The sequence below is a fragment of the Paraburkholderia sp. RL17-337-BIB-A genome, from assembly GCF_046025895.1.
In the GTDB taxonomy this organism is placed as follows: Bacteria; Pseudomonadota; Gammaproteobacteria; order Burkholderiales; family Burkholderiaceae; genus Paraburkholderia; species Paraburkholderia fungorum_C.
On the sequence record NZ_JARESY010000003.1, the window covers coordinates 1145510 to 1201334 of the forward strand.

Annotated in this window: 52 protein-coding genes and 16 pseudogenes (1 of these 68 only partly in view); 38 read left to right on the forward strand and 30 right to left on the reverse strand. The window is 59.7% G+C overall.

What is annotated here, in order from left to right; translation table 11 throughout:
- The first annotated feature begins 627 nt into the window (after window positions 1-627).
- The 7 genes and pseudogenes from P0D84_RS43500 (at window position 628) to P0D84_RS43530 (ending at window position 5726) form a co-directional block, all read left to right on the forward strand.
- A complete protein-coding gene (locus P0D84_RS43500; RefSeq protein WP_408349027.1) occupies window positions 628-1755 on the forward strand; it encodes a VIT1/CCC1 transporter family protein in 1128 nt (375 codons plus the stop codon).
- A gap of 93 nt (window positions 1756-1848) precedes the next feature.
- A pseudogene (locus P0D84_RS43505) lies at window positions 1849-3041 on the forward strand (MFS transporter).
- 195 nt (window positions 3042-3236) lie between these two features.
- Entirely contained in the window at window positions 3237-3533 is a 297-nt protein-coding gene (locus P0D84_RS43510) for a hypothetical protein (protein WP_408349030.1), read from the forward strand.
- Complete coding sequence (locus P0D84_RS43515) at window positions 3508-3906, forward strand: hypothetical protein (protein ID WP_408349033.1); 399 nt, start codon at window positions 3508-3510, stop codon at window positions 3904-3906. Before P0D84_RS43510 ends, P0D84_RS43515 begins: the two co-directional genes overlap by 26 nt.
- 105 nt (window positions 3907-4011) lie before the next feature.
- Complete coding sequence (locus P0D84_RS43520; protein ID WP_408349036.1) at window positions 4012-4332, forward strand: class I SAM-dependent methyltransferase; 321 nt, start codon at window positions 4012-4014, stop codon at window positions 4330-4332.
- Window positions 4226-4594 carry a methyltransferase domain-containing protein gene (locus P0D84_RS43525; protein ID WP_408349826.1) on the forward strand — a complete coding sequence of 123 codons (369 nt, stop codon included), beginning with the start codon at window positions 4226-4228 and terminating at the stop codon, window positions 4592-4594. The genes P0D84_RS43520 and P0D84_RS43525 overlap by 107 nt, the downstream gene beginning before the upstream one ends.
- 892 nt (window positions 4595-5486) lie before the next feature.
- On the forward strand, window positions 5487-5726 hold the full coding sequence (locus P0D84_RS43530) for a DUF2442 domain-containing protein (protein ID WP_408349039.1): 240 nt from the start codon (window positions 5487-5489) through the stop codon (window positions 5724-5726).
- Between the two features lie 87 nt (window positions 5727-5813).
- On the opposite strand, the gene P0D84_RS43535 is transcribed toward P0D84_RS43530, so the two are convergent.
- Both P0D84_RS43535 and P0D84_RS43540 read right to left on the reverse strand, forming a co-directional pair.
- The gene (locus tag P0D84_RS43535; RefSeq protein ID WP_408349042.1) at window positions 5814-5963 is read right to left on the reverse strand and encodes a hypothetical protein; all 150 of its coding nucleotides are present in this window, start codon (window positions 5961-5963) and stop codon (window positions 5814-5816) included.
- Entirely contained in the window at window positions 5963-6073 is a 111-nt protein-coding gene (locus tag P0D84_RS43540; RefSeq protein ID WP_408349045.1) for a ParB-like protein, read from the reverse strand. Before P0D84_RS43540 ends, P0D84_RS43535 begins: the two co-directional genes overlap by 1 nt.
- A gap of 154 nt (window positions 6074-6227) precedes the next feature.
- Here P0D84_RS43540 and P0D84_RS43545 point away from each other — a divergent pair, with 154 nt between their 5' ends.
- From P0D84_RS43545 to P0D84_RS43555, 3 genes are all read left to right on the forward strand, one after another.
- Window positions 6228-6509, forward strand: a complete 282-nt coding sequence (locus P0D84_RS43545) for a hypothetical protein (RefSeq protein WP_408349048.1) — start codon at window positions 6228-6230, stop codon at window positions 6507-6509.
- 253 nt (window positions 6510-6762) lie between these two features.
- On the forward strand, window positions 6763-6894 hold the full coding sequence (locus P0D84_RS43550) for a hypothetical protein (protein WP_408349051.1): 132 nt from the start codon (window positions 6763-6765) through the stop codon (window positions 6892-6894).
- Between the two features lie 14 nt (window positions 6895-6908).
- The gene (locus P0D84_RS43555; RefSeq protein ID WP_408349054.1) at window positions 6909-7271 is read left to right on the forward strand and encodes an H-NS family nucleoid-associated regulatory protein; all 363 of its coding nucleotides are present in this window, start codon (window positions 6909-6911) and stop codon (window positions 7269-7271) included.
- 264 nt (window positions 7272-7535) lie between these two features.
- Here the strand turns inward: P0D84_RS43555 and P0D84_RS43560 are convergent, their stop codons facing one another.
- A complete protein-coding gene (locus tag P0D84_RS43560; RefSeq protein WP_408349057.1) occupies window positions 7536-8156 on the reverse strand; it encodes an SEL1-like repeat protein in 621 nt (206 codons plus the stop codon).
- Window positions 8157-8793: 637 nt separating this feature from the next.
- Between P0D84_RS43560 and P0D84_RS43565 the strand changes: the two genes are divergently transcribed.
- From P0D84_RS43565 to P0D84_RS43575, 3 genes and pseudogenes are all read left to right on the forward strand, one after another.
- Window positions 8794-10992, forward strand: coding sequence for a putative bifunctional diguanylate cyclase/phosphodiesterase (locus P0D84_RS43565; RefSeq protein WP_408349060.1), 2199 nt, complete (start codon window positions 8794-8796; stop codon window positions 10990-10992).
- A 226-nt stretch (window positions 10993-11218) separates the two neighbouring features.
- Complete coding sequence (gene phoU / locus P0D84_RS43570; RefSeq protein WP_408349063.1) at window positions 11219-11932, forward strand: phosphate signaling complex protein PhoU; 714 nt, start codon at window positions 11219-11221, stop codon at window positions 11930-11932.
- A 111-nt stretch (window positions 11933-12043) separates the two neighbouring features.
- A pseudogene (locus P0D84_RS43575) lies at window positions 12044-12355 on the forward strand (SOS response-associated peptidase family protein); the annotation flags it as partial.
- A 183-nt stretch (window positions 12356-12538) separates the two neighbouring features.
- Here P0D84_RS43575 and P0D84_RS43580 read toward each other — a convergent pair.
- Window positions 12539-13594: a LacI family DNA-binding transcriptional regulator gene (locus P0D84_RS43580; protein WP_408349066.1), complete on the reverse strand. Its 1056-nt coding sequence runs from the start codon at window positions 13592-13594 to the stop codon at window positions 12539-12541.
- Window positions 13595-13818: 224 nt separating this feature from the next.
- Between P0D84_RS43580 and P0D84_RS43585 the strand changes: the two genes are divergently transcribed.
- The 7 genes from P0D84_RS43585 to P0D84_RS43615 all read left to right on the forward strand — a co-directional run bounded on the left by P0D84_RS43585 (window position 13819) and on the right by P0D84_RS43615 (window position 21219).
- Window positions 13819-14811 (forward strand): substrate-binding domain-containing protein, encoded by a 993-nt coding sequence (locus P0D84_RS43585; protein WP_408349069.1) that lies wholly within the window; start codon window positions 13819-13821, stop codon window positions 14809-14811.
- A gap of 119 nt (window positions 14812-14930) precedes the next feature.
- Entirely contained in the window at window positions 14931-16499 is a 1569-nt protein-coding gene (locus P0D84_RS43590) for a sugar ABC transporter ATP-binding protein (RefSeq protein WP_408349072.1), read from the forward strand.
- Complete coding sequence (locus tag P0D84_RS43595; protein ID WP_408349075.1) at window positions 16492-17505, forward strand: ABC transporter permease; 1014 nt, start codon at window positions 16492-16494, stop codon at window positions 17503-17505. The genes P0D84_RS43590 and P0D84_RS43595 overlap by 8 nt, the downstream gene beginning before the upstream one ends.
- On the forward strand, window positions 17502-18533 hold the full coding sequence (locus tag P0D84_RS43600; protein ID WP_408349078.1) for an ABC transporter permease: 1032 nt from the start codon (window positions 17502-17504) through the stop codon (window positions 18531-18533). Before P0D84_RS43595 ends, P0D84_RS43600 begins: the two co-directional genes overlap by 4 nt.
- Window positions 18530-19405, forward strand: coding sequence for a sugar phosphate isomerase/epimerase family protein (locus P0D84_RS43605; RefSeq protein ID WP_408349081.1), 876 nt, complete (start codon window positions 18530-18532; stop codon window positions 19403-19405). The genes P0D84_RS43600 and P0D84_RS43605 overlap by 4 nt, the downstream gene beginning before the upstream one ends.
- A gap of 122 nt (window positions 19406-19527) precedes the next feature.
- Window positions 19528-20148 (forward strand): nucleoside/nucleotide kinase family protein, encoded by a 621-nt coding sequence (locus P0D84_RS43610; RefSeq protein ID WP_408349084.1) that lies wholly within the window; start codon window positions 19528-19530, stop codon window positions 20146-20148.
- A gap of 87 nt (window positions 20149-20235) precedes the next feature.
- A complete protein-coding gene (locus tag P0D84_RS43615; protein ID WP_408349087.1) occupies window positions 20236-21219 on the forward strand; it encodes an aldose epimerase family protein in 984 nt (327 codons plus the stop codon).
- A 100-nt stretch (window positions 21220-21319) separates the two neighbouring features.
- On the opposite strand, the pseudogene P0D84_RS43620 reads toward P0D84_RS43615, so the two are convergent.
- Window positions 21320-21490: pseudogene (locus P0D84_RS43620) on the reverse strand (TetR family transcriptional regulator); the annotation flags it as partial.
- Between the two features lie 676 nt (window positions 21491-22166).
- Here P0D84_RS43620 and P0D84_RS43625 point away from each other — a divergent pair.
- On the forward strand, window positions 22167-22394 hold the full coding sequence (locus P0D84_RS43625) for a hypothetical protein (RefSeq protein WP_408349899.1): 228 nt from the start codon (window positions 22167-22169) through the stop codon (window positions 22392-22394).
- Here P0D84_RS43625 and P0D84_RS43630 read toward each other — a convergent pair.
- Together P0D84_RS43630 and P0D84_RS43635 are read right to left on the reverse strand one after the other, a co-directional pair.
- Window positions 22321-22731 carry a DUF2934 domain-containing protein gene (locus P0D84_RS43630; RefSeq protein ID WP_408349090.1) on the reverse strand — a complete coding sequence of 137 codons (411 nt, stop codon included), beginning with the start codon at window positions 22729-22731 and terminating at the stop codon, window positions 22321-22323. The genes P0D84_RS43625 and P0D84_RS43630 overlap by 74 nt on opposite strands.
- A 196-nt stretch (window positions 22732-22927) precedes the next feature.
- Window positions 22928-23134: a hypothetical protein gene (locus tag P0D84_RS43635; protein WP_408349093.1), complete on the reverse strand. Its 207-nt coding sequence runs from the start codon at window positions 23132-23134 to the stop codon at window positions 22928-22930.
- A gap of 615 nt (window positions 23135-23749) precedes the next feature.
- Between P0D84_RS43635 and P0D84_RS43640 the strand changes: the two genes are divergently transcribed.
- A complete protein-coding gene (locus P0D84_RS43640) occupies window positions 23750-24022 on the forward strand; it encodes a DUF1488 family protein (RefSeq protein ID WP_408349096.1) in 273 nt (90 codons plus the stop codon).
- 242 nt (window positions 24023-24264) lie between these two features.
- The gene (locus P0D84_RS43645) at window positions 24265-25281 is read left to right on the forward strand and encodes an IS110 family RNA-guided transposase (RefSeq protein ID WP_408349099.1); all 1017 of its coding nucleotides are present in this window, start codon (window positions 24265-24267) and stop codon (window positions 25279-25281) included.
- A 357-nt stretch (window positions 25282-25638) separates the two neighbouring features.
- Here P0D84_RS43645 and P0D84_RS43650 read toward each other — a convergent pair.
- Window positions 25639-26325, reverse strand: a pseudogene (locus P0D84_RS43650) (transposase family protein); the annotation flags it as partial.
- Between the two features lie 44 nt (window positions 26326-26369).
- On the opposite strand from P0D84_RS43650, the gene P0D84_RS43655 reads away from it, so the two are divergent.
- The 4 genes from P0D84_RS43655 (at window position 26370) to P0D84_RS43670 (ending at window position 29132) form a co-directional block, all read left to right on the forward strand.
- On the forward strand, window positions 26370-26669 hold the full coding sequence (locus P0D84_RS43655) for a DUF5372 family protein (RefSeq protein WP_408335302.1): 300 nt from the start codon (window positions 26370-26372) through the stop codon (window positions 26667-26669).
- Between the two features lie 170 nt (window positions 26670-26839).
- The gene (locus P0D84_RS43660; RefSeq protein WP_408346517.1) at window positions 26840-27307 is read left to right on the forward strand and encodes a helix-turn-helix domain-containing protein; all 468 of its coding nucleotides are present in this window, start codon (window positions 26840-26842) and stop codon (window positions 27305-27307) included.
- A gap of 53 nt (window positions 27308-27360) precedes the next feature.
- Window positions 27361-27594 (forward strand): hypothetical protein, encoded by a 234-nt coding sequence (locus tag P0D84_RS43665; RefSeq protein WP_408335305.1) that lies wholly within the window; start codon window positions 27361-27363, stop codon window positions 27592-27594.
- A complete protein-coding gene (locus P0D84_RS43670) occupies window positions 27591-29132 on the forward strand; it encodes a recombinase family protein (RefSeq protein WP_408349102.1) in 1542 nt (513 codons plus the stop codon). The genes P0D84_RS43665 and P0D84_RS43670 overlap by 4 nt, the downstream gene beginning before the upstream one ends.
- On the opposite strand, the gene P0D84_RS43675 is transcribed toward P0D84_RS43670, so the two are convergent.
- Both P0D84_RS43675 and P0D84_RS43680 read right to left on the reverse strand, forming a co-directional pair.
- Window positions 29092-29391 carry a hypothetical protein gene (locus P0D84_RS43675; RefSeq protein ID WP_169491107.1) on the reverse strand — a complete coding sequence of 100 codons (300 nt, stop codon included), beginning with the start codon at window positions 29389-29391 and terminating at the stop codon, window positions 29092-29094. The two genes, P0D84_RS43670 and P0D84_RS43675, sit on opposite strands and share 41 nt — an antisense overlap.
- A gap of 12 nt (window positions 29392-29403) precedes the next feature.
- A complete protein-coding gene (locus tag P0D84_RS43680; RefSeq protein WP_211709225.1) occupies window positions 29404-30486 on the reverse strand; it encodes an IS630 family transposase in 1083 nt (360 codons plus the stop codon).
- 117 nt (window positions 30487-30603) lie between these two features.
- On the opposite strand from P0D84_RS43680, the gene P0D84_RS43685 reads away from it, so the two are divergent.
- Entirely contained in the window at window positions 30604-31119 is a 516-nt protein-coding gene (locus P0D84_RS43685) for a hypothetical protein (protein WP_408349105.1), read from the forward strand.
- 41 nt (window positions 31120-31160) lie between these two features.
- On the opposite strand, the pseudogene P0D84_RS43690 reads toward P0D84_RS43685, so the two are convergent.
- Window positions 31161-31916: pseudogene (locus P0D84_RS43690) on the reverse strand (ISNCY family transposase); the annotation flags it as partial.
- A 191-nt stretch (window positions 31917-32107) separates the two neighbouring features.
- Entirely contained in the window at window positions 32108-33589 is a 1482-nt protein-coding gene (locus P0D84_RS43695) for an ISNCY family transposase (RefSeq protein ID WP_408342417.1), read from the reverse strand.
- A 344-nt stretch (window positions 33590-33933) separates the two neighbouring features.
- Here P0D84_RS43695 and P0D84_RS43700 point away from each other — a divergent pair, with 344 nt between their 5' ends.
- A complete protein-coding gene (locus P0D84_RS43700; protein WP_408243217.1) occupies window positions 33934-34131 on the forward strand; it encodes a type II toxin-antitoxin system VapB family antitoxin in 198 nt (65 codons plus the stop codon).
- The gene (locus P0D84_RS43705; protein WP_408349108.1) at window positions 34128-34499 is read left to right on the forward strand and encodes a type II toxin-antitoxin system VapC family toxin; all 372 of its coding nucleotides are present in this window, start codon (window positions 34128-34130) and stop codon (window positions 34497-34499) included. The genes P0D84_RS43700 and P0D84_RS43705 overlap by 4 nt, the downstream gene beginning before the upstream one ends.
- A gap of 79 nt (window positions 34500-34578) precedes the next feature.
- Here P0D84_RS43705 and P0D84_RS43710 read toward each other — a convergent pair.
- From P0D84_RS43710 to P0D84_RS43745, 8 genes and pseudogenes are all read right to left on the reverse strand, one after another.
- Window positions 34579-34998 (reverse strand): annotated as a pseudogene (locus P0D84_RS43710) (hypothetical protein).
- A gap of 54 nt (window positions 34999-35052) precedes the next feature.
- Window positions 35053-35511, reverse strand: coding sequence for a zinc-finger-containing protein (locus tag P0D84_RS43715; RefSeq protein ID WP_408349111.1), 459 nt, complete (start codon window positions 35509-35511; stop codon window positions 35053-35055).
- 542 nt (window positions 35512-36053) lie between these two features.
- The gene (locus P0D84_RS43720; protein ID WP_408349114.1) at window positions 36054-37229 is read right to left on the reverse strand and encodes an IS91 family transposase; all 1176 of its coding nucleotides are present in this window, start codon (window positions 37227-37229) and stop codon (window positions 36054-36056) included.
- Window positions 37230-37252: 23 nt separating this feature from the next.
- Window positions 37253-37417, reverse strand: a pseudogene (locus tag P0D84_RS43725) (tyrosine-type recombinase/integrase); the annotation flags it as partial.
- Between the two features lie 141 nt (window positions 37418-37558).
- Window positions 37559-38557 (reverse strand): site-specific integrase, encoded by a 999-nt coding sequence (locus tag P0D84_RS43730; RefSeq protein WP_408261565.1) that lies wholly within the window; start codon window positions 38555-38557, stop codon window positions 37559-37561.
- On the reverse strand, window positions 38554-39498 hold the full coding sequence (locus P0D84_RS43735) for a tyrosine-type recombinase/integrase (protein WP_408347064.1): 945 nt from the start codon (window positions 39496-39498) through the stop codon (window positions 38554-38556). The genes P0D84_RS43730 and P0D84_RS43735 overlap by 4 nt, the downstream gene beginning before the upstream one ends.
- Window positions 39495-40733, reverse strand: a complete 1239-nt coding sequence (locus tag P0D84_RS43740; RefSeq protein ID WP_408347067.1) for a site-specific integrase — start codon at window positions 40731-40733, stop codon at window positions 39495-39497. The genes P0D84_RS43735 and P0D84_RS43740 overlap by 4 nt, the downstream gene beginning before the upstream one ends.
- A gap of 46 nt (window positions 40734-40779) precedes the next feature.
- On the reverse strand, window positions 40780-41577 hold the full coding sequence (locus P0D84_RS43745; protein ID WP_408349117.1) for a tyrosine-type recombinase/integrase: 798 nt from the start codon (window positions 41575-41577) through the stop codon (window positions 40780-40782).
- Between the two features lie 502 nt (window positions 41578-42079).
- On the opposite strand from P0D84_RS43745, the gene P0D84_RS43750 reads away from it, so the two are divergent.
- The gene (locus P0D84_RS43750) at window positions 42080-43240 is read left to right on the forward strand and encodes an EAL domain-containing protein (protein WP_408349120.1); all 1161 of its coding nucleotides are present in this window, start codon (window positions 42080-42082) and stop codon (window positions 43238-43240) included.
- Between the two features lie 317 nt (window positions 43241-43557).
- Window positions 43558-45138: a methyl-accepting chemotaxis protein gene (locus P0D84_RS43755; protein ID WP_408349123.1), complete on the forward strand. Its 1581-nt coding sequence runs from the start codon at window positions 43558-43560 to the stop codon at window positions 45136-45138.
- A gap of 123 nt (window positions 45139-45261) precedes the next feature.
- Here the strand turns inward: P0D84_RS43755 and P0D84_RS43760 are convergent, their stop codons facing one another.
- Both P0D84_RS43760 and P0D84_RS43765 read right to left on the reverse strand, forming a co-directional pair.
- Window positions 45262-45456 (reverse strand): DUF6429 family protein, encoded by a 195-nt coding sequence (locus P0D84_RS43760; protein ID WP_408349126.1) that lies wholly within the window; start codon window positions 45454-45456, stop codon window positions 45262-45264.
- Window positions 45453-45950 (reverse strand): annotated as a pseudogene (locus P0D84_RS43765) (transposase); the annotation flags it as partial. The gene P0D84_RS43760 and the pseudogene P0D84_RS43765, both read right to left, overlap by 4 nt.
- On the opposite strand from P0D84_RS43765, the pseudogene P0D84_RS43770 reads away from it, so the two are divergent.
- Window positions 45946-46327: pseudogene (locus tag P0D84_RS43770) on the forward strand (DDE-type integrase/transposase/recombinase); the annotation flags it as partial. The pseudogenes P0D84_RS43765 and P0D84_RS43770 overlap by 5 nt on opposite strands.
- 521 nt (window positions 46328-46848) lie before the next feature.
- Here the strand turns inward: P0D84_RS43770 and P0D84_RS43775 are convergent.
- Window positions 46849-47250 (reverse strand): annotated as a pseudogene (locus tag P0D84_RS43775) (recombinase family protein); the annotation flags it as partial.
- 319 nt (window positions 47251-47569) lie between these two features.
- Here P0D84_RS43775 and P0D84_RS43780 point away from each other — a divergent pair.
- The 3 genes and pseudogenes from P0D84_RS43780 to P0D84_RS43790 form a co-directional block, all read left to right on the forward strand.
- Window positions 47570-47839: pseudogene (locus P0D84_RS43780) on the forward strand (reverse transcriptase domain-containing protein); the annotation flags it as partial.
- Window positions 47840-47875: 36 nt separating this feature from the next.
- The gene (locus tag P0D84_RS43785) at window positions 47876-48532 is read left to right on the forward strand and encodes a group II intron maturase-specific domain-containing protein (protein ID WP_408349832.1); all 657 of its coding nucleotides are present in this window, start codon (window positions 47876-47878) and stop codon (window positions 48530-48532) included.
- Window positions 48533-48649: 117 nt separating this feature from the next.
- Window positions 48650-48826, forward strand: a pseudogene (locus tag P0D84_RS43790) (DDE-type integrase/transposase/recombinase); the annotation flags it as partial.
- A 367-nt stretch (window positions 48827-49193) separates the two neighbouring features.
- Here the strand turns inward: P0D84_RS43790 and P0D84_RS43795 are convergent.
- Complete coding sequence (locus tag P0D84_RS43795) at window positions 49194-50342, reverse strand: ABC transporter substrate-binding protein (protein WP_494471370.1); 1149 nt, start codon at window positions 50340-50342, stop codon at window positions 49194-49196.
- 673 nt (window positions 50343-51015) lie between these two features.
- Window positions 51016-51615, reverse strand: a pseudogene (locus tag P0D84_RS43800) (tyrosine-type recombinase/integrase); the annotation flags it as partial.
- Window position 51616: 1 nt separating this feature from the next.
- Here P0D84_RS43800 and P0D84_RS43805 point away from each other — a divergent pair.
- Both P0D84_RS43805 and P0D84_RS43810 read left to right on the forward strand, forming a co-directional pair.
- Window positions 51617-51673, forward strand: a pseudogene (locus P0D84_RS43805) (DUF2513 domain-containing protein); the annotation flags it as partial.
- 113 nt (window positions 51674-51786) lie between these two features.
- Window positions 51787-52147: pseudogene (locus P0D84_RS43810) on the forward strand (site-specific integrase); the annotation flags it as partial.
- Here the strand turns inward: P0D84_RS43810 and P0D84_RS43815 are convergent.
- From P0D84_RS43815 to P0D84_RS43835, 5 genes and pseudogenes are all read right to left on the reverse strand, one after another.
- A pseudogene (locus tag P0D84_RS43815) lies at window positions 52145-52402 on the reverse strand (phage integrase N-terminal SAM-like domain-containing protein); the annotation flags it as partial. The pseudogenes P0D84_RS43810 and P0D84_RS43815 sit on opposite strands and share 3 nt — an antisense overlap.
- Before the next feature lie 329 nt (window positions 52403-52731).
- The gene (locus P0D84_RS43820; protein ID WP_408349835.1) at window positions 52732-53436 is read right to left on the reverse strand and encodes an ABC transporter ATP-binding protein; all 705 of its coding nucleotides are present in this window, start codon (window positions 53434-53436) and stop codon (window positions 52732-52734) included.
- A 17-nt stretch (window positions 53437-53453) separates the two neighbouring features.
- Entirely contained in the window at window positions 53454-54254 is an 801-nt protein-coding gene (locus P0D84_RS43825) for an ABC transporter ATP-binding protein (RefSeq protein WP_323045937.1), read from the reverse strand.
- 19 nt (window positions 54255-54273) lie between these two features.
- Window positions 54274-55443, reverse strand: coding sequence for an ABC transporter permease subunit (locus P0D84_RS43830; protein ID WP_408349134.1), 1170 nt, complete (start codon window positions 55441-55443; stop codon window positions 54274-54276).
- An 18-nt stretch (window positions 55444-55461) separates the two neighbouring features.
- Window positions 55462-55825, reverse strand: the 3' portion of a protein-coding gene (locus tag P0D84_RS43835; protein ID WP_408349137.1) for a branched-chain amino acid ABC transporter permease. The gene runs 587 nt beyond the window's last position; 364 of the gene's 951 nt are visible here — the last part of the coding sequence; the start codon falls outside the window, past its right edge; it ends in the stop codon at window positions 55462-55464.

Below are 55825 nucleotides of genomic sequence, written 5' to 3' on the forward strand. Positions count from 1 at the left end.
CTGCGAAGGCTACAACCCATCATATGCGCCTACTCGTCGCTGCCGCACTACTTGTTTCCAGTCCGCCGCCGGGTACGTCGTAGTCCCGTCCGCAGTGTTTGTTTCTCGTGTCCACGCAGATGGTCATCGCCGCAGGGTTGGCAGAGGTCGCATCCTGCCTCGATTGACGCCAGGCAAAGGCCATCTTTTACGGGACCCGACAGCATGTCGGGTCCTTTTTTTATTCTTTCATTCCTCACCGACGCGAGTGCGTAGTCTATTGCGACCTGGTCAGTCGTGCCGTGCACATCGTTGTGGCCCGAATGACCATGGCCCGAGTGCCTACGCGCAGATTGGTTCGCATGCGCAGGACCTCGGAATCCGTCGCAACAGGTCGCCAATGAAGCGGTAGTGGGTTTGCGCACCAATATCGTAGTTCTGACAATCGACATGTATGTTCGCAAGGCTTTCCGGCTCCAGCTTGCTGTCAGCCCCACGCCTGTGACCACGTGAAGGTGTGCGGGTGCACCTAAATCGACATGAGAACGGTTGGCGTTCGCGCTTAAGCCGTTCTTTGGGGGCTTTGTGAATCAATGCTCCTGAATGAACTACGCTTCGCTATAGAATTTCATAGGCAGGTATTTCATCATGGCATCGAAACACGAAGTCAAGCGGTACAGAGCAAACCTCTCCGATGAGCTTCATAGTGCTGCCTTATACGAAACGCTTGCGAAGGTCGAAAAGGATGACGCCCGGAAGCAGGTGTTTAGCGACCTGGCGAAGTCCGAGCGCGAACACGCGCAGGTGTGGGTCGACAAGCTGAAGACCAACGGGATTCACCCGAAGGGGACGGGACAGGCCGTGAAAACGCGCCTGATGCGGACGCTGGTCCGCTTTTTCGGCGCGGGTTTCGTGTTGCCCACGCTTGCCGCTGCCGAATACGCAGACCGGAACAAATATCACGGCCAACCAGATGCGGGGCGCATGTCGGCCGACGAACATCATCACGCCGCGGTGGTCCAGACACTGGCTCATGGCGGCGACCCGGGCCTATCGCAAGGCGCGCGAATTGCCGGAGCGGAGTCATGGCACAAGGGGGTATCGTCGGGCAACGACCTGCGCGCTGCAGTGCTTGGCGCGAACGATGGCCTGGTCTCGAACTTCTGTCTGATTATGGGCGTGGCAGGAGCTGGAGCGGGCAACAAGGCAATCTTGCTAACGGGGCTGGCCGGGCTGATTGCCGGAGCATGCTCGATGGCACTGGGTGAATGGCTATCTGTGACCAACGCTCGGGAGCTGGCAGGCACCCAGATTGCCAGAGAAGCTGACGAGCTGGAGAATTCGCCCGAGGCCGAAGAGCACGAACTGATACTGATTTATCGCGCGAAAGGACTGGACGCCGATGAGGCGAGGCGCGTGGCATCCCAAATGATGCGTGACAAAGATAAGGCGCTCGATACATTGACCCGCGAGGAACTTGGGCTTGACCCAGCGGAACTGGGCGGCAATCCTTGGTCGGCTGCGGGAGTCTCCTTTTGCCTATTCTCCGTTGGCGCGATTTTCCCGGCGATGCCGTTCTTATGGACCCAAGGATCCAATGCAATTGCGCAGTGTATCGTCCTGAGCATGCTTGCGCTCGCGTCCATTGGAGTCTTCACGTCGCTGTTTAACGGACGAAGCGCGGCTTTCTCTGCAGCGCGACAGATTGCCATTGGCCTTATTGCTGCGGCATTTACGTTTGGCGTTGGCCGGGTCCTTGGTGTGTCAATTTCGTAAGGCTTGTACGCGCAAGAAGCGCCATCGGACTTCGCAAACCAGTTGCAGAAGCCCGACTCATCTCGAGTGCGTTTCGAAAGAACAGGATTTTCAATGCAGACAGGAGAGCGCGTCAGTGTTTTTCGGCAAATTCCGCGCAGCGTCTGGGTGCTTGGCTGTGCCAGCCTGTTCATGGATGTTTCGTCCGAATTATCCACAGTCTGTTGCCGATGTTCTTGATGGCAAGTCTCGGTGCCACTGCAACAACGATTGGCATCATCGAAGGTATTGCTGAAGCGACGGCCCCCGTCTCTCGGGCACCCTCAGCGACAACCTCGGCAATCGCAAGTGGCTCGCCGTCGCTGGGTACCGCCTGGGCGCGCTAAGCAAACCGCTATTTGCCGGGGCGCCGACCATCGGAATTGTGGTGACGGCGCGCATCATCGACCGGGTGGGGAAAGGCATCAGAGGTGCGCTGCGCGACGCGTTGGTGGCCGACGTCACACCGCCGCACCTGCGTGGCGCTGCATTTGGGTTGCGCCAGTCGCTTGACACTATCGGCGCGGTCCTCGGACCGCTGCTGGCGGTCGTCCTCATGCTCGTGTGGGCAGACAACTTCCGGCTCGCTTTCTGGCTTGCCGTCATTCCTGGCCTGCTCGCCGTTGCCCTGTTGACTTTTGGTATCGAAGAGCCGGCGCGGGAGCCAGGTGCCAAGCGGGTCAATCCGATTCGCTGGGAGAGCGTCAAGCAGCTCGGCAGCCGCTATTGGTGGGTGGTCGTCGTGGGCGGGGTATTCGCGCTGGCCCGGTTCAGTGAAGCATTCCTCGTGTTGCGCGCCATAGGAAGCGGGGTACCGATTGCGCTGGTTCCGCTCGGGGTGGTCGCAATGAACGTCGTTTATGCGGCATCGGCCTATCCGTTCGGGAAACTTGCCGACACGATGAGCCACACCCGGTTACTGGTCGCGGGTCTCGTTATATTGATTGCATCGGATGTGGTGCTCGCGCATGGCACGCTCTGGAGCGTGGTGCTCGTGGGCGTCGCGCTGTGGGGCCTGCACATGGGAATGACACAGGGGTTGCTGGCCACGATGGTTGCTCACACCGCGCCTGCGCAACTGCGTGGCACCGCGTTTGGCTTCTTCAATCTGTTCGGTGGTGTCGTTACGCTTGTGTCCAGCGTCATCGCCGGAGCCTTGTGGACCGCCTGGGTGCAGCCGCCACGTTCTACGCGGGAGCAGGTTCTAAGCCCAGACCATCGCGCTGCTATTGTCCGGACAGACGCCTGACATTGCGGCGGGTCGCTGAGCCAGGGTGCCTGAAGAGAAGGGGAAAGCGCCATTTTTGCCTTGCCAGAGGCGGGGCAAACCGGCGGGGGGACGGCAGCGGCGTGCCGTACGGGCTGCTATAGCGGCGAGCAGTCGCCGGGCATTCGGCCCTACCTGGAAGGCGTGGCGGGCTTTTAGGGCGACAGCCAGCTCAGGCGGAATTCCGGTCCCATGAGTGGGAAGAAGGAACAGCGGCTTTTTTCCGGATAAATCGGCGACCAAACTGTTCGGTACGCCCGGAACAGCATCGCATTGCCTTGATTCCCGGCGCGATGCGGCCTATTTTTATGATGTGTCCCCCCGACACGTCAAGGAGCTGAAAATGCCATTCCCCAGAAAGTCCGCGCCGAGTCCCGAGACCGACACGAGCAGGAAAAAAGAGGTAGCCGAGCCGAAAAAGACCGCTGACAAGGCGCAAAGTCATAAGGGCACGCAAGTGGCAAAGCGTGCCAAAAGCAAGGCAAAAAGCTGAGTCACTGAAACCCCCGTCCGCGCACCTGGGACACCTAGCTTTCACCGCCATACTCGCTGGGCCTACGGCGGGCTCGCTGCCGTTGAGGCGGTTCAAGCGCGCGCATCAGGTTCCCGACCGGACAGCAAAAAGCCTCATCCTTCGCGAGGAGGCTTTTTTCGCACGGTACGTTGCCGCCCCCAAATTGCCGGGCCCGGTGTTCAGCGCGCCATTGCTCAATTTCCCGCTGGCGTCCTCCGACCGCGCGGCCGAGGTCGAGCCTTCGCGTTGCGTCGATGACGCGCGCCTGAATACCGGCAGCAAAGGGCATGCGCAAGGCATTCAACTTGAGTTCCTCGCGGTGAGGACTGCCGCGGTGAAGCAACGCTTGTGATGGTCCCCTCAACTGGACGCTGGATTTTAACTTTGTCGCTGACCGAAGACGGCATGCTGGCCCGGCATCGCTTCGCGACAGCCGACGAAACATGGAGAGGCTGGCATGGAACGAGACGAATTCAGCGCTTTCGAGCACCAAGGCTGGGAGATGGTCGCGCATCCGTATCACTCGTATTTTGGCGACTTGACCATACAATCCAACAGCTCCCTGCTTGACGCACTCGATGTCCGCCCCGGCGTTCGCTTTCTGGACGTCGCGTCCGGTCCTGGTTATCTCGCCGCGGCAGCGGCGCGTCGAGGTGCCGACGTCATTGGCGTTGATTTCGCGGAGGCGATGGTCGAACAGGCAAGACGCGCCTATCCCGCGCTGCCGTTCCGTATCGGCAGCGCGGAGGACCTACCTTTTTCCGACGAGAGTTTTTGACGCCGTTGGCATCAGCTTCGGGATGTTGCATTTCTCTCATCCGGAGAACGCGCTCGCCGAGGCGTTTCGAGTACTATGGCCTGGCGGCCGGATTGCTTTTACGGTCTGGGCGACACCGGACAAGGCCGTCGGATTCGCGATGGTGCTCAAAGCCATTGAGGCGCACGGCCGTCTGGATGTTCCACTCCCCCTGGCATCCATTCTTCAGGTTCAGCGACTGGCACGAATGCGAACGCGCTCTGAGCGACGCGGGATTCGATGAGCCGCACGTCCAGGAAGTCAGCCAAACGTTGCGTATTCGCATGCCGGAAACGCCTTTCGACATGTTGATGCGCGGCGGCGTCCGCATCGCCGCTATGTTGAAAGCTCAGTCGTCAGAGGCGTTGGCTTTGATTCAAAAGGCGGTCTCCGAAGACGCGGCCGCGTGTCACAGCGAAGGAGAGCTTGGAGTACCGATGCCGTGTGTGCTCGAACCTATGCGAGGAAGGCCTGACGGCCGTTGCTGGGTAGTGAAGGACCGGGATGTGCGGAGCGCAGCAAGCCGGCCGTGCCGTACACCCCGGGCCTAACGCAGCCAACATTCATGTGCCCGTCGCCTTCAAAAACCAAAACGTGATGCGCGACGCTTTCGTCACATGCGCCACCGGTGGATTCAAGTGAGCACCCTGACAGCTATTCCGTTGAGATAGAACGAGAGGGCAATGGGCTGTTCAGCCGTGGCTATCAACCCACGCGCGTGCCCTTGAGCCCGTATGTTTGCACACGGAAACATCTGACAAAGGTCAGACGCGCCCGGCGTGCGAGCAAGCTACGAAATGTTCCTGCATGAATTCAAAAGGCTGGCCTTTCCGGTCGATGTCGCAGCGTCCCCACTCTGCCAGTTGCGCGGGCGTCGGCTTGAGCCGGTATGCCGGCAGTGACGCCGCTTTGCCCGCTGGACACCGTCGGACGAGTTATGCACAGATTTGTCAACAGATTTTGTGGATAACTCGTGCTGACCGCAACGCAAGTGGATAAGTCTTAACTCGCTTGCCTACGAACCGCTGGCCGTCGGAGCATCGAGCATTCCGGCTCGATTCTCGAACTACATTGCGCTCTTGAACGCAGCTTTGTCGCGACCTATCTTTAAGATGATTTTGATTGAGGAGGCGACCATGGAGCGCACTGCAGTGGACGTGCATTTCGACAGCGTGCACCTGTTTCTCGACATGTCCGAGGGGCCCGCCGTTCAATTTCCGCTGGACTGGTTTCCCGTGCTGCAGGCAGCCACAGCAGCCGAGCGCGAACACTTCGCCATCTCTCTAGACCATGAGCAGATATTCTGGCCCGAAATTGATGAGGACGTGAGCGTTCCAGCGTTGCTTTCATACCGACCCGAGAACGCGGGCCACTAGTGTTTTCGCTTTTAGCGTCTGCTGCCTGGACCTCTTGCGCATGCGCAGCTGACGCGGACGATGCAAGCGTCGGCCTTTCTTGACCAGTCAGCCGTCGGGCCCGAGGTAACCCGGCAGTCCCAGCGCTGCTTTGCTCTTCGCTAGCACCATTGCTTTCTTTACGAGCGAGGCGAACGCCTTGTCGCTGCCATGTCGCTGCCATGTCGGGGCAGGTTGCAGCGGAAGAAATCGGCCCATCAAAATTCCTCCATCGGGACGCTCGTCTTCTCGTAGCCGCCAGCGTCCCGGACTGACGCTGCGAGGCTACGGAACTCGTCGTCGGAAAGCTTCCAGATGCGTGCCGGCATTCCGGAAAACGGCCGGCGTCTTTCCTCGATGTTCGATACGCCGGCCGTGCAGTGACCCCTTTAACGAATGAACGTCACATCACGGCCGCCAGCCGTCCGTAAGGGCTCGTCCACGAAGGACCTACGCGGAGAATCTAGGAAGGAGGCAGAATCGATGGAGAGCACGACGTTCGTCATGGTCATCCGGCAACTGTCCGCGGCCGCCGAAATTGCAGCCAAGGCTGGACCACAGGATGTCAGGGTCGACGCGTTCCGGCTACTCGCGTCTTTCCGTCGATACGACGATTCCGGTCTCAGTCAGACGTTGGTCTCGACATCCAATGATGAATTGTTTCTTCGCACGGCTGAGGCAGCGCTCACGATGGCGGGCCGAAACGAATTTGCCGCGTCTCTCGCACTTCTTGAGCAAGCCCGCTCGCTCCTGTCGTTGACCTAGAATCTGCCGCGCACATACCCTTCTACCGCGACGCCAACAGCAGTCTTATCGCCTCAGGCCACTGGAAGGGGTGAGCCTTGCATCAGTTTCTGAGCGCGAATCGCGTCATGCAAAATCTTTGAAGGCAATGACCTTCAGAATGGCGAGCCGAACCCAGTGAGAACGAAGGCTGCCAATTTGAAGGATATCCATCCGGGGAAGCGCAATGCAATATCCGCATGTCTAGTGCGGCATCTCAACAGCGGAGGCGGGAATGACGCCCCTGGAATCCTTGCAAGCAAAAATCGAGAAGCTGCAGGCGCAAGCCGACGCGCTCGTCGCGAAAAAGTCGAGCGCTGTTATCGAGAAGATTCGCGGCTTGATGACAGAACACCGCGTGTCGTGACTGCGAATAAAAATGTGAAGACCACTGTCGACACAAAGGGCAAACTACCGCCTAGGTACATCAACCCGAAGACCGGCGAAACGTGGAGCGGCCACGCCCGCCCTCCGGCCTGGAGTAGGGACGTGAAAGACCGCAGTAAATTTCCGATTGCAGACGGTGCCGAAGCTGCTGTCGCGACGACCGCCGATATTGCGAGCAAGGCAAAGACTGCGATCAAGACGGCGGCGTCGAAGTCGGTGGGTACAACCGGTGGCAAGGGGCAGCGGAAAGGGCCGCAGCCGGCGATGTACCGTGACCCAAGTCAGGTGCGACATGGAGCGGGCACGGGCGTGCCCCGGCGCGGCTTGTTGGTGCCAAGGACCGGGCAAAGTTTCTGATTGCTGGCGTTGGCGGAGTTGCGGATTCTAGCGCTGCGAGCAAGCCGAAAGCCGTCGCGAAGAAGCCCGCGACAAAGACGGCGGTAGCGAAAAAGGCAACTGCGAAGATGGCACCGCCCAGAAAATTGGTTGTCGCCAAAAGGTCGTTACGAAGCCGGGTGTCGCGGCGGCACCGGAAGCGGCGCCTGCTCAAGCAACCGTGTAACCGAGCACGCAGGGTTCGGTTCTCGTCGCGTCGACAGGAGCGATTGTCGTGGCTTACCGCTAACAGGCACGCAATGCGACGAAACGGGCGGCGCATTTTGCATTCGAACCTCCGCGCTTGTAGGCTTGTGCCGCCTTTGCGCGGTCCGGGACGACGTCGCCAGGAGCATGCCTCTCCCAGTACAAGCCAAGGTTGTATGCGGCAGCCCGGTGTCCAAGCTCAAGGGCCGTGGCATACATGTCCTTGGCCATCCCAAGGTCGGCGTCCATGCCGCGACCAAGCCGTGCACTGTCCGCGAGTGCTGCTGCCGCCAGGCCTCGCAGAGGCTCGCTCGCCGTATCGTCCTTCAGCACGTCGCCCAGAATGACGTGCCCGGTCTCGTAGTCCGCTGGCCCACCTGTCTCGGTGACAAGAGACAGTGCAAGCAGGACCCAAAGAGAAGGGTGCCGGTGAGGGCCAACCCGTTCAATCAGACGCCGGCGGAGGCAAGGCGTCCCCGACAGCGGGCTTGTGAGCAGGCCGTTCGCAATGGCCGCGAGAAATTCAAGTGAAAGAAATCCAACCTTGTTTGCCGACACAATGTGCCGGAAGAACTTTTCCACGTCGAGCGCCGGGTCGGCCTGGCGAAGTTGTGCCCACTCGCGTTCAATTTGGCCCAACCAACTGGAATCTACAGACATCAGATTTCGCGTCCTGTGGTGAGTGACGGGGACGATGATACCTCGCCGTTTGTTATCATCCGGCTTCACGCATGACGAGACGGCAGCCATCTGGTTGCAGCTGCAGACCGCGCGCTCTCTACCGCCAAGCGTGCTGGACGCAACCGCACGTGCGTGGCGCAATCCGATGGCGCGTTAGGGGAGGACGGGATGTGACCCGAGATGCTGCCATGTCCGTGTATGCAATTACTGTAGACGGAGTAGGGGTCTTCGCTGGTGAAATCGCCTACGCTTCCTGGCTTCTACTGCAGGGATTTCCTTTCCGGTTAGCCGCAACGACCGATGTCGAAAAGCCTTGCATCCAGGCCGGCGATGCAGCGCGCATATTTTTCCAGGCGAATGCGTTCAAGTTAATTTATGTGCCGTCGTAAACGGTTGTGAAAAGTGGATAAAAGAACTGCGGCGGTATTTGCTTCGGGCGCGATGTTCAATGCTGGCGATATTTGCGAGGTGGCCGCCTATAGTCGGCGGACCCATACCTGCGGCTGTAAAGACGGGGATAAGTCTGGTGCTATATCTGAGGCGTGACGTATTAAAGGACCTGATTGAGCGCTTGATGCGCGCACCCAGGCCCCGCAGGTGGATTGGATATGTCGATATGCTCGCGGCATCGGCCGCATCGGCCGCATGCGCCATATCAAGTGTCACCGTCGCGCTTCGCGCGGGACCTGCCCTGGTTGTGGGCTTCTCGTCATTCGGCGTTTTCGCCGGGGGCTATTTGGTGGTCCGGCTGCAACAGTGCAGGCGCGTGACTCATACGACAGAAGAGCTGACGCGTGGATTGTTAGCTGCAAACCGGGACTGCCTGAAGCTGTTGGACCGCGACGGACGCATACGCTGGATATCCGATGTCGGTCAACAACTGATGCACGCGGAGACTGCGGCAGAGCTACTTGGCGCAGACTGGCTCGGATTCTGGACAGGAAGCGACGCGCGGGAAGCTTTTGAAGAAGCATGCACCGGATCGCAGACGTCGTTTTTCGCTTCTTGCCTTACCTTATCGGGTGAAACAAAGTGGTGGCTGTCGGACCTTGTTCCCCTCAAGGATAGAGGAGCTGGAACGACGGCGATTCTGTGTGCGTCGCATGACGTGAGCGCTGAGGTCGAATCGACCGCTGAGCTTCGGCGAAATGCTGGAATACTGCAACAGATGGAGGACCACGTGCAGGCCGTATTCTGGCTGACGAGCAGCGATTTCCAGATTCTGCATCATGTCAGCGCGGGTTTCGCCAGCGTATGGGAGATGCCGCTTTCTGCCCTGCATCAGAATCCTGCAGCCTGGCGTATGCGCGTTCATCCGGACGATTTAAAGTCGCTGCTCGTCCGCATGAGAGCGGTGGCACGCTCTAAATCGGAAGCGAACTCGTTCTTCCGGCTCGTTATGCCTGAGGGCCCGATGAAATGGATTCGCGCGGACGTTTATCCGGTAAAGGATGAGAATGGAACTGTTGCTCGTCTCGTAACCGTATGCGTCGACGCTACTGAAGAGCGGACGCGTCTGCAGCAGCTCGAGACATTGGCGAAAAGCGACGGGTTGACGGGACTGCTGAATCGCCGCGCTATGTTGGAAGCGTTATCAACGCATTGCCAGGATGCGTTGCCTTTTGCGTTGCCGTACATCGATTTGGACCGTTTCAAGGTGCTCAATGATATGGCCGGTCACTCCTTGGGCGATAGCGTAATCAGAGAACTTGCCGAGCGTATCCGCGAGACTCTCCCTGACAATGCAGTGGCATCGCGTCCAGGCGGCTGCGATGAATTCACCGTTATCGTACCGGGCGAATGGGAGCGCCGTGATATCGACCGCCTGTGTCAGCGCCTCCTCACTTGCGCCCGTCGCCCATTGTTAGTAGCGGGCAAGACCCTTTCTGTAACGATTTCGGTCGGAGCGGTGCTCTTTCCAGAGCATGGAGATTCCCCAGAGGCGCTTTTTACGAGCGCGGACCTTGCGATGTACGCAGCGAAGCGGGCCGGCCGTAACGCGTACCGGCTTTTTGGGGCGGAGGAACAAGGCGACCGTGACCGCCTGCAACTCGAAAGAGAGTTGCGCGAAGCGGTGCGGCATAAGCAGTTTGTGCTTTTCTACCAACCGCAGTTTTGCGCCCGCTCCGGACGGCTTACAGGGATGGAAGCCCTCCTCCGCTGGAATCACCCGAAGCGGGGCCAGGTGTCTCCTGGTGAATTTGTTCCGCTTCTGGAGGAGACGGGCCTTATCATTCCTGTCGGATACTGGGTAGTGCTGGAGGCTATGGGCGCACTATCCGAGTTTCGCAGGACAGGTGGACATGACATCTCTCTGTCGATTAACGTTTCGGCCAGACAATTTCATGATACTGGGCTCGTTGATGCCATCCGGAGCGCTCTGCAGGAGAACGACATCGATGGCTCGCAACTTGTGGTCGAAATCACTGAATCTACGTTAATGAAGAGTCTCGAACGCGCGCAGGAAATCCTCGCGCAGCTCCGGCTCCTCAACGTGCGCATCGCCATTGATGACTTTGGCACGGGTTATTCAAGCTTGAGCTACGTAACCAGGTTCCGACCGGATGTCTTGAAGCTGGACAAGTCGTTTGTGGATGAGGTCGCTACCGACCACGCTGCAAACGCCGTGGTCCAGGCCGTCATCGAGTTGGCGCATAAACTGAACATAGTCGTCGTTGCTGAAGGGGTAGAGACGGAAGCTCAGTTGGACATTTTTCGGTCAGCGAACTGTGATGAAATTCAGGGATACCTGCTAGGCAGGCCCGAACCCTATCAGGTTCTATCGGGGCGATTTCCGGACAAGGGCGTTGCGTAGCTGCCCCGGCGCGTTGTGTACCGCAGACGTACCATGCGTCTGGGTGCGCACAGACTGGCTGGACAATGTTCTGCTGGACGCGGCCAGGCGTCGAGGTCGACGTCGACAACATCAACGGTCTCAACGGTTTGCATAGGCACGCTGCGGCTGACGGGTATGGGTCACAGCCGCATTGCATCGGCTAACCGAGGAATACATCTACGGCCACTTCGGCAAAGGAACGAAAATGTCGGACAAGCATATTGCAACCGGGTTTGACGCTGACCTCAATCTGCTTTCAAGTAGGCTGCTCGAAATGGGCGGACTGGTAGAGTCGCAGATTGCGTGCTCGATGGATGCGCTCAATACCTTCGATATGGCTCTTGTTGAGCAGGTCATCGAGGGGGAACGCCGGCTTAACGCGATGGAGATAAAACTCGACGAAGAAGTTAGCAATATCATCGCTCGTCGACAACCGGCCGCCCGTGACCTGCGACTCTTGATGGCTACTTCTAAGTGCGTCACCAACCTCGAGCGCGCAGGCGATGAAGCCCGGAAGATTGCGAAACGGACGCGCCGCATCGCCAGCGAAGCGAACGCGCGAAGCGTCAACATCGCTGAAATCAAGCTTTCCGGAGAAATGGCTGCACGCATTCTTCGGAGAGCACTCGATGCATTTGCGCGGATGGATACCGTTGCAGCAGCAGCGATTGTCAGAGATGACGAAGCCATCGACAATGAGTTTCGAGCTTTTGTGCGCAAGCTCGCCACGTACATGACGGAAGACCCTCGAGCCATCTCAATGGGACTGGACTATCTGTTCATAGCCAAGGCCATCGAGCGCATTGGCGACCACGCGACTAATATAGCCGAGTCTGTTGTCTACGTTGTACGGGGCACTGACGTCCGTCATGTATCCCGAGAGCAGCTTGAGCGCGACGCCTTGGGTAAGTTAGGCTAGCGTCCTCACAGGAGCCAATCATTCGACCCGCTTCTATGGCTGTTCGCGCTTTGCTACGGGGCCGACAACGAAATGATGACAATCTTGAAGGGGCACGCGTCCTTTGTGGCTGAGCTCGCAGAATGTGAGAAAGAAGAAAATGTTGTCCTTGAGTTCGAGCCGAACCCCGCTCATGGCATGCTAGTCGTCTGTTTCCAGCCGCGTTGGTCCGCACAAGGCGAATCGAAACTGCTGTCAAGTGCGGCAATAACAGACGAGCCGCCGCTGGAGATTACGGTAGCAAGGCATCACCGGTGCATCATCCCTATTAAACCGGAAAATATAGGTGCTTGGCTCAACCCGGAAGCGTCGGACTTGGCGGCAATGTACGCGATACTTGATGACAGGGACCGGCCGTACTACGAGCATCGACTGGCTGCCTGACAGACTGTCACGTTCCAGCCAACCGGCGATGCGCCCGCAGAGCCAGCAGGAGCCGACGGCGGCAGTGGAATGCATCGTTGGCAAGCATGGTCTTCGTCATGCCATCCGTCGACTGCGCCTTCGCGGTCGACGCTTCGGAAACTACGAGGGGTGATTGTGACCGAAACAATTTCTAGACCGAAGTTATCGGTCAAACTCCTTCGTTTGCTCGGCCTCTTCAAACTTCTTGCCCAGACCTGTTGGCACGAGAATCAGAGACCGGTCCGTCGGGTCATACTTTTCGGCCAACGTGAACGCTTCAGAAATGATTGTTTGCACGTCCTGCCGCAGCATGGTCACGTCGAAGGGTAGATTTGCCGCGAATGGGTCCCAGTCGAAGCAGCCAACTACGGCAGACTTCCACGCGTCGGGCGACAACGTTGAGGTGAACTGGACCACCCCTTCAAACGCGGTAATCGAATTCATCAGCAAACCGGCTGGAAGTCGTCCAAGTTTTTCACAGCGAATTGTGAGTGCGCGTTTCGCAGCAGTGGCGTTGTACCCACAGCAGTCAATTGCATCTGCAGCAGGCGTCATTTGACGGGCTTTGAAAGCGTCTCTGAATCCTGCGATACGCATCTCGGTCGCATATTCATCCTCTACACCTCCTAGAAAGACCAACTCGTCTGGCGCCGCGCCGCGTGCCAGCAGCTTTTCAATCAGCACGTCCGTAATAGCTTGAGCGCCTTTGCGGTTATCGGAAACGACCGACGGCGCACCGTCTCCTGGCAAGTCCAGATTGATGGACGGGACACCCGCAGCCGAACAGAGCTCGTTTAGTGGTGTTGGGTTACGCACGCCGGCGATAAACAGCAGTTCAACCCGCTGCGAAAGGAGTGTTTCAATAACGCTCACCTCCACTACAGGGTCGCGCTGAGTGCCCACAACTATTGGGCAAAGTCCACGACTACGCGCCTGCTCCTCGAAGGTCTCGGCGAGTCCCGCAAAAAAACGGTTCCGATAATGGGGAAGAACCATACCCACCAAACCTGAGCGCGACAGCCGCAGTCCTCGAGCTTTCATGTTGACGTTATACCCAAGCTGGCGAGCGCTTTCGAGTATTCGGTTCGCCGTCTCCTCCTTGATTCGATAGCGGACCCAACTGCCGTTCAGCACCATGCTGACCGTAGCCGTCGAGGAACCTGTCGCCTTTGCGACGTCATAAATCGTGGACTTGCGTCCGGGGTTGCTGCTTGCCATCAAGTTGCTCCGAGGGCATTGCGCCGTTATGTCCCGAAAAGGTAGCCGTTTCCCGACAGTACCCAATACCAGGGTTTTTCCGGCTCGACCGGACTGCTAAATAGATTCAGCATACACCTACCCGAACTGCTAAATGGATTTAGCAACTTTTGCGAAACACGAAATCGGGCCTTTAACACTCATTTAGGGCGTCTGCGTGCCCAGGCGTCTCTACCGGAGGAGACATGTTCAAGAACATCATCCGCACTTTGGGTGCCGGCGCAGTCGCGCTCGCTTTGACGACCAATTTTGCGTCGGCCTCACCTGACAAACCGGTAATCGGTGTGGTTGTGAAGATTGGAGGTATTCCCTGGTTCAACGCCATGGAAGCGGGAATCAAGAAGCGCGCTGACCAGCTCGGCGTCAAGGCGTTCATGGTCGGGCCGACGAGCGCTGACCCTGCGCTTCAGGTGCGTGCCATCGAGGACCTGATTGCGCAGCATGTAGACGTCATCGGCGTCGTACCAAACGACGCACAGGTGCTGGAACCTGTTCTTCAGCGCGCCCGGGCAGCGGGTATCAAGGTCATCACGCACGAGTCCCCGAAGCAGCAGAACGCTGATTGGGATTTTGAACTGGCCTCGGTCAAGGGGTTTGGCGATGCTTACGGAAAACGCCTCGGCGAGGCGCTGGGCGGAAAAGGCGAATATGCAGTGTTCGTCGGGTCGCTGACTGTACCGCTGCATAACGCGTGGGCGGACGCGGCAAATGCCTATATCAAAGCCAACTATCCCGGGATGACCCTCGTTGGGGACCGTTACGGTGTCGCTGAAGACGTGGACGCGTCGCGCAAAACTGCGCTCGACCTGATGCGCGCCCATCCCAACCTGAAAGGCATCCTTGCGTTCGGCAGCCAGGGCCCGATTGGAGCAGCTCGCGCCGTTGCCGAGCAGCAGGCGAAAGGAAAGGTCCTGGTTCTCGGGCCGTTCTCGCCAGGACAAGGCCGAAAGCTCGTCCATGATGGCGTGCTGAGCGGCGGATACATGTGGAATCCAGAAGTCGCTGGCGAAGTGTTTGTAACGCTGGGTGTGATGCTCGTAAAGGGGCAGCCGATTAAAGACGGCACGAACATCCCTGGTCTGGGTGTTGTTCATCCCGATGGTCACAACCTGATTGTCGACAACCTGGTGGACCTCAACGCCAAAACCGTCGACGACCTCGCAAAGTTGGGCCTCTGACCGCAATCCTTTTGCCGAACGGGTGAGCGCGGCTGTAACGCCGCTCGCCTGGAAGTTACCGCTACGACGACTCATCTGGTCGCCAGCCGGTTGCGTGCAAGTACCATCGGAGCGTTTCCATGAGTCATCCAGCTTCCACCCATACCCTTGGTTCTCAGTTAGGGGTTGCGAACCCGGCATCGGCCGCGCTCGACGCGGACCGCGCGCCACTGCTCAAGCTCGAGAACATCTCCAAAATCTTCGGCGGCGTTAAGGCGCTGCGCGCCGTGAAGTTCGACGTCATGCCCGGCGAGGTCCTCTGTCTCGCTGGCGAGAATGGCTGCGGCAAGAGCACCATCATCAAGATTATCAGTGGGGTCTATCAGCCGGAACCGGGCGCAGTGATGCTCATGGATGGTGAGTCAATCGAAGGCCTGGACCCAGCGAGAGCCCGTGACCTCGGTATTCAGGTTATCTGGCAAGACCTGGCGCTTTTCCCCGAGATGACCGTCGCGGAAAACATCGCTTTCGAGCAGAACCTGGGGGCACGTCCGCGCATCGTTAGCTACGTGAAGATGAAGGATGCGGCACGCAGAATTCTTGAGCGGCTCGGCGTTTCCATCGACCTCAACCGTTCTGTTCGCTCGCTGTCAATCGCACAGCGCCAGGTCGTGGCAATCGCCCGGGCGCTTGTTCGCGACGCTCGTCTTGTCTTCATGGATGAGCCGACTGCTTCGCTCAGCCACGCCGAGACCGAAGCTCTGCTGAAAATTGTCCGGCGACTTTCTGCGGATGGCATTGCTGTGGTTTTCGTCAGCCATCGGCTCGCTGAAGTGCTGGATGTCTGCACTCGCGTGACCGTTTTCCGTGATGGACAGTATGTCGGCACGTTTCCCACCGAAGGGATGACACAAACCCGCCTCACTGAATTGATGACGGGCCGCACTTTCGACTACGAAGTACGCACGACAGACCTGACAAACGCGCCCGTTGTGCTCGAGGTACAGGGGCTGTCACGCGCCCGTCAATACCATGACGTGTCCTTCAAAGTGCGACGAGGCGAGATTCTTGGCGTTACGGGACGCCTTGGCGCAGGAAGAACGGAAGTCGCATTATCGCTTTTCGGAATGACGCGCCCAGGTGTGGGTTCCATCCTGCTAGACGGAAAAGCTCTTTCGGTACGCACAAATCGTGATGCCATCCGCGCAGGGATAGCCTACGTCTCTGAAGACCGTCTCCAACTCGGACTCGTACAACCGCAATCAATTGGCGACAACACGGTGGCGGCGGTACTCGACGACCTTCTGGACGGTACCCATCTCATCGCCGCCAAAAAACGAAACGCGTTGATTCAGGACTGGATTCAACAACTGGCCGTGAAAAGCGGGAAGCCGGACGATGCCGTCTCGACACTCTCGGGCGGTAACCAGCAGCGCATCGTGCTCGCCAAGTGGCTGGCAACAAACCCGAAGCTCCTGATTCTGGATTCGCCCACCGTAGGCGTCGACGTCGGCGCCCGGGCTGGCATTTTCGCCATCATTCACAAGCTCGCTTCTGAGGGAATGGCCATCTTGCTTATCTCGGACGAGATTCCGGAGGTCTACTTCAACTCCGACCGAATTCTGCACATGCGCGACGGACGCATTGTCAAAGAGTACGTGCCGGGAACGACAACGATGGAACAAATCGAGCGAGACGTCCATGCCTGATTTTCGCAAACTCGGAATCGGTTCGATTGAGGCCCTGCTGATTCTCGTTATCGCCATCATGGTGATTGGCCTCAGCCTTTCAACCTCGACATTTCTTACTCTGCCAAACCTGTTCGACCTGCTTAACCAGAGTTCCGTCAACATCATTTTCGCAGTCGGGCTGCTCGTCGTGCTGATTGCAGGCGGCATTGATATCTCATTCGCCGTCGGCGCATCGGTGGTTCAGTACCTCACAGCATTGACCGTGATGCGACTCGGTGGTGGCAACTGGGCGCTCGGCTTCATCGTGTCTGCATTCTTCGGGTTTCTGCTTGGCTCCGTCAACGCTACGATTATCTACAGGTTTCGCATCGTTTCGATTGTCGTGACTATTGCAACATTTAACGTCTTCTTCGGTGGGTTGATGTTTCTCACGGGTGGGGTCTCCATCTACGACCTGCCAGACTGGTGGACGGACAGAGTTTCCCTCATCCATTTCACCACCGCGAGTGGCAATGCGAACCTCGCACTGCCTGTGGCCGTGATGGTCGTCATGGTCATCGCAACCTGGTTTCTGCTGCGACGCACGACAACCGGCCGACAGCTCTACGCAATGGGCGACAACCCCGAGGCAGCGCGTCGCGTGGGAGTCAATATAGGCGCAATGCATTACATCGCCTTCGGCTGGCTCGGCATGATGGCCGGCATTGCCGGACTGATGCAAGCTCACTACGTGCAGGAAGTAGTTCCGAACGCGTTTTACGGACGTGAGCTGGATGTGCTCGCTGCCGTAGTGCTCGGTGGTGCAAGGTTAGGCGGCGGGCGCGGCACGATTCTCGGCGCCATCCTCGGCATCCTCCTGACGGCCATCACCGCCAACGGCTTGAACCTGCTGGGCATCTCGCCGTATGCGTTCAAGATGATTATCGGAGCCATCATTCTCATCGCCATTACCTTGTCGAGCGGCGGCTTCGCCAAGCTCGTCGGTGCGCGATTCACGTCACAAAGCGTAAAGGCCTCGTCATGAACACGTCTACATCTCATCGGTCGGCCACGCCGCTTGTGCCAGCAGACGTCGCCGGGTTGCTTGGATTTCTCGTCCTGGTCATGGCGGTCCTGAGTTTCGCATCAGACCGATTTTTCTCGGCGAGCACTTTCGTCTCGGTGGCGTTCCAGTTGCCGGAACTTGGCTTCTTTACGCTGGCCATGCTGATGCCCCTGATTTCCGGTGGGTTCAATCTCTCGGTGACTTTCACTGCGAACATTTCCGGCCTGGCGATGGCGTGGGTGCTTCGTACATACGGTGGAGCGGATGCGGGCGCAATGGCCATCATTCTCGGCATTGCTGCTGCGCTGGCCACGGGCGCCGCCGCTGGTTGGGTGATGGGCGCCGTCATCGCCCGCACAGGAGCGAGCCCAATCCTCGTCTCTTTGTCGATGATGATTTTCTTGCGCGGGCTGGGCGAATTCCTCACACGTGGAGGCGACATCTCTGGGTTCCCGCCGTTTGTGCGCGAAATGGGCAACGGAGTCTTCCTCGGCATACCCATTCCCTTGCTGATTTTTCTCGGCTGCGCATTACTTTGGCATGTCGTGATGACACGGTCGCGGCTAGGCTTCGCCACACGCATGATTGGGTCGAATCTTGAGGCGACGCGGTACTCCGGCATCCAGACAACGCGTGCGGTTACCCGAATCTACATGCTATCGGGGTTGATGTGCGGCGTTGCGGGCGTGGTGATGGCCGCCCAGTTCAATTCGGTTCGCGTGGGCCATGGCGAAGCATTTCTCCTCATCTCCGTGCTGGCCTGTTTCCTGGGACGCGTTGACCCGTTCGGTGGCTTCGGCCGCGTGGTACCGGTCGTCATCGCTCTCGTGATTCTCCAGGTCATTGCTTCCGGCCTCAATCTGCTCGGCGCCAATCAGCATCTGGCGACTGCTTTGTGGGGTGTCTTCCTGCTTGCTGTGATGCTCTTCCGTTGGGCGTGGGCGAACGGCATTTCGAAAACTTTGGTCCGCAGGCGCGTGACCGCAACTGAAGGAGTTACACAATGAACAAGCTCGGCGTACACGCACTGGTTTGGGCTGGCGACCTCACGCCGGAGTCGACGCGAAAGGTTTTGAGTTCGACGAAGGAAGCTGGCTTCGACCTCGCGGAACTTTCGCTGCATGGTCCGAAAGTTATGGACTTCGTCCTCACGCGAGACCTGCTGCAAGAGTTCGGGCTTGAAGTTGGTTGCTCCCGAGGCCTGACGTTCGAAGCAGACGTGTCGAGTGAAGATGCTGCGACGGTCGCTCGCGGGGTGGCGATGCTTGAGGAGGCAATCACTATCACCTCGGGAATTGGCGGCAAATATTTCGGCGGCATCCTGTACGGCGCGATGGCGAAATACAGCGCGCCGGTCACCAAAAAAGGCCGTCAGAACGCAATCGACTCCATCAAGCGCATCGCAGATTTTGCGCTCAGGAAGGACGTGAAGCTAGGCCTCGAAGTCGTCAATCGCTACGAAAGCAACCTGCTCAACACAGCATCTCAGGCATTGGCATTGATTGACGAAGTCGGCGCGCCAAACGTCGGTGTTCACCTCGATACGTATCACATGAACATCGAGGAATCCGACTTCATGCAGCCGGTTCTCCAGTGCGGCGACCGCCTTGCTTACGTCCATATCGGCGAGAGCAATCGCGGATACCTCGGCTCGGGGACCATCGATTTCTCGCAGTTCTTCCACGCGCTCGCGATGGTTAACTACAGAGGTGTTGTCACGTTCGAGAGCTTCTCGTCGACGGTCGTCAACGAACAACTGTCCAACGCTCTGGCTATCTGGCGCAACCTGTGGGACGACGGCATGGACCTGGCAAAGCATGCGCGAGAGTTCATGGCTGGCGGAATCAACGCCGCGGCAAAGGCGAAGGCGCATCACTGAACGCGTCGTGCACGTAGCGCGGCATCAGACGTGTCGGGATTTTGAAACATGGGCTGCAACGTGACGTCGGCGAGTGCAATGCACGCGCTCCCGACGCCTGAAAAAATATCGGGATGATGTCCATGATTGAAGACCGTTATTTGAGCCGGCTGCGCCAGTTGACCACTGGCGGACGTCGCCACATTCTCGGACTGGTCGGCGCGCCGGGAGCCGGCAAGTCGACCCTTTCCCAGGCAATCCTTGATGCCTTCTCTGGGAAAGTTGTGATCGTCCCGATGGACGGTTTTCATCTGGCGAACGTGGAGCTTGTACGCCTCGGTCTGGCATCCCGTAAAGGCGCCGAAGATACATTCGACAGCGCAGGCTATGTCGCGCTGTTGCGTCGGCTGCGCGAGCAGCGTGATGACGAAACGGTCTACGCACCTACTTTCCGCCGCGAGATAGAAGAGCCCATCGCCAACGCGATTCCGGTCGCGCCCGATACGCCGCTCGTCATCACCGAAGGCAACTACCTCCTGCTCGAACACGGCCACTGGAAGGATGTCCGGCCCCTGCTCGACGAAATCTGGTACGTCAACGTCGACTCGGCTCTGCGCCAGCAACGGCTCGTTAGCCGTCACATCAGCTTTGGTCGTGACGAGGGCGCAGCAAAACAATGGGTTGAGCAGACCGACGAGGTGAACGCACGGTTGATTGATGCCACGCGAGACCGGGCGGATGTCCAGTTCCACTGGTCATCGTAACGCGGGCCAGGCTGGACCGACGCGCAGAAGTTATTGCGCTGCGCGGCCGGTTGGGATGCGGATTTCTGGCGAAACTAACGAGACGACATGATGGACACAATCGAGCGCTGGAAGCTTGGCTGGGACTACGGCGAGGCGGAGGTCCAATCACTGGGTGGGATGCTCGCACCTGTGCGTTTTGACATCGGCGAAGGACGCTCTGTCTCTCCCATGCAGGTGGCCCCCTGGACCGATGACGGCCGCCAGCATGGACTTATGCGTGCGCTGCGCGGTGAATGGCCCTGTCTGCCGTTTGGGATGGTTGAAGCGCCTGCGGGCCTTCCCGCTGAGTTTGGCCATCGCGAGGCCAGTGACAGCTGGGTTCACGGGTATGGTGCAAATCACATGTGGACACTGTTAAAACAGACCGCCCACATGCTCATGCTTCAAATCGCGTATCCGGCCGACAGTGCAATTGAAAAACTTGAGCGTAAGGTCGAAGCGGACCCGAATACGCCCGCGTTGCTGGTTTCGCTTACCGTGCATGCCCGGCGCGACGTCGTGATGCCGTTCGCTCTGCATCCGACTTTCGCCATCCCCGACGGGGGCGTGGAGGTTATTGCCTGCGCCAGCCAGTCCATCTATAGCTATCCGGTCCCGCAGGAACCCGGCATTTCGCGGATTCTGCCGAACCGTGCGTTCGCGTCTCTGGCAGAAATCCCGACGACGAAGGGTTCGATGAACGCTTCTCGACTGCCATTGGCGGAAAGCACCGAAGAGCTGATGCAAATTTCCGGATGTGAACCACCTTTTATCTTGCGGTATCCGGGGGAGCGTGCGGAGGTGAGCCTCGACTGGAACGCCAGCGAGCTGCCCGATGCCTTGCTGTGGATTAGCAACGGTGGGCGAACTCACGAACCCTGGTCGGGACGACATTTCGCTGTGGGTGTCGAGCCAGCCAACAGCTTTTTTGACCTGGGTCGAGTGGTGATTCCTCCTGCCAGTCACCCGCTCGCCGACCGTTTCGGATTGGTTTTCAGAGCAGACACGCCGCGGACAATCACGTACCGGTTGTCGGCACGGGCACTGTGAAATTTAGTTCGCTTTCTTACGCTGTGGCGCGCGCCCCCTCTGGCCACGACGCTTGCAGACAAGAAGAGGCGTAGGGGGTTTAATCATGCCGCGCTCGAAATAGCGCCGACGTGACATCTGCGTCAGCCGCGATCTGCGCGACGGTGGTGGCGGCAATGCCGCGTTCGGCAAAGAGCCGCGTTGCGGTATCGAGAAGATGTTCTCGCACGTCGAAATCGTCGACCGCCGGGCGGCGACCAAGTGGCTTCGCGGGCGAGCGTTTCGCGTTCATTCACTCAGCCTAATTGATGAGTTAGTTAAATTCAAGGTCGCGTTTTGCCTTGTGTCATCTGGATCAGATCGGCGCTCAGGGCAATTGCATGAAACGTTACAGAGGGTTCCGGGATGCTTGTGAGCCATGCACCGACCGAATCGCGCCATGCCGTCCTGTTCACGCTCGATCGTCGCTGTGAGCCTCGCCAACATAGCATTCAGGGCATCGTCTGCCGGTGGCCGGTCGGACTCGTACGCCTATAACGGGTCGGCGACTGCCTCTCCAACGCCGTCGCACGGCGACAGCCGGCATGGGCTGCATCGCTCGCCGATAGCACCCGACCGGCTCGCACTGACGTCCACGCGAACAACCTGTCTTGCCTCCGGCGTTCCGGGCCGATAGTGCTGCTTGACCCAAAACGCAGCAGCGCGTCGCGGTGGGAAAAAATTGGCAAGCGCTAATTCGGAAAGGACAGTTTCCTGTGAGTCAACCGGTCGGCGACGCCAATGCGATAACACGATTTGATCGATGAGTGGCATGATCGTCTGTACGGACTGGCAGCACGCCCGGACTCCACGGTTCGGCCGACACAGCGGTCCAGCCCCATGCTTCCGTGCAACCGCCGTCCAGGCCGCCGCGATAAAATTGGCAATGCGGTAGCGATCGATTACGCCAGACCAATGGGATAAGAGTTATGGAATGGATGGACGCGCGACCCGTAGTGCCGGGCTACTATTGGGTGCGATTTACGGACGACCGAACGCCGAAGCAAACCATCGGGGAGGTCGCAGATGTGCCCGGGAACGGCTCACGGCAGTTAGTCGTGATCCTGCTGGGCGACGACGAGATCATGGAACTGGACGATTCGTTCTTTGACCGCGCACTGTTTGCTGGACCGATGGAACCGCCGTCGATGGAATGACCGCCGTAGCCGGACCGGCTGCCACTCCATCTGGAGAATCTCCGATCTTTGTGTAATTCGTGCCACCCGGCGCCGCGGCGTCGGGATTAGCGGAGTCGGGGGCGTACGGAAGGCCGAGCTCCTGCTCGACAAGCGCCCGGGCCATTTGCCAATACTCGTCGGCGCATCCTTCGAGGCTTCCGTCCTGTTGCCAGAGCTGATAGGCGCGCTCCCGGATTTTCTCGGCAAAAGTCAGATCGGACATGCGGTCGTTTCCATCCGGAGGGGAGCAGACACGAGTGGCTCCGGGCATCGCTAACCCGCGAGTATCTGCATCTTTGCAGCCGTGCTTTTTCATCGACGGTGACGCATCACGTCCCAACACTGACGAGGGTCCATCTGCCTGAGCATCCTGTGCCGTATCAGTTCGCGACGGTAGTGACTGGCAACCAGCAACGCGGCGAGGGCCAGCCCGAAAAACCCGACTGCAATTCCCACCAACGAGTCGTTCACGGAAGAGTCCTCGACTGAAGAACTGGATCACTTGGTCGGCGTCATTTGTCGTTAAGCACGCGAGCGGCGGCCTTGAGAAAAAGCCGACCGTCGTCGGTAACCAGAGGGCGTTGTTGACCGGATGCGAGTTGATCCAGTGTGACGAGCTGCCGTGCCAGAAGCGCTCCCAGATCTGCGCTGTCCAGACTCAGCGGATCCGGCGCATCCTTAAGCAGCATGAGGGTCGCGAATTCATGTGGACTGAGCATCTCCGTCTCCTGGCTACACCTGCGTTTCGCTGGCAACCTGATCCGATGTACTCTCTTTACGAGCAGGATCATTTCGGGGATGGCGGCCGCTGAGTGTTCTGTTCAGGTGGGTGCGTGTCGCGCCAAGGTGCCTATCTTAATATTGAGACGAGCTAAATATCAATATTTGGGAAATTTATTTTTTGGGCGTGTGAAGGCGTTGGGGCAGACGATGCCGCGCATCGCGTCCCAGAAGTGTGCGGGCATCGCCGGGTCTGGGCACCCCGCTGGGAGGAGAAACCGACGTCGAAGGCCGTGCTGATCGCAGTCAGCGGCACCGGAAAGGCGACAGTTGAATTGCCACCTGATATGCGGACGTCAGCAGCGATTTAGTAACGGCCTGATAGGCGGGTCCGGAATATCAATAAATGTAACTAACTGTCAGAAATAGCATATTCAAACTCAACAGCAACCCCTCGCTTTGCAGGCACCAGGCCACCTGCCTGTTGCGCAAGAAACGTCAACAGGACACTGCTTCGCTATCGACGTTGGTTGCCGCCCGATTGCGTTCTGGTAAATTCGAAGATCAGCAATGTATTGCACCAACCGTTTCAGACGAATCTGACGGGGTTTCCCATGGATGGTATTGATGTCGCGCCCGGCATATCGCGAGACGGACGCACGCTCGTATTCCGCCTGTCTGCCCATCAGCGCGAGGTGGAATGCACGATCACCCGCGAAACGCTCGAAGAATGTTTCTGGTTGCCCGCCGACGCGGACGGCGCCCGCATGCTGAAAACCTTTGCAGACGGGCGCCACCGCATTGTCGCCGCTGCAGAAAGAAAGATGCGGGCGCACCCCGCTCAGGCGATCCACCTTACCATTGCCGACTTCCTCGCAAAGCGCTAAACGCTGTGAGCGCGCTTCGCCGACCGATATTTACGCGCGCCGGGATTGCAAACAGGGCGCTTGCATCACTAAAAAGCTCTGACAGCAGGTGTCAAAGCCATTTCAAGATGTCGTTGCTGGAGCTAAATAGATGGAATGGCCGCCTCCCGCCTTAGCGGTCGTCCGGACGCCGCAGTAAGCCTGGCGACGGCGTCGAGCCCGTGTATCGTTTCCCTTGCGACATCCCGTTAAGGAGAAAGCTGATGGAACCCACGACGATTGCTATCGACCTGGCCAAGAGCGTCTTCCAGGTGCATTTCGTTGAACCTGATACCGGCGCGATTCACAGCAAAGTACTGAAGCGCGCCCAGCTCAAGCCGTTTTTCGCCAATCGTGCCCGATGCCGGATTGTCATGGAAGCCTGCGGAAGCGCCCATCATTGGGCCCGGCAGCTATCTGCGCTCGGTCACGATGTCCGGCTGATCGCAGCGCAGTTCGTCCGTCCATTCGTCAAATCGAACAAGAACGATGCTGCGGACGCTGCCGCGATCTGGGAAGCCGCCCAGCGGCCCGGCATGCGGTTCGTCGCCATCAAGACGGAGGATCAGCAGGCAATGCTGGCGCTGCACCGGATACGCCAGCAACTGGTCCGATTCCGCGTGATGCAGGTGAACCAGTTGCGCGGGCTGCTATATGAGTTTGGCGTAATCCTGCCGCAGGGTCGGCGCGCGTCGGTTGAGGCCGCCAAAATATCGCTTGCATCCATGGCCGATCAATTGCCAGCGATGCTGACGGACAGTCTGCAAGACCAGCTATCGCGGCTGTTGGCACTCGACGAACAGATCCTGCGAATTGAGCAACGCATTACCGAATGGCGTCGGGGCGACGAAGCATGCCGTCGTATCTCCGAAATTCCCGGTGTGGGTCTGTTGACTGCGACAGCTGCAGTTGCTGTCATCGGCAACGCACACGCATTCAGGTCAGGACGTGAATTCGCCGCCTATCTTGGCCTGGTACCCCGACAGAACAGCTCAGGTGGCAAGGTGAGGCTGGGTGGCATCAGCAAACGCGGTGACGTCTATTTGCGCACTCTGCTCATTCACGGCGCCCGATCGGTTATATCGAGTTCAAAGTACTTGTCGGAGCATCTGAGAGGCATGCTTGCACGACGGCCGACGAACGTGGTCGCAGTTGCTCTCGCCAATAAGGCGGCCCGAACTATCTGGGCGTTGCTTGCATACGGTCGAACGTATAAGAGTCCGATGTCGGCACCAGCCTGACACAGCATCGCAGTCGATATAAACCCAATCATGGTTGCATAGGTGATATTGAACGATGGCAAGACAGGTTGGACCGCGCGAGGACAAGCCTGAGACATTTCTCGGACCTTGAGTCCGTCCAGTTAGATTAGGATCCTCGCGGCGAAATCCATCGGGGCCGGCAGGCAAGTCCTGCGATCGAGTCCGGATATAAGTCCGCAACCACCCTCCTCGCCAAACACAATATCTCCTTGCAAATGGGAGGCGACCATATAAGAAATGTCGTATCTGGCACCGGTGCTGAGTCTCTTTTTATGGGTTAAAGCTCAATGCAGTGTTGCAGGACAGCACGTGAACGGGCAGGGCGTGTCAGTCCGTTCAGTGGGTGCCTGCAGACCGCGGCCCGGGTTTGCGAGCCTTGACCGCGATCGTGACCGGCTTTGCCGATAACTGCGTCAGCGTTGCATTGACATCTTCCCGTGTGAACTCGCGCTGCTTCTTCGTGCCCGGTTCGCGCTGATTGCGTCCGGCGGCCAGCCCACGATGCGTGCGTGGCGGTGAACCCGAAGCGCGCCGGTCATCACGCTGTGCCTGCAGCGCCTGCGCCACCTGCAGTGCGTGCCCCAGCCGCTTGTGCTCGATCACCGCGCCCTGATCGATCTCCGACAGCCGGTCATAGGGGACGCAGGGCAGGGCAACGCCATCCGCCCGCACCTCGATGCGCCCGTCCGGATACTCCCACACGTCGATATACCGGTGGATCAGTTTCCGGTTCGCCGGCGTGTCCGCCAGCAGGTACATCACGCGGTCGTACTGCACCGTCAGCGACTTCGTCACGCGCCGCAGTTCGCGCCACGTCAGCAGCGCGTCCAGATCCTCATCGTCGCGCAGCGGCCGGTGTGCGTCGAACGTGCTCTTCGGCGGTTTCGCAAAGTGCGCGTTGTACGACGCGATGAAGGCAGGCGCATACGCATTGGCCGCCGCGATGGTACTGATGCCGCGCAGCCGCAGTTCCTTCACCAGCCGGTCCTGCAAGGTCAGGTGCGCCCGCTCGACGCGGCCCTTCCTCAAAGCAGTCAACTGCACGCGATCTGACCGATGCGACGCAGTTGTTCCGGGTCACCCATCCCTTCCATCCGCTGTACGGGCGAGAGTTCATGCTAGTGGACCGGCGCAAGGCGTGGGGAGAGGATCGCGTCTACTTCCATGACGACATGGGGAATCTGAAACGTATGCCGGCAGGCTGGACGAGCGCAGCGCCGCCAAATGCATTCGAGACAGTTTCGGCGGGACGATCGCATTTCCGCATCGAAGATCTGTTGCAATTGACCATGCTAATCGCCCGGTACAGAGAAACAAACGGACATTCAAAAGGGCACACAGGCAAGCGCAAGCTGTCAAGGAAATAATGCCATCTGTGTAAATGTAATTATGCCATTCGATGCGCCTGCAATACTTCCGCAAATGATTAGCTGATGAAGCAGATGAGAGCCTTTGTTTGAAGATATGAGGCGCGCCGGGTGACAGTCTTGAAAAAGACCTTGACATCGACTGTAAATGGTCATAATTTATATTACATATGGCTCGTACCCGAAAACCCGATCCCAAACTCGCCGCTCTCGAAGATAGTGGCACTGTGAATCCGCGCCCGCAGGACATCGATGATCCTGCCTTCAGCGACAGCGACTTCTTCGATCCCCGGGATCTGGTTCAGGTCCGTTACGAAATGCTGCGACGCGTACGCGTGGAAGGGCAAACCATCGCGGATGCCGCCGCACACTTCGGAGTCAGTCGGCCGACCTTCTACAAGGCGCAGGCCGACTTCGAGCGCGACGGCCTGGCTGGGTTGCTGCCGGTCAAGCGCGGCCCGCACGGACCTCATAAGATCACCGATGAGGTGACGCGCTTCATCGAAGAAGCGCGCGCGACTCACGTTGGGCTGGAAGTGCAGGAGCTGGTCGATCGGATTGCGGGGCGGTTTGGCCTGGCGGTGCATCGACGCACCGTGGAGCGCGCCCTGGCGCGTTTGAAAAAAAAACGACGGTAAATCCCCCCGTAACGGCGCGCGATGCCCAGTCCCTGAGCCGATGCTACGAGGTCTTGCGCCAGGAGGTTCTCGATACAGGCGGAGGTGGTCCCACGCTGATGCGAGGCCGGGCGCTGTTCATGTTCAAGGGCATGGCGGTCTGGATGAAGTCGGTGACCGAAGCGTTTCCGTTTAGTCCATTACCGGTCACGCGCCCGAGCGGGCTGAATCTGCCTGTCGGTCTCGAACAGAACCTGATCGTCATTGTGGCGGCGATGGCAATTGCGACAGCGGAGGTGATGGCATGACCGATCAGACGCACGCGAAAGTTCAGGCCCGGCATCTGAAAAGAAGCGCCTACCTGTATGTCCGCCAGTCCACGTTGCGACAGCTGTTCGAGAATACCGAGAGCACTGAGCGCCAGTACAACCTGCGACAGCGCGCGGTCGCTCTTGGATGGCGCATTGATCAGGTGGTTGTAATCGACTCGGACCTCGGCCTGTCCGGCGCGTCTGCGGTTGATCGCCTGGGGTTCCAGCGTCTTGTCGCCGAGGTGAGTCTGGGCCGCGCCGGGATTGTGATGGGCCTCGAGGTGTCGCGCCTGGCGCGCAATTCCACCGACTGGCATCGGCTACTGGAGATTTGCGCACTGGCCGACTGCCTGATCCTTGACGAGGATGGCGTCTACGATCCCGCGCACTTCAATGATCGGTTGCTGCTCGGCCTGAAGGGCACGATGAGCGAGGCTGAGTTGCATGTCATGCGGGCACGACTGCGCGGCGGAATTCTCAACAAGGCACGTCGCGGAGAGCTGGAGATGCGGCTGCCCATCGGCTTTGTGTATGACACCGAGGCACGCGTGCGTCTGGATCCCGACGCACGTATCCAGGAAAGTATCCGGCAGCTCTTCCGCACGTTCCGGCGCACCGGTTCGGCCACGGCAACGGTCAAGGCATTTCGCGTGCAGGGTCTTCTGTTCCCCCACCGGATTTACCGCGGGGCACGAAAGGGCGATGTGCAGTGGGGCGAACTGGATCACTCACGTGTGCTGTGGGTCCTGCATCACCCGCGTTACGCAGGTGCATACTGCTTCGGGCGCACGCGCTATCGAAAGCATCCCGATGGTCAGACGGTCTCCGTCCGGCTGCCCTCTGCGCAATGGGTGTCGCTGATCCCTGACGCCCACGAGGCCTATGTGAGCTGGGAAGAGTTCGAACAGAATGTTCAGGTGTTGCGCGAGAATGCCCACGCACTGGGCATCGACCGGGAAAGGGGGGCGCCACGTGAGGGGCCGGCGCTGCTGCAGGGCCTGGCGATATGCGCCAGATGCGGTGAGCGAATGACGGTGCGCTATCACGTCCAGGGCACCCGCAGGGTGCCGGACTACATGTGCCAGCGTCACGGCATCGAACATGGGCGGCCGGTATGCCAGCATGTTCACGGTGGCGAGCTTGACGATGCTGTTGGCAGGTTGCTCGTGGAGACAGTCACGCCGGTCACGCTTGAGGTCGCGCTGGCGGTACAGGAAGAACTTGACAGCCGTTCTGAAGAGCGCGACCGACTGCACCGCCAGGAGTTCGAGCGGGCACGCTACGAGGCCGATCTGGCGCGTCGCCGCTATATGCAGGTGGATCCAGCGAATCGATTGGTTGCGGACTCGCTTGAATCGGAATGGAACCATGCGCTTCGCGCTCTCGCCGAAGCTCAGGATTGCTACGAAAAGAAGCGTGAGGCTGATCATGCCGGACTTGACGACAAACAGCGTGCGCACATCATGGCACTAGTACAAGATCCCTCAAATAGCTTTAATAATTGTCTGGCTGCAAATAAGGTTGCAGGAGCGTGACAACCAGTTGAGCCATTTCGGCGAGCGAACCTGAGCCAGGCAGAGGTTCCCATCGCCCGCTATGGCTACGAAAGGCCGCACCATAAAGATTGCGGCCGAGTTCACTCAGGCGTGCCACAACGGTCGACTCCTGATTGTCCAGGCGCTTGATCAGCAGATGACGCCCGTAAGCCTGCGTGACCACCTGGTCGTGGCCCAACAATTCGCGCAGCTGACGCTGCAGTTCGCTTGCATGATGTTTCGCGGGTAAGGCAGGCATGACCGCTCCGGTTCAGGATGCGCCAGTTTGCAACGGGTAGCCGCGGAAAGTCCATCTGAAGGGACGTGCCGTCTGGTTGCGCTCGCGGATGAACTGCTCTGTACGCTCGCGAAGATGCGCCGTGCTGGTGTGGCTGGCGTGACGTAGCACACGGCGCGTATAGAGCCCAAACCACAGTTCGATCTGGTTCACCCAGCTCGCGTGCAAAGGGGTGAAATGGAAATGAAACCGTCCATCGTGCCGCGCATTGAATGCCTGCCACACGGCCTGGGCGCGATGCGTGTTCAGATTATCCCAGATCACATGCACCTGCTTGCCCGGATACGCGGCTGCCACACTGTCCATGAAAGTCACCAGGTCGTCTTGGGTACGCCGGTCGCGGCAGCTTCCCAGTACCCGTCCGGTATGAACATCCAGCGCGGCAATCAGCGACTGCGTACCGTGACGGATATATTCAAATTCCCGGCGGCGCAACCGTCCGGCTGCCGGGGCGCGCCCTGGATGCTTGCGCTCGATGGCCTGGATGCCGGTCTTCTCGTCAATACTCAGTACCACCGCATTCTTCGGCGCCTTGCGGTACAGCTTGCAGATCACGTTGACCTTCTCGCGAAACGCCGGATCCGGACTATGCAGCCACTGCTGCACCCGATGCGGGCGAACGTCGCCAGCCTGCAGGATGCGCTGCACATGGCTGCGACTGATTTGTTCGACGATCCCTCGCTCGACTGCACGCGTCACAATCTCATCGAGCGTCGGCGTGGCCCGACCTTGCGCTTCCTGCACTTCACACGCCAGTGCGATCAGCTGCAGCCGCGTCTCCTGCGTGATGCGCGGCGGACGACCACTGCGCTCTGCCTCCCGAATCCCCTGCGCGCCTTGCCGCGCAATGCGCTGGCGCCACTGGCTGACGGTCTGCACGGACACGCCCAGTTCCTGTGAGATCGCCGCGCTCGTGTAGCCCTCGTGAGCCATTAACGCGATGCGTGCCCGTGTCACATCGCGCTGTGCAGCCGTCGTGCGTCGGATCAGCGACTGCAGCTCCTGTCTTTCCTTTCTGGCCAGCTTCACTGGCGTTGCATGGCGTCCTCGACTCATACCGCCAGGATAAACCATGCAATCAATTATTAAAAGTAATTGCGGGATGTTGTACTAGCCAGAGATTTCCCTCGTCTGTGGAACGATCCGCGCACACCTGATCGCGAGCGAAAGCGCATGGCGCGACTGCTCATCGCTGACGTGACTTTGCTCAAGGGTGCAGACATCTGCGTTCAGATACGCTTTAACGGTGGCGCCACGCATACGCTACATGTGCCGCTATCCATGCCAGCGTGGATATTACGGCAGACCCCACGCGCAGTCGTTGCCGAAATGGACCGGCTTCTCGACGAGTACACCGAGGGTGAAACGGCGGAGCAGCTGAATCGTCAGCAGCTCATCTCCGGCTGGGGTAAGCGGTTTAATTCCAGAATGATCACGCGGATTCGGCTGTCCCACGGGCTACCGAGTCATCATGACAGGCTGCGCGCACGTGGAATGCTTACACAAGACGAGATCGCAGAGCGGTTGGACGTGGCGCCGACGACCGTCAAGAGCTGGCGTCGTGCGGGCCTGCTTGTAGCGCACCGTTACGACGACAAGGGCGGATATCTCTTCGAACCTCCGGGCGCCGACGCACCAGTAAAGTTCCAGCATCAGGGAAAGACCCGTGGCCGACGCTCGGCCGCATAAACACCAACGCAACCGACATATGAGGTGCACTATGCAGCGTAGCCCTTGGCGGGGCTACTGTTCGCGCAGAACGTGTCGATGTTCAGCTCGTACATCGCCCGGCCGAAATGGGTCACGCTGTTGCCATCCTTGTTCGCACCCGTCTTGCGAAACACGCTGTATTTGTCGCTGTAGAACGCGACAGGCTTGCCGTGGCGTTCAATGTACGCACGCGTCGCTTCGAAGTAGCTGAAGGTCGACTCGGTGGCTGTGAAATGCAGCGTCATCAGCTGGCTCGTCGCATCGTCGACGTACACCAGCAGCGAGCAGGCCGGCGCCCGTTCCTCGAACCACCGGTGATCGCAGCCATCGATCTGGATCAGCTCGCCCAGACACGCGCGCCGCGCACGCGGCTGGTAGAGCTTCGGTGGCCGCTGCCGGCGGGGCACCCAGAGACCTGCATCCGTCATCAGACGCCTGACCGTCTCCTTTGCAAGCCGGATGCCGTGACATTCGACCAGCTTCTCGCACGCGAGTGTCGGCCCGAAATCGACATAGCGATCACGAATGATCGAGAGTGCCCGAGCGGCCATCACCGCGTCCAGCTGGTTGTTGCTGGGCCTCGAGCGCCGACGCGACACGAGGCCTTCCGGTCCATGTTCGCGCAGTCGCGCAACCAGGCGCCGGATCTGCCGCGTCGTCAGCCTGAGCCGTTCTGCCGCGCGCCACGGCTTGAGCTTGCCGTCGGCGACGTCCTGAATGACCTTGAACCTGTCCAGTTCGCGCATCGTCATGGTTATCCGTTCGGTCGCAGCCATTAAAGCCTCCCGCGCCGGAACGCCGGCGGCTGGTCAGCTTACGCTGCGAAAAAGCGGACATTTGAACTTGGCTAAAAGCGGACATTACTACTTAGCCTCTACAAGTTCTGTCGAGGCCATTCTGAAATGTCCGCTTTCCGGCCAAGTTGAAATGTCCGGGTTTAAGGGGTTTGTTTCTAACGCCTTTTGTCTCACACCTTGTTGAAGGACGACGCCTGAACTGGCAGGGCGCTTACGTCTGCGTCGATCACCTTTGCAGACCGACAGCCAGGTTTGCGTGGTTGTTGCATTTGCCGCTGCTGCGACTGTTCCAGAATCACACCATTGATATCGGCCTGCGTGAACTCGCGTTGCTTCTTCTTGCCTGGCGAGCGGCTTTGGACCCTGGTTGCAACGCCGAGGTGGGTTCGCGAAGGCGCTTTTCCGATCCGACTGTTATCGCGTTGAGCCTGGATCACCTGCGAGACCTGAAGCACGTGACCCAGCCGCTTATGCTCAACGACCGCGCCCTGGTCAACTTCGGTCAGCCGGTCGTACTGTCTGCATGACAGTGCATGACCATCGGCGCGGAGTTCGATACGCCCATCCGGGTACTCCCAGACCTCGATATACCGGCCGATCAGTTTGCGGTGCTCGGGCGTGTCGTTCAGCAGATACGTGACGCGGTCATACCGCACAGTCAATGACTTGCTCACCTTGCGCGGCTCGCGCCACGTGAGCACCAGATCAAGATTCTCGTCAGCCCTGAGTGGACGGTGAGCATCGAATCCGCTCTTTGGTGGCTTCGCGAAGCGCGCGTTGTAATTTGCCATGAAGGCAGGCGCATACGCATTGGCTCCGGCCGCCGTGCTGATGCCACGCAACCGCAATTCTTTTACGAGCCGGTCCTGCAACGTCAGGTGGGCCCGTTCGACGCGCCCCTTGGCGGGGCTACTGTTCGCGCAGAACGTGTCGATGTTCAGCTCGTACATCGCCCGGCCGAAATGGGTCACGCTGTTGCCATCCTTGTTCGCACCCGTCTTGCGAAACACGCTGTACTTGTCGCTGTAGAACGCGACAGGCTTGCCGTGGCGTTCAATGTACGCACGCGTCGCTTCGAAGTAGCTGAAGGTCGACTCGGTGGCTGTGAAATGCAGCGTCATCAGCTGGCTCGTCGCATCGTCGACGTACACCAGCAGCGAGCAGGCCGGCGCCCGTTCCTCGAACCACCGGTGATCGCAGCCATCGATCTGGATCAGCTCGCCCAGACACGCGCGCCGCGCACGCGGCTGGTAGATCTTCGGTGGCCGCTGCCGGCGGGGCACCCAGAGACCTGCATCCGTCATCAGACGCCTGACCGTCTCCTTTGCAAGCCGGATGCCGTGACATTCGTACAGCTTCTCGCACGCGAGTGTCGGCCCGAAATCGACATAGCGATCACGAATGATCGAGAGTGCCCGAGCGGCCATCACCGCGTCCAGCTGGTTGTTGCTGGGCCTCGAGCGCCGACGCGACACGAGGCCTTCCGGTCCATGTTCGCGCAGTCGCGCAACCAGGCGCCGGATCTGCCGCGTCGTCAGCCTGAGCCGTTCTGCCGCGCGCCACGGCTTGAGCTTGCCGTCGGCGACGTCCTGAATGACCTTGAACCTGTCCAGTTCGCGCATCGTCATGGTTATCCGTTCGGTCGCAGCCATTAAAGCCTCCCGCGCCGGAACGCCGGCGGCTGGTCAGCTTACGCTGCGAAAAAGCGGACATTTGAACTTGGCTAAAAGCGGACATTACTACTTAGCCTCTACAAGTTCAATTGTTGATAACTTTGCTTATGTCAAATTATGTACGAGGTTGAACCGCGTGCCATTCGTTCTGCCTTGGCAGATCACGCTATGGAACGCAAGGATGGCTTCCATAGGACCAGATTGGCATCCGCCGGGAACCCGAACCGGCCACAGACGTGGCCGATCTTCCGCACGTTCATTGCTAGGCATGAATTAAGGCATCAAATGATGCTATAATCGTGCCATTGTTAACGGAGGCTGCTATGCGAACCACAATCGCGTTGGACGATGATCTGGTCTCCCGGGCCCAGGACTACACCGGCTTGAGCGAGAAGTCGGCTCTCGTGCGCGAAGCGTTGAAAGCACTTATCGAACGTGAAGCCGCCCGCAGGCTCGTCGCGTTGGGCGGCAGTCAACCGGGGATCACTTCCGCTCCGCGCCGTCGGCAGGAGGTCGAATGATTCTCGTGGACACGTCTGTGTGGATCGATCACATCGGGCAATCCGAGCCGATTCTGGTCGAGCTGCTGCTCCATGACCGTGTCAGGATCCATCCATACGTGATCGGCGAAATATCGCTGGGCAGTTTGCGCGACCGCCCTGCCGTGCTTCGTGCTCTGAACGATCTGCCTCGGGTGCCCGTGGCTATGCCAGACGAAGTCCTATTTCTGGTTGAGCAACAGCAGTTGTTTAGCCGTGGGATCGGCTACGTCGATGCGTCGTTGCTCGCATCCGCGGAGCTCCAGCCTGGTGTTACGATCTGGACGCGGGACAAGCGGTTGAAGAAAATCGCCGACGAGCTTGCGCTGAGCGCGGTTCTCGAGCACTAAAAAGCGAAAACGGAAAAGTGATGGACGCGTCCGCGATCGGCGACATTATCGCGATCGCGGAAGAGATCCCCGGCTGCAGCTATCGGCAGACGATCACGAAGCAGGCCCGTGAAGTACGCAATTCCAGCACGTCTGTCTGGAAGCGATCGAGCCGTTCGCTCGCTTCGGAGATGGCCCACAAAGGCGCCCCGCGCAGTTGCTCGTCGTAGGTCGTGACGATTACGGCGAACAAGCCTGCCGCGTCATCATCGAGCCGCCACGCGCCCTTGTCGCGGCCGCCCGTAACCTGCCTCGGCGATGAAGCCCGTCAGGATATTGTCTGGGTGAGGGTCTGCGCATCACGCACGCTGCCGACGCCGACGCGCATCGCCGCGAGTGCCAGGTGTACCCGCAGCGCGAGCTCGTCGGCGGTGGCGCGAGGCATCGGCAACAGCATCGCTTTGGTGCGTCGTGCGCGCGCCGCGTTAGTGCTGCGCGCGAAGGGGAGTGTTTTGTACATCAGGGGTCGTTGGTGATCTTTTTAACGGGGATATTGACCACGGCCGCAGGTTGCTTAGACGTTGCCGTCTGACGAACCGGCGCGGCGATGCGCGATGAATGCTTCGACATGCCGGATCGCCTCCTCGCACTGGTCGATCGAGAGGTTGTGGATCGATCCCTGCACCGGATCGAAGCCAAGTTCGGCGGCGATCCATCTGATGGCTTTCGCGCGGGCCTCAAACGGGTTGACGCGATCGCGCCTGACCTTGCCGGCGATCAGCGGCTCGAGCGTGTCGTGCAGGCGGCTCTTCGCATCGCGCAACGCGCCGTCGGCGAGACGTCCAAGCGGCAAGTTCCGTGTGCTGCGCGAGTGGATGCCGATCCACGCCTCACACGTTGTGCAGACCCATAACGCGCCGTGGTCCTCGCGGTAGGGATACGCCGCCTCGCCGTATTTCACGAGCGCGGCGTGAACGCCGCAGTAATCGCACAAAGGCTGGGGTAATGCCTTGATCGGGCGACCTATACGCACCGGATACTCCTTTTCCCTGAATCCAGCCCACATTATCCGTCATTGGCAGTTCCGCCTGCCTGGCAGCGGCCATTCGCCAAATCCGCAACAGAGTGGGGAGATCCTCCGGTTCGCCATTGGCCTCGCCGATTAAAGCGATGCGCCTATGGGATATTTGATGGATGTTGAACGGCGATCGTCGCAAACTGTTTAGGTTTGTAGGATGCCTGCCCTTGACCGTGCGCATGGGCGGACGCCACAGGAGCATGCGGGCAGGCGTCGTACAAACCCCGATGGAGGAAACCGCGGAGTGTCCCGATGCGGCCGGAACCTGTATCGCTATGGGGATTGGAGCGGTCGGATGCGACGTCGGGCTGATGGTGAGGTGAGGCGAATGGGGTGGATGTTGACGGGATGCACGTTGACGAAGCGGTCCGGCCGGCGTTTCTGGCGGTGCACAGGGCGCGAAACCGCCTGATGCATGTGAAGGACGCAACCGTCCGCTATCGGGTCCCGTTGCCGGAGAGCCGACGGTCGGTCTGGACGTCTCGAAACACGTGCGCTCATGCTGCGGCTCGCTGTGCGGGTGGTGCGCGGATCGGTGCGCTGCGCTGGAGGACCTCGATGACGATCATCGGCGCGCCACAGTGCCGGCAGATGAAGCGCGGCGGGAGATTGCCGGGTGGGTCATCGGTAGCGGCGGCCTGCGCGCCGGCGGCCGTGACATGCAGCAGTTCGCGTATCTTCGCGAGATTCTGCCGCCGCACGGGATTGGCGAGCAGGCCATAGTGGCGGATGCGGTGGAAGCCGCCGGGCAGCACGTGCAGCAGGAAGCGGCGCATGAACTCGTGCGCGCCCAGGGTCATGGTCTTGTAGCGGGTGCGCCCCTTCGCGCGATAGTCCTTCCAGCGGAAGGTCACGCCGCGTTCATCGAGCGCAACGAGCCGCTGGTTGGAGATGGCCACGCGATGCGTGTAGCGTGACAGGTAGGCGAGCACGGCCTCGGGTCCCGCGAACGGGCGCTTCGCATACACGACCCATTCACATGCGCGTAGCGGCGCGAGCCACTGGGCGAAGACGGCAGGATCGGCGAGCGCGGCGTACTCGCCGAAGAACCGCAACTCGCCACGACGATGCACTGCTGCGAGTTCTTCCAGGAAACGGCGCCGGAACAGCCGTGAGAGCACGCGCACGGGCAGGAAGAAGCCGGGCCGGCAGGCGACCCACCGCTCACCGTCGGGTGACAGGCCACCCCCGGGGACGATGCCGTGGACGTGGGGATGGTGTGTGAGTGCCGAGCCCCACGTATGGAGCACCAGCGTCGCGCCAGTCTGCGCGCCCAGATGCTTCGGATCGGCGGCGATGGTACGCAGGGTCTCGGCGGCAACATCGAACAGCAGGCCGTAGATCACCGCCTTGTTGTACCAGGCGATCGCGCTGATCGTGGCGGGCAGCGTGAAGACCACGTGGTAATACTCCACGGGCAGCAGGTCGGCCTGACGTGCCTTGAGCCATCGGTGTGCGGCGCTCGCCTGGCACTTCGGACAATGGCGATTGCGACACGAGTCATAGGAGATCTCCAGCTTTGCGCAGCCGGAACAGCGCAACACATGTCCACCCAGCGCCGCGGTGCGGCACTGTTCGATGGCCGACATGACCTTCAGCTGTCCCAGGCTCAGCTGTACAGTCTGTCGCCACGCTGGCCCGTGGACGCGGAAGATGTCCGCGACCTCCAGCACGGGGCGCTCCGCGCGGTGCTGGCCTACTCGGAAGGCAGGCGGTCCAACGGGCTGATCACCTTGCGCAGCAGGTCGGTGGCCACCTGGGTATAGAGTGAGGTGGTCTCGAGCTTCTTGTGCCCCAGCAGCACCTGGATCACACGGATATCCTCCTTCTGTTCGAGCAGGTGTGTCGCGAAACTATGACGCCTATCTACCCGGCGACATAGGCGTCACTATGTGCCGTGCCGGACTATGTCGGGTAATGAGAACAGGTTGTTGACCACCCAATATCCGTGCGCCGTGGCTCGAAGCAGCCCATTCTGTTTCCCGACATAGTTTGCCTGGTCCTACAGGCTGTTCAGGAAGGCCAGGAGCTGATCTGTTGGCCGGTAGTGACCCGACTTGCCTTGTGGCGGAGATGCCTTCGCAAGGGCTTGCTCTTTCATCGCGAGAGTGGCTTCGAGATAGATCTGTGTGGTTTCCACCGATTCATGCCCGAGCCACAAGGCGATCACTGAACGATCAACGCCAGCCTGCAGAAGGTCCATGGCCGTCGTGTGCCTCAAGCGGTGGACGCTGATCCGTTTCTGCTTCAAAGAAGGGCAAACTCGGGACGCGGCCTCGCGATGTTTGTTTAGCAGGTACTGCACACCGTGGACGCTCAGACGTTCGCCCCTGGCGCTCGGAAACAGCACTTCACCATTCCCGCGTTGAGGTTCTCGTAGCCAGTCCTTCAGCACCGCGAGCGTGGATCTGGCGATGGGAGTGCAGCGTTCCTTGCGGCCCTTGCCAATCACACGCACATGTGCACCGGTTCCGAGGACGAAATCGTCGCGTTTGAGTCCAGTCATTTCGGACAAACGTAGTCCCGTCTGCACAGCCACCAGTATGAAGGCGTGATCGCGCCGACCTGACCACGTACGCCGGTCAGGCGCCGCAAGCAAGGCATCGATTTCCGGACGCGTCAGGAAGTTAACGAGCGTGCGGGTGAATCGCTTGCTGGGAATCGCAAGCACACGCTGGATCTGCGCGGAATGCGCCGGCGTCTCGAGCGCCGCATACCGGAAGAACGAATGAATTGCGGTGAGCCGCAGATTGCGGGTGCGAATGCTTACGCCCTTGTGTTTCTCCAGGTCGTCCAGAAACGCGACGATCAAAGGGGCATCGATTTCCTCAAAATTCAGGCGTGACGGTAGTTTATGCAAACGCTGCTGTACGAACTTCAGAAATTGACGGAAGGTATCGCGATAGGAACTGATTGTGTGAGGACTCGCCTGGCGCTGCTGCATCAGTCGCTGTGTAAAGAAACGCTCGAGCAACGGAGCGAAGCTGGCGGGGGTGGTCATGGCCGCTTCTCCCAGCGCTGCTCGAGCCGGCGCATGGCCTCGTGCATGAGTTCCGGTGAGCCGCTTAGATACCACTGCGTATCGGCGACATTGACGTGGCCGAGGTAGGCTGACAGGATCGGGAGGCGACGCTCTGGATCCTGTTCAGACCGGTACCAGTGGACAAGTGTGTTCGTCGCAAAGGTGTGCCTCATATCGTGCAGGCGTGGTCCCTGATGGTCGGAAGCACCACGCAGGCCGACCTGTCGCGACAGCGCATAGAAAGTCCGATGTACCTCTGCGCCATCCAGACGATTGCCCCGGTTGGAAACGAACAGATAGGAAGACACTGGCCGACCGGCCCAATGACGATTACGTCGCTCGATGTAGTCGGCAAGCACTTCGCGAGTCGAGTCATGCAAAGGCATGAGGCGGGACTTACCGAATTTGGTGCCACGGATTGTAAGCACCCCAGTGGTGAGATCCACATCCCGAACCTCAAGATTGCGGGCTTCCCCGAGCCGCATACCTGACACACTTAGCAACCCAAACAGGCAATAGAACGTCCTGGGCCGCAGTGCACTGCGCTCATATCGACATCGCATTTGAAGGGTGGCCCGCAGTAAGTTTCGAATCTCATCGTCCGAATACAGGTACGGTCGAACCCGTTTCGGTTGGAACGGCAGCAGCCCTTGCGCTGGAATCTGGGTGCGCGAATCGGTGGCGCTGCGATGACGTGCGAACTCGCGTACGAAGCTGAGTCGTTTCGCCCAGTGTGCAGGTTGGACGCCGAGTGGTTGTTGCGCCCAGGCGAGAGCCAATGCCTGCGTGATGTAGGGGGCGCGATGCTGCTCCATGAACGTGACGAAATCGAGTAACGACTTGCCCGCATCATGCAGCTTGAATCCCAAACTGCGTCGAAGATTGATATACGCAGCAACAGCCTGCCGGAGCGAGTTCATTGCACACCTCCCGGCCATGGCACAGCCAGCGTGCGCAACGCCTTGATGTCAACCTTGGTGTAGATCGTCGTGGTCTGCGGGTGTTGATGCCCCAGCAACTCTCCTATCTCACCGAGCGAGGCACCATGGCACAGCATCTCAGTCGCCAATCCGTGACGAAACTGGTGGGCCCCCATAGTTGGGGCGTCGATGCCAGCACGCTGGAGGGCATGCCGCACAACCGAACTAACTGCACTTGGCCCGCTAAACCCTGTGATCGGGGCTCGGGCGCGCAGAAACACACGACGACATGTGCTACGCGGTCGCCCACGAATCAGGTATGTAGCGATCGCTTTGCCGACGTCGACGGGCAATGGCAACTCGTTGCGCTGCCCGCTCTTACCTCGCACGTTCAAACGTCCCGCGCTCCAGTCGATATCATCCAGTTCAAGTGCTGCTACTTCCCCGGAGCGGACCCCCAATCGAGCAAGCAAAAGCAAAATGGCATAGTCGCGACGACCGGTTCCGCTTCGTCGATCGATGCTGGCTAACAACTGCCGTGTTTGATCTGGGGTAATCCCACGTGGTATTGACGGCATCGACCAGTTGGCCACGACTGGAACTGCGGCGGACAAATCCAGGGTAATGTCCCCGCGATAGCGCGCATAGCGTAGGAAGGATCGCAGCGCGGCGGTCAGAAGCTTCGCACGCTTCGGCTGCAAACGCGGCGCCTGACGTTGTACAAATCTCACGACATCGCCAGCACAGAGGCGAGAGAGTGTGACGCGTCCTTTACCGAAACAGTCTTCAAGGAAACCGCGGACGAACGGCACGTAGTTGACGATCGTCGCTGTGGCCAAGGCACGCGCTTCGCGTAAGTACGCCACGTATGCCTGTACGCAGCACTCAGTAGGCAGCAGTCGGGTCAGTCGTACCCGCTCCGCAGGAGTCAGTTGCTCCTGGCGCAGAAAATCAATGAGGTGTCTGAGCGCAGCCTGGTCCCCCCGGCGGGGTTGAACATGTCGCGCACGATATCGTAAATACCGTATCGCGTGATCAGCGCAGATGCTGCGCACTCCGAGACCCGTCTGTTCAAGCCAACGGCTAAACCCCGCTGCGATCCGTACTTGCTGCTTCAGCGATCCTGCGCTGTATCCCTGCTCACTGAGCGATCTCGCAAATGATGCGATATAGGCAGCAAGCGGCCCTTCAGGCGGTCGCGACAGCACAACCTGATCATGGACGACGTACTTCACGATGAGCTCCTTCCCGACATGCGGGGGCTGGTGGAAGGAGTCAAGACTATCTCCAGTCGATCGCTTGAATCGCCCGTGAAATCCGCGCTATCTCCGGATTACCCGACATAGTCGGGAACGGCACATAGTGACGCAGCGTATGCATGGATACGCGCTTGCCGAGGTGTGCCTCTTCTGCGGCGGCATGGATGGCGCGGTTCAGTTGCCGCGTGCTGAGCGGGTCCACCGGATCGAGGCCGGGAAACAGCCAGCCGCCTTCGAGCATGCGACCCTGCGCATGGGCCACGCGCCACCAGACACGCAGGCGCTCGAGCAGGACCGGCGAGAGCATCGCGTAGCGGTCGCGGCGGCCCTTGCCCTGCTCGATGCGCAGCGTCATGCGCTGGCTGTCGACGTCGCCGACCTTCAGCGCCACCACTTCGCTCGCACGCAGCCCGGCACCGTAGGCGACTGACAGTGCCGTCTGGTGCTTCAGGTTGCCGGCGGCGGCGATCAGGCGGGCCACCTCGTCAGGGCTGAGCACGACCGGTAGCGTGCGGGGCACGCGCACCGGCTGCATCCTCGCCATCAGCCCGGGCTGGTTGAGCGTGATCTCGAAGAAGAACTTCAGTCCGGTGATGGCGGCATTCAGCGACACGGGCGAGATGCCATGGTCGACCAGATGCAGCTGGTAGCGCCGCAGGTCCTCGACGGTGGCGGTGTCGGGCGGGCGCCCGAGGAAAGCGGCGAACTGACGGACCACGCGGACATAGCCGGCCTGCGTCTGCGGTGCGAGCTTGCGCATGCGCATATCGTCGATCATGTGCTGGCGCAGCGGACTGATATCCTGGCTGGTGTGAGTCATGGCTCTGCTCCTGTTGAGGAACGAGGCGGATTGCCTCGTACCCAACATGGAAACAGAGTCGGTTTCCTCTCACCTGCCACCAGAGCTCAACCGGAGCCCCATTACCGCGCGAGCGGTTTCGTCCTGCGACCCGGAACTGCCCTTCGACATAAGCGTGCGAATGTCCGAAGTTCGACCACTTTTTGACGGTCGGGGCAGACATGACAAAGATGCCATCTCGACGACCGGCTCATGTCATGTTGGTGAGGACATACTGATCAAGTATGGTGCAGCAGCAGGATTCAAAACAGAAACGGGATGCTCATGATTCCCGGGTCCACCTGGGTCCTCTGCCCTTTGCCCGAAATAGTCGTCTGACGCAACACACAACAGTTTTACCGAATCCGGATTGTACAGACCATGCAGGTAACGGATCGGATACTCGCCAAATCCAGAAAATAGTTTGATCCATGCAAATGAAGTCGCTGAAGTGTACGTGCCGCGGCGATCGGGGTTCTCGCAAATGACCGGGATCATTGGCGTCCTGAGCGTGAACATTGCGGAGAGCGTGCACCTGTCTGAAATCTTCGGTGACGAAGCAGCCCGCCAGGCGATGGCCGATTTTGGCGAAGCAGCAGATGGCTTGCTCACGCGTTTGCTGGCTCAACATGCGGTGATTGACCGATATGGTTCTGCTGCCGATGGAAGGTGGGCGGCATGCTTTCGTGTCCTTTCGGACGGCCTACCGCGAGATGCGAGGGAAGTGGCGGAGGCCATAGAGCACGCAGGGCGCAACCTGATCCGTGAGTCACTGCTGGCTGTATTCGGCGGCGCGACGGGCGCTCGCATAACCGTCAACTTGTCCGTATTCCTCATGCCCCCCGAAACAGGCGAGCGGGATGCAAAGGCATGCTGGACTCAATGGACCGAAGACCAGTTGAGGTCTCAACCGCAACGTCAGGTTGTGGAGCAGACAGGATCTTCTACCGACGTGACAGCGATTCTGACGCACCGCTGCATACAGACATTTCTGCAGCCGATCGTGCGCGTCAGCGATCGTGCGGTGGTTGGCTTCGAAGCCCTTTCCCGAGGTCCACAGGGGTCACCTCTTGAACGCCCGGATAATTTGTTTGATGCGGCCTACGCCGCCGGGCGCACCGTGGATGCGGAATTGTTGTGTGCCGAACTGGCTCTCGAGCGCACTAAAGACAAATTACCGCCAGGCGCCTTCCTGACCATCAATTTGGGCCCTGATGCCTTGGCCCTTGCGGCGGACAGGCTGGCGTTAGCCGGTAGACCGGAAGTGATGATCGAACTCACTGAGCACCTGCCCCTCAACGAAGCAGAGGGTTTGGTGGAAGTGGTCAATCGTTTGCGCACCTTGGGGATTCGGTTGGCTTTGGATGACACAGGATGCGGGTTCGCCGACTTCGACACCGTCCGCCTGTTGCGGCCGGACATCGTCAAACTTTGCATCACGGTGATACGCAACGCCGACAAGGGCTCGCACTTTATGGCCGCGATTCGTGAGTCAGCCGAGCGGCTCTGCAAGCTGGGTTGCCTGGTGCTCGCCGAAGGCGTGGAAAGAGAAAATCAGCATGCCGCATTGCAGGGTTGCGGTATCGAACTCGCCCAAGGCTGGCTTTATGGCAAGCCGGAGGCCGTCGAGTCTGTCCTACGCTGAAGGTCCGATTGCGTGGCACCGCAAGACAATCTGGAACGGCCGGGAGAGCCGAAGGCCTCCCGGATGCCGGTATGAACGATTCGACGAAGATCCGGGATTGCTGTCCAAATTGACAACGCAACGGCAGGAAACTGTAGGACGGCTGCGGAACTCGATAGTCAAAAGCAATTAATGATTGTATTGCAATACAAATAGGGTATCAAAAGGGTTTTTTGTTGCTATTATCAGACCCCGAAACAGAGACAGCGCGCCGCGCAGGGTTGCTTGGCCAGCAACGGTCGACACAAGTCAAGGCTACGTCAGCACACGGGGAACCCATGAACACAAACAAGACATTGAGCATTCGGGCGCGGTTGATCGCAGGGTTCGGCGTGGTTCTTATCGCACTCGTCGCCCTGACGGTAATCGCGATCAGCCAGGTCGAGATGGTTCGAGCGCGGCTCGACGACATCATCGACGTAAACGGCGTAAAGGAACGTTACGCGATTAACTTTCGCGGAAGTGTCCACGACCGCTCCATCGCAGTGCGTGACGTGACGCTTGTATCCACAGCTGAACTTCCTTCAGTCATCGATCACATCCATGCGCTCGCGAGCCAGTACGAAGAATCGGCAGGCCCGCTCGCCAGGATCTATGCCGAACGAAGCGACATCACTGCCGAGGAACGGGCGATCTATGCACGGGTCAACGCCGCGCGGGAGCAAAGCCTGCCGCTGATCCAGCAGGTGATCAGCTTGCAGCAGGCGGGCGACGTCGAGGGTGCGCGCAGGATCTTGCTCGATGATGCGCGTCCCGAGCTTGTCGAATGGCTGGCCGGAATCAACGCGCTAATCGACTATCAGGAACACCTCAACCAGCAGGAAAGCGCCGAGGCGCGCAAGATCAGCACCGATTTTCGCTGGTTGATGAGCGTGCTGACGCTGCTCGCGTGCGGGGTTGGCATCGCCATCGTCTACGCGACTGTGCGCAACATCACCCAGGCCCTCGGGGCCGAGCCTGGCGACGTGGTGGACCTGGCCGAGTCGATCCGCGCGGGCAACCTTGCGCGCCGAATCGAGTTGCGGCGCGGCGATACGTCAAGCGTGATGGCAGCGATGGCGCGCATGCAGCAAAGGCTCGCCGAAATCGTCACCCACATGCGCGACGCCGCTCAGGGCGTCGCGGCCGCCACGGAGCAAATCGCGCTGGGTAACGCCGACCTGAGTACGCGCACCGAGCGGCAGGCCACCGAGCTCGAACAGGCGAGCGGCGCGCTCGAGGAGTTCGACTCCAGCGTGGCGGCCAATGCCCAAAGCGCGGGCAACGCCGACGAACTGGCAAAGCATGCTTCGGCTACCTCGGCACAGGGTGGCACCGCGGTTGGTCAGGTTGTAAACACAATGCGCGCGATCAGCGAATCGTCGAACCGCATCGAAGACATCATCTCTGTCATCGATTCGATCGCATTCCAGACTAATTTGCTGTCGCTGAATGCCGCAGTCGAAGCCGCGCGGGCCGGTACTGAGGGGCGAGGTTTCGCGGTCGTCGCCAGCGAGGTACGCATGCTCGCACAGCGCAGCGCATCTGCCGCGAAGGAAATCAAGGCGCTTATCGGCGCGAGCAGCGCGCGGATAAGCGAGGGGGAGCGGCAGGTCGATGCGGCCGGCACGACGATCTCCAACATCGTCGAAGCATCGCAGCGCGTCACGCACATCATGGAAGCGATGCACCAGGCCTGCCGTGCGCAGACGCAGCAGATTGGCGAAGTACGCGGCGTGATCGGGAACCTTGAGCAAAACACGCAGCAAAACGTAACGCTGGTGCAGCAGTCGGCCGCTGCGGCGAAGACGCTGAAGGAACAGGCGCAGGGTTTGCTGGACTCGGCGCAGGTATTCACGCTCCCGTTTCAGACGCATTGAACGAGCCGGTCGTTAATATCTGGCCATAGGCATAGTTGTACTGGGCGCGGCTTCATCGATGTTCGCGCTGATCCATGGATAAAAACGCGCCTTAACAGCTTGTCACCTGATCGTCGTCGAGCACTAGTGCGCCGTTCTGTTGTCACTTAACCCTTCCTCCGTAAAGACCACCGACTTCGTCTTGTTGACCGGGTCGCAGATGAAGCCCTTTTCGTAGAGGCGATTCAGGACCTCCCAGTCGAAGCCTTTCCACGCGCGGTACTGATCGTAGAGAGGCGTCAGGGCGGCTTCGTCGATCGCGTCGGTATTGATATTCATGACATTCTTCCCGCGACCTTCTGAACCCGCGCACAAAACCGTTCGAGACTGGCCAGCATCTCGTCGGCAGACTTGCTCCAGACGAACGGGTGGGGACTGGTGTTGCAGACGTCAAGGTAGTGCCGGATTGCATCTTCGAGCTGGCGTGGACAGCGTCAAGCAGGACGTCCGGTCGTGGTCATTGTCGCCGCCCACTGGCGCGTCGAACGAGGGGCGCCGCGTGGTAGATACCGTTCGGTAAGCGTTGCGAACCAGTGTTCGACCTGATTGAGCCGCGACGCCGAGGTGGGCGTGAAGTGAACCTGGAAGCGGGGATGGCGACTGAACCACGCCTTGATCGAAGGCGTCTTGTGCGTGTCGTAGTTGTCCATCACCAGATGCACGTCGAGGTGAGGCGGCACGCTGGCTTCGATGGTGCGCAGGAAGCGCAGGAATTCGCCGCTGCGATGGCGCCGATGCACCTCGCCGATCACTTCGCCAGGGGCGATGTCCAGGCGCGAAGTGGCATCGGCCAAAGCCTTCTTCAGCAAGGCCATCAACCATCCGGGCCAGTCACCGGAGACCATCTCGCTCGACGGCCATGCTGCCTCGCACCGCGCGGTGCGCGAGATGAAGACCGATGGCCCGCTGCCTGAAGACACAAAGGTCGGGTCGTCGAAATCTGAAAAACGTGATCGAGCAGGACCATCGCCACATCAAATCCAGAACGAATGTGATGCTCGGTTTCAAACGGTTCAGAGGCGACGCGACCACGATTTCAGGCATCGAGCTGACGCATCGAATTCGCAAGGGCCAGTTCGATCTCGCGAAGCTCGGCCTCGAGGATGCCGCTGCGCCCGCCGTATGGAATGCTGTCCTGTCCACTCGATAAGGTGTCCTGCCGATAGGAAACGTCCCAACTGGCTTACGTATTTGCACCAGAACCATTCTCGCCGCGTCCATTTGGGGAAGGTCGCCCAGCCAATCTTCCAGAGTGGAGCGCTGCTGCATCGTCGGCCCGCGGCGCAGGCGGCATTCGATCAGGCCAGCGCCCAATACTGCTCGACGGTGACCAACGCATTTCAGCACGTTGCCGACGTATTGCAAAGGGTGCAGGCGGACGCGAAGACGTTGCCGGCGGTCCCAGTACAGCTTGCCGGATGCCGTCACCGTGCCCGCCTCGGCAAGACGACGAACCACTTCGCCTATGCTCAGCCGGTCCATCCCGATCCACTGGAAGATAGTCTTTACCGTCGCCGCTTGCGGCAGTTCAATCACGTACTGGGCCGGTGTCCCATCGAGCTGCTTGCGGATATAACGGTAACCATAGGGAGCCGTCGATAGCACATTCACGCTTCCGCGCTTTGCGCTATGAAGCTTACCGCGTCGATTACGCTCGGTGATCTTTGCCCGTTCGTACTCCGAAATCATGCCCTGCATCTGCAACAGCAGCGACTCTTCCGGTGTCGCGCCAATCTCATGATTGAGAAACACCACCTGCACGCCACACGCAGAGAACTCCTCCATCAGCAATGCCTGGTGTGCATACTTTCGCGCCAGCCGGTCGGGAGACAGGATGTACAGCCGATCAACCAGCCCGAGTGCGGCACGGTCCCTGAGTCGCTCTAGCTGCGGTCTGATCAGCGTCGCGCCGCTTATCCCGGCGTCTATGAAGCACATGTCGTCGACAAGATGCGCATCGTCGGCGGCAATGCGCTCCCTCAGCGCGGCAATCTGGCTTTCAATGGTGCCGCGTTTGGTCTGTTGTTCGGAGGATACCCGCGCGTAGAGCGCGACCATTGCAGCGTTGCTCATCGCTTACCTCGCTTGATAGCCGCTCGCCGTCTCGCCACGGGCCGAACAGCGGATGGCTGTGCCGTAGCGCGTGAATCTATCGGACTGAGCTGCTCGTACGCCTTCTGCAGCTGTTCGCCGGCATACCGGTTCGGTTCAAAGGCAAGACGGACACGCCAGTTCTTACGTCGTCCTCGGGTCATTGTCGCGCCTCCCTGTCGGCGGGAGCGAGGGTCTCAAGGACGAGAACCGCATCGACGTCAGGACATCCTCTGGACCACGGCGCCAGACACTCCCTTGAAATGCGCAGGCCCCATTTTACCCGCGAGTTTGCTATGTTGTTGGCGGAGCTATTTCACCGGTGGCAGCCAACATGACGCTCGATGGCCTCGAAGCGATGCTCGCGGAAAAATTCCCTCGAGCCAGGCAGAGAGGACTGAAAATGAACATGGTGCGTTACGCGGACGATTTCATTATTACCGGCCACTCGAAAGAGTGGCTGGAACATGAAGTCAGGCCGGCAGTAGCTGAATTCCTGGCGGAACGCGGGCTGGTCTTATCACCAGAAAAGACCAGGATCACGCACATCAAGGATGGATTTGATTTCCTCGGATGGAACATTCGCAAGTACAACGGCAAGCTATTGATGAAACCGTCGAAAGCGAACGTCAAGGCACATCTTGACAAAATTCGTGAAATCATCAAGGCCAACAAGACGGCTAAACAGGCGAGCCTGATAAGGCTGCTCAATCCTGTTCTTCGAGGATGGGCGAATTACCACAGCCATGTAGTCGCCAGGAAAGCCTTCGATCGGGTTGATCACGAGGTCTGGTCAATGCTATGGCGATGGGCGGCAAGACGGCACCCCAACAAAGGAGCCAGATGGGTCAAGGAGAAGTACTTCAAGACCCGAGGCACCCGGAACTGGGTATTTACCGTCACAGAAAAACAAGAGGATGGAACGAAGCGGGAGCTCACCTTGCTGCAAGAGTCGGACACGCCGATACAACGGCATGTCAAGATCAAAGCGGGCGCCAATCCGCACGATCCGCAATGGGCGCCGTATTTCGAATCCCGATGGGGCCAGAAGATGCTGAACTCGGTGCGAGGTCGCGGCAAGGTGTACCGTGTCTGGCTAAGGCAAGATGGCCTGTGTTCTAACTGTCAGCAGCCCATCACAATGAACACCCGCTGGGATGTTACGCATATTGTGAAGCAAGCTGATGGCGGGACAGATGCAGCCAGCAACCGCCAGGTGAACCATCTCAATTGCCGTAGAAATCCGCAGTACGCCGGAAAATGAAGTTGTGCCACCGGGTGTCGACAGATGCCTTTGTAGAGGCTTGAGCCGTATGCTCCTAAAGGCGCACGTACGGTTCTTAGGGGGCAGCAGCGCAGCAATGCGCTGCTGCTACCCAACCAGGACCACCGGGCCATCAAGCGCATCATCAAACCGATGATGGGATTCAAGGATTTCCGGTGCGCGCGCATCATCCTGGCCGGCATTGAAGTGATGCATATGATCCGCAAAGGGCAGATGCGTGACATGCGCGTCGCTGCGACCACTGCTGAACAATTCTATTCTCTCGCGATGTAAGCAGTCCTTTTTATCCGGGGAGCTGGCTCGTCCTATTTTTATTATCGCGACACAACCCCGCCGCGTCGATATCGACCTGGCGGGGGCAAAAGCACGATAAAGAGCGTCCCCGATCTCACTGACATACGGACGCGGTTGCCTCGTCTTGGGGCTCGCTACTGCTAAGCGCAAAGGCGGACCAGCCGCATGGTGGGCGCCAGCCATGACGCAGGTGCCGCCCATTCGGCATGACTGGCGAGGCCGGGCAAGGTGTCCGTGACTGGTAACAAGAACGACGTCGCTGACGCGCGAGCACGCTGGCCTGCCGACGGCAACCCAGCGACTTATGTCGCCGAGTTGCCGTGCGTTCGCTCGCGATGTGGCAGTTTCACATCTTCACGATGTCCAGCAGCTTCTGCTTGCCTCCCACGTATTGATACCTCGAGATCACGCCGTGCTTGAGGTCGCCCTTGGAGTCGAACTGGGTTTCGCCGAGCACGCCGTGGTAATCGGTGGACGGCATCATGGCCAAGAGCTTGGCTGCATCGGTGGAGTTGGCGCGCTTCATCGCATCGACAATGATGTACACGGCGTCATAGGCAAACGGTGCGTAGACCTGGATTGGTTGATGGAAACGGGCTTCATAGCGCTTCTGGAAATCCGCGCCACCGGCCATTTTCTCCAGCGGCATGCCGGCGATCGAGCAAATGACGTTGTCGGTCGCGTCGCCAGCCAAATCCGACAACTTGGTGGTACATGCCCCGTCGCCGACCAGCACCTTCGCGGCAATCGCCAGTTGCTTGGCTTGCTTTGCGAACGGACCGGCCGTGGCATCCTCGCCGCCGTACATGATGACGTCCGGATGCTCGCCCTTGATCTTGGTCAGGATCGCGCGGAAGTCGACCGCCTTGTCGTTGGTCTCGTCGTGCGAGAGCACCGTCACGCCGCTGGCCTTAATTTTCGTTTCGAACTGGTCGGCCAGACCCTGCCCATACGAGGTCGCGTCGTCGACGATCGCCACCGATTTGGCCTTGAGCAGCCTGGATGCGTAGTCGGCCAGCGCCGGGCCTTGCTGCGCGTCGGTGCCCACGACCCGGTAGGTCGTCTTGAAGCCTTGCAGCGTGTAAGTCGGGTTGGTGGCCGCCGGCGAGATTTCGACGATGCCGGCATCGCTGTAGATCTTTGAAGCCGGGATCGAGGTGCCGGAATTCACGTGACCCACCACGGCGACGTCTTTGTCGTCCACCAACTTCTGGGCGGCCTCCGTGGCCTGGCGCGGGTCGGCCGCATCGTCTTGCGCATCGAGCTCCAGCGTGATCTTCTGGCCGCCGATCGTCAGGCCCTTCTGATTGATCTCTTCAATCGCAAGGCGGGCGCCGTTTTCGCTGTCCTTGCCGAGGTGGGCGGTACCCCCAGTAAGCGGCGCGACGTGACCGATTTTGACGACTTCATCCGCAAATGCGCCATTTGCGGCATTTGCGCCGAGAATGATCAAACCACCTCTAAGACTTAACGACAGGGCATGGCGCAACGTCATAGACATTATTATTTTCTCCAGCGTACGGGTTGACATCAATAGATAAGGGTACCGGCCTCCCTAAAGCAAAATCCGGGCCCCGTCGCTTCGGGAAGACGTTTCCGACTCAACGGCCAATCGAGATGTCATTCGACTCATGCCAACTGGCTCCATATCGATGGGGGCCCCGCCGCCGCTGATCTATGGACGGACCGTGTTGAATGTGTAGATCCCAATAGAAACCGGGTCTGGCAAGCCCTGCATACGACGGGAGCACAACGGCGGTGCGACGCCGCTTGATGGTGCGTATATTCCGAATTGCAGTGCTTCAACGGCTGAACAATGCGTTGTCGGAAGCACTCGATACGCGAACTTCAGGCCGCGATGGACACCAAGCGGAGCAGGAACGTGTACGTGCTCGACATCTCGCCGATCCGGCCATGAAGAGACCAGTCGAAAGTCGGCCGAACAACGGTCGTTCGCAGCGACATCGCGACCGTCCCTTGATGGCCGAGGGTGTGTCAAAACAAAAAAGCTGAAGGTTTTGAGGGGTCCCGTTACCCTTCCCGGTACGCTACCAGGCCGTTGTAGGCCATTCTCGAAAGCTGATTTTTGAACGAGAGGCGTGAGCCTGCGTTTTGACACACCCTCGGCCGACTTGAGACGGCCATATTTGATATGGACTGCGACATAATTAAACGCGGATCCGCTCGACCTCGTCGAGGCTGATGTCATCGTGGCGCCGGTCGTACAGCTGGGTGGTGCGCGTCGATGCGTGGTTCGCCATCGCCGCGGCATTCTCGAGCGTGCCGCCATTCTTCAGGTACGCGGTGATCCCGGTCGCGCGGAACGTGTGGTTACCGATCGGCGTAGCGATGCCTGCGGCGAGCGCCCGGCGCCGCACCATCGCATACGCGTTCGCCTGCGGCAGCGGCGTACCGCTCAGCTGCCCGGTGCCTCGTGCGATCGTGCGGAACAGCGGCCCCTTCGGATCGCCAGCGATGCCAGTGCCATCGAGGTACGCATGCAGATAGGCTTCGAGCGTGTGATGACAGGGCATCTCATGCCGCCTGCCGCCCTTTTCACGCAGACGGACCCACAGGCGCCGGTGCTGCACATAGACATCCTCGACCCGCATCGCGAGCGCCGCGCCCACCCGCGCGAACGAAAACACCATCAGCGCGATCAGCGCGCGGTCGCGCAGCCCGATCGGCGTGGTGATGTCGATGCTGTCGAGCAGCTGCCGCGCCTCGGCGGCATCGAGCCCCGGCGTTTTGCCCTTTTTCGTGGTGTGAATGTTCAGGGGGCTGAGCTGGGCTGGCCATGACTTCGTGGATTCGGTCCGGAGCCCCGATGTGTGGGACAGGACCAAGCAGACTGCCTCGGCCGCCGGCGGGTTTCACGGTCGAGCTGCTGGTGTTTGCTGCGAAAACGTACCTCGAAGGCAAGATCAAGGGGTTGATCGGTGGCTAGTGCAAGCCTCGTCCTTCCTGCCGGCGCGACGGTGCCCGCGCTGGTCGCATCGGCCGGTGACCGCGCCGGTGTGCGCTTTCTCGAGTTCTTCGCGTCCGCGATCCGCAATCCGCACCCGGCGCGCGTATGCGCGCGCGGCCGGCGATTTTCTCGCGTGGTGCGCCGGCGCTGGCGTGACCTCCATTACTGCAGTGCAGCCGCTGCACGTCGCCGCGTGGATCGAACTGCAGACGCAGACGTCGTCGCCGCCGACCGTCAAGCAGCAGCTGGCCGCGATCCGCCACCTGTTCGACTGGCTCGTCACCGGCCAGATCGTGCCGCACAATCCGGCCGCGTCGGTGCGCGGCCCCAGTCGTGCCGAAGAAGAACTTCAAGCCGGTGATCGCGGCGTTCAGGGAAACTGGCGACACGCCGCGGTCAACCAGATGCAACTGGTAGCGCCGCAAGTCCTCGACGGCGGCGGTGTCAGGCGAGCGTCCGAGAAAGACGGCGAACTCTCGCACCACACGAAGATAGTTGGCTGGCGTGGTTGGCGCGAGGCGGCGCATGCGCATGTCGTCCATCATGCGCTGGCGTAACGGACTGATGCCCTGGCTGGGGGTAGTCATGGCTGGGCTCCTGTTGAGTAACGAGGCGAAGTGCCTCATTGCTCAACATAGGAAACCGGGTGGTTTCCTATGAAGAACCACCACGTTCAAACGGAGTGCAAACCGCGCAAGCGGTTCAGGCACTGGCCGAACCCAGAAGTTCAGGTCAGTCGAAGCTCAATGCATCAGACTCAACTCGCGAGCTCCGCAGACCCTTCACGGACCCTCATATTTAGCGGGCGGATGTTCGATTTGTAGTTCCTACCGACCTGTCGCTCGTACAACACTCGACAATGAATCACCCACCTCTTCAAGTTTGCGGAGGTAGCGTCCCGCAGGGCGCGCGCATGCTATTCGCCCAGATAAGCCGCGCGCACCTTCGGATCATCCAGCATCTGCTTGGCGTCGCCGGACATCGTCACCAGACCCGAGTCCATCACGTAGCCACGGTTCGCAGCCTGCAACGCGAGACGCGCGTTCTGTTCGACCAGCAGCACGGTCATGCCTTCAGCCGAAATCGCCCGCACCACTTCGAAGATCTTCTCGACCATGATGGGCGACAGACCCATCGACGGTTCGTCGAGCAACAACAGCTTCGGCTTGCTGATGATCGCCCGCGCCATCGCCAGCATCTGCTGTTCGCCGCCCGACAAGGTGCCCGCGTATTGCGTGGCGCGTTCCTTCAGGCGCGGGAAGAAGCCGAACATGCGATCGACGTCCGCCTTGATGCCGTCCGTGTCGGTACGCAGATAAGCCCCCATCCGCATGTTCTCGACGATCGACATGCGCGAGAAAATACCGCGGCCTTCCGGCACCATCGCGAGACCGCGCTTGAGCAGCTCGTGCGCCGGGATGCCCTTGATCGACTGGCCCATGTACTCGATGTCGCCGGCCGCGTACGGCTTAAGCCCCGTGATCGCCTTCATCGTCGTGGTCTTGCCCGCGCCGTTCGCGCCGATCAGCGTGACCAGCTCGCCCTGCCCGACTTCGAGGTCGATCCCCTTGACTGCCTGGATGCCGCCGTAATTGACCTGCAGGCCCTTGATTTTCAACATTGCTTGCGTTGTGGACATCAGTGGACTCCCGCACCCAGATAAGCTTCGATCACCTTCGGATCCTTCTGCACGTCTGACGGCAGACCTTGCGCAATCACCTTGCCGTAGTCGAGCACCGTCATCTGGTTGCACAGACCCATCACGAGTTTCACGTCGTGTTCGATCAGCAGGATCGTCTTGCCGTCGCTGCGGATCTTGTCGAGCAATTTGGTCAGCTCGACCTTTTCCGTTGCGTTCATGCCGGCAGCCGGTTCGTCCAGCGCGAGCAGCTTCGGATCCGTGGCCAGCGCGCGGGCGATTTCCAGACGACGCTGGTGACCGTACGACAGATTGCGCGACGTGTAGTCCGCATACTGCGCAATGCCGACGTACTCCAGCAGTTCGATCGCGCGCTCCTTGATCTCGCGCTCTTCCTTGCGCTCGGACGGCGTCTGGAACACCGCGCCGATCAGGCCATGCCTGGTGCGCACGTGGCGCCCGACCATCACGTTTTCCAGCGCAGTCATGCCGCCGAACAGACGGATGTTCTGGAACGTACGGGCAATACCGGCCTTCGCGACTTGATAAACGGCGGTCGGCGTGTATTCCGTGCCGTCGAGCTTGAACTCGCCGGAATCCGGCGTGTACAGACCCGTGATCACGTTGAAGAAGGTGGTCTTGCCGGCGCCGTTCGGGCCGATCAGGCCGTAAATCTGCCCCGACCTGATTTGCAGGCCGACGTCAGAAAGTGCCTGCAAGCCGCCGAAGCGCTTGTTCACGCCTTTCACCGACAGACGGATCTGGTCGCTGCCCACGCTGTTATTTACGTTATCGCTCATGTAATTTCTCCCACGGGCCTCAGGCGCGCACCGGCTTCTTGCCGCTGCGCTTCGCCAGTTTCGCAATCTTGTCTTCGTGCTTCGGCGACGGCCACAGGCCTTCCGAGCGGTACAGCATGATCACGACCATCGCGAGGCCGTACAGCAACTGACGGATCACTTCCGTATCGACGATTTCATGGCCGAAGATCGCGTTCTGCAGCGGACCCATCGTCGAACGCAGGAATTCCGGGAACACCGAAAGCAGCACCGCACCGAGAATCACACCCGGGATGTGCCCCATGCCGCCCAGCACCACGCACGCCAGCACCACGACCGATTCCCAGAACGTGAACGATTCCGGCGACACGAAGCCCTGGAACGAGCCGAACATCGCGCCCGACAGGCCGCCGAACGACGCACCCATCGCGAAGGCCAGCAGCTTCACGTTACGGGTGTTGATGCCCATCGCCTTGGCGGCGATTTCGTCTTCGCGGATCGCGGCCCATGCACGGCCGATACGCGAGTGCTGCAAACGCGTACAGACCCAGATCACCAGCAGCGAACACAGCACGAACAGGTAGTAGTACAAGTACACCGACGGGAACTGCATTCCGAACAGCGAATGCGTCTGCGAAAGGCTGAAGCCACCCACCGACACTGGATCGATCCCCGTGATCCCCTTCGGACCATTGGTGATATTCACCGGACGGTCGAGGTTGTTCATGAAGATCCGCACGATTTCCCCGAAGCCCAGGGTCACGATCGCGAGGTAGTCGCCACGCAGACGCAGGGTCGGCGCACCGAGCAGGATCCCGAAGGTCGCGGCGAGCGCCATCGCGATCGGCACGACGATCCAGATCGGCGTATGCAGCCCGTTCGGGAACAGGTGCGCAATCCACTCGAACTGCGAGGTCAGGTGGGGCGAGCTCAGGAGAGCGGCGACGTACGCGCCGATGGCGTAGAACGCGATATAGCCCAGGTCCAGCAGGCCGGCGAAGCCGACCACCACATTGAGGCCCAGCGCGAGCATCACGTACAGCATCGCGAAGTCGAGCACGCGGACCCAGTAGTTGCCGCCGGCCGCGCCGATGATCATCGGCGCCGCGATCACGAAGATCGCGGTAATGATGCCGACGGTCAGCGTCTTCGTCAGGTTCTTTTCAGGGATGAGCGTCGTGGACGGCTCGATCGGTTGAATTGAGGTCATGTCTGTTTTCTCCCTGGATCAAGCGCGATCCGCAACACGTTCGCCGAGCAGGCCCGACGGACGGAACACCAGCACGATGATCAGCACGATGAACGCGAACACGTCCTGGTAGTTACTGCCGAACACACCACCGGTCAGGTTGCCGATATAGCCCGCACCCAACTGTTCGATCAGGCCGAGCAGCACGCCGCCCACCATCGCCCCGCCGAGATTGCCGATCCCGCCCAGCACCGCCGCGGTAAAGGCCTTCAACCCTGGGATGAAGCCCATATAGAAGTGAGCGTTACCGTATTCGGACGCGATCATCACGCCGGCCAGAGCAGCCAGCGCCGAGCCGATCATGAAGGTCGCCGAAATCACGAAGTTCGGATTCACGCCCATC

Bases quoted from the DNA above. Each gene is read 5' to 3' on its own strand.
- P0D84_RS43590 (WP_408349072.1), top strand. From the start codon at position 14,931: ATGAGTCATCCAGCTTCCACCCATACCCTTGGTTCTCAGTTAGGGGTT.
- P0D84_RS43600 (WP_408349078.1), top strand. From the start codon at position 17,502: ATGAACACGTCTACATCTCATCGGTCGGCCACGCCGCTTGTGCCAGCA.
- P0D84_RS43605 (WP_408349081.1), top strand. From the start codon at position 18,530: ATGAACAAGCTCGGCGTACACGCACTGGTTTGGGCTGGCGACCTCACG.
- P0D84_RS43660 (WP_408346517.1), top strand. From the start codon at position 26,840: ATGGCTCGTACCCGAAAACCCGATCCCAAACTCGCCGCTCTCGAAGAT.
- P0D84_RS43750 (WP_408349120.1), top strand. From the start codon at position 42,080: ATGACCGGGATCATTGGCGTCCTGAGCGTGAACATTGCGGAGAGCGTG.
- P0D84_RS43705 (WP_408349108.1), top strand. From the start codon at position 34,128: ATGATTCTCGTGGACACGTCTGTGTGGATCGATCACATCGGGCAATCC.
- P0D84_RS43530 (WP_408349039.1), top strand. From the start codon at position 5,487: ATGGAGCGCACTGCAGTGGACGTGCATTTCGACAGCGTGCACCTGTTT.
- P0D84_RS43830 (WP_408349134.1), bottom strand. From the start codon at position 55,443: ATGACCTCAATTCAACCGATCGAGCCGTCCACGACGCTCATCCCTGAA.
- P0D84_RS43540 (WP_408349045.1), bottom strand. From the start codon at position 6,073: ATGCCGGCACGCATCTGGAAGCTTTCCGACGACGAGTTCCGTAGCCTC.
- P0D84_RS43595 (WP_408349075.1), top strand. From the start codon at position 16,492: ATGCCTGATTTTCGCAAACTCGGAATCGGTTCGATTGAGGCCCTGCTG.
- P0D84_RS43500 (WP_408349027.1), top strand. From the start codon at position 628: ATGGCATCGAAACACGAAGTCAAGCGGTACAGAGCAAACCTCTCCGAT.
- P0D84_RS43695 (WP_408342417.1), bottom strand. From the start codon at position 33,589: ATGGCTGCGACCGAACGGATAACCATGACGATGCGCGAACTGGACAGG.
- P0D84_RS43535 (WP_408349042.1), bottom strand. From the start codon at position 5,963: ATGGGCCGATTTCTTCCGCTGCAACCTGCCCCGACATGGCAGCGACAT.
- P0D84_RS43670 (WP_408349102.1), top strand. From the start codon at position 27,591: ATGACCGATCAGACGCACGCGAAAGTTCAGGCCCGGCATCTGAAAAGA.
- P0D84_RS43645 (WP_408349099.1), top strand. From the start codon at position 24,265: ATGGAACCCACGACGATTGCTATCGACCTGGCCAAGAGCGTCTTCCAG.
- P0D84_RS43675 (WP_169491107.1), bottom strand. From the start codon at position 29,391: ATGCCTGCCTTACCCGCGAAACATCATGCAAGCGAACTGCAGCGTCAG.
- P0D84_RS43550 (WP_408349051.1), top strand. From the start codon at position 6,763: ATGACGCCCCTGGAATCCTTGCAAGCAAAAATCGAGAAGCTGCAGGCG.
- P0D84_RS43625 (WP_408349899.1), top strand. From the start codon at position 22,167: ATGGAATGGATGGACGCGCGACCCGTAGTGCCGGGCTACTATTGGGTG.
- P0D84_RS43580 (WP_408349066.1), bottom strand. From the start codon at position 13,594: ATGGCAAGCAGCAACCCCGGACGCAAGTCCACGATTTATGACGTCGCA.
- P0D84_RS43640 (WP_408349096.1), top strand. From the start codon at position 23,750: ATGGATGGTATTGATGTCGCGCCCGGCATATCGCGAGACGGACGCACG.
- P0D84_RS43820 (WP_408349835.1), bottom strand. From the start codon at position 53,436: ATGTTGAAAATCAAGGGCCTGCAGGTCAATTACGGCGGCATCCAGGCA.
- P0D84_RS43735 (WP_408347064.1), bottom strand. From the start codon at position 39,498: ATGAACTCGCTCCGGCAGGCTGTTGCTGCGTATATCAATCTTCGACGC.
- P0D84_RS43685 (WP_408349105.1), top strand. From the start codon at position 30,604: ATGGCGCGACTGCTCATCGCTGACGTGACTTTGCTCAAGGGTGCAGAC.
- P0D84_RS43585 (WP_408349069.1), top strand. From the start codon at position 13,819: ATGTTCAAGAACATCATCCGCACTTTGGGTGCCGGCGCAGTCGCGCTC.
- P0D84_RS43635 (WP_408349093.1), bottom strand. From the start codon at position 23,134: ATGCTCAGTCCACATGAATTCGCGACCCTCATGCTGCTTAAGGATGCG.
- P0D84_RS43680 (WP_211709225.1), bottom strand. From the start codon at position 30,486: ATGAGTCGAGGACGCCATGCAACGCCAGTGAAGCTGGCCAGAAAGGAA.
- P0D84_RS43825 (WP_323045937.1), bottom strand. From the start codon at position 54,254: ATGAGCGATAACGTAAATAACAGCGTGGGCAGCGACCAGATCCGTCTG.
- P0D84_RS43610 (WP_408349084.1), top strand. From the start codon at position 19,528: ATGATTGAAGACCGTTATTTGAGCCGGCTGCGCCAGTTGACCACTGGC.
- phoU (WP_408349063.1), top strand. From the start codon at position 11,219: ATGTCGGACAAGCATATTGCAACCGGGTTTGACGCTGACCTCAATCTG.
- P0D84_RS43745 (WP_408349117.1), bottom strand. From the start codon at position 41,577: ATGACTCACACCAGCCAGGATATCAGTCCGCTGCGCCAGCACATGATC.
- P0D84_RS43795 (WP_494471370.1), bottom strand. From the start codon at position 50,342: ATGACGTTGCGCCATGCCCTGTCGTTAAGTCTTAGAGGTGGTTTGATC.
- P0D84_RS43615 (WP_408349087.1), top strand. From the start codon at position 20,236: ATGATGGACACAATCGAGCGCTGGAAGCTTGGCTGGGACTACGGCGAG.
- P0D84_RS43730 (WP_408261565.1), bottom strand. From the start codon at position 38,557: ATGACCACCCCCGCCAGCTTCGCTCCGTTGCTCGAGCGTTTCTTTACA.
- P0D84_RS43785 (WP_408349832.1), top strand. From the start codon at position 47,876: ATGAAACCGTCGAAAGCGAACGTCAAGGCACATCTTGACAAAATTCGT.
- P0D84_RS43630 (WP_408349090.1), bottom strand. From the start codon at position 22,731: ATGAAAAAGCACGGCTGCAAAGATGCAGATACTCGCGGGTTAGCGATG.
- P0D84_RS43755 (WP_408349123.1), top strand. From the start codon at position 43,558: ATGAACACAAACAAGACATTGAGCATTCGGGCGCGGTTGATCGCAGGG.
- P0D84_RS43700 (WP_408243217.1), top strand. From the start codon at position 33,934: ATGCGAACCACAATCGCGTTGGACGATGATCTGGTCTCCCGGGCCCAG.
- P0D84_RS43760 (WP_408349126.1), bottom strand. From the start codon at position 45,456: ATGAATATCAATACCGACGCGATCGACGAAGCCGCCCTGACGCCTCTC.
- P0D84_RS43565 (WP_408349060.1), top strand. From the start codon at position 8,794: ATGCTCGCGGCATCGGCCGCATCGGCCGCATGCGCCATATCAAGTGTC.
- P0D84_RS43520 (WP_408349036.1), top strand. From the start codon at position 4,012: ATGGAACGAGACGAATTCAGCGCTTTCGAGCACCAAGGCTGGGAGATG.
- P0D84_RS43560 (WP_408349057.1), bottom strand. From the start codon at position 8,156: ATGTCTGTAGATTCCAGTTGGTTGGGCCAAATTGAACGCGAGTGGGCA.
- P0D84_RS43545 (WP_408349048.1), top strand. From the start codon at position 6,228: ATGGAGAGCACGACGTTCGTCATGGTCATCCGGCAACTGTCCGCGGCC.